Consider the following 57671-nt stretch of genomic DNA (forward strand, 5'->3'; position numbering starts at 1 on the left):
CTGGCTGCCCTGGCCCGTGAACAGGAACGCCACCTTGCCACCGGCCACCGAACCCTCGACGAGTCCTGCCGCGCCACGACCCTCGGCCAGCGCCGCGAGCCGCTCGCCGGGGAGGTCGCCGTCCGGGCCGAGCAGCACGGCCCGGTGCTCCAGGGCGGAACGGGAAGTGGCCAGGGAGTACGCGAGGTCGAGCGGGCGAACCTCGTCGTCCACGCCGTTCGCGAAGGCGCGCAGCCTCTCGGCCTGGGCCCGTAGCGCGTCCTCCGTACGGCCGGAAACCAGCCAGGCGAGGACGGGCAGGGGCCGTTCCGGAGCCGACTTCTCCACACGGTCGGTGTCCGGGTGCTGCTCGATGATCGCGTGCGAGTTGGTGCCGCTGAAGCCGAACGACGACACTCCCGCGCGGCGCGGACGGCCGGTCTCCGGCCACGGCCGGGACTCGGTCAGCAACTCGATGTCGCCCGCCGACCAGTCCACATGCGGGGTCGGCTCGGCGACGTGCAGCGTCTGCGGCAGCACGCCGTGCCGCATCGCCATCACCATCTTCATGACGCCCGCGGCGCCCGCCGCGGCCTGCGTGTGCCCGATGTTGGACTTCATCGAACCCAGCCACAGCGGTCGGCCTTCGGGCCGCTGCTGACCGTACGTCGCCAGGAGCGCCTGCGCCTCGATCGGGTCGCCCAGCGACGTCCCCGTGCCGTGCGCCTCGACGGCGTCGACGTCGGCGGCCGAAAGATCGGCGTTGACGAGGGCCTGCCGGATGACGCGCTGCTGGGACGGGCCGTTCGGCGCCGTCAGACCGTTCGACGCACCGTCCTGGTTGACGGCGGTGGAACGCAGGACGGCAAGGACCGGATGACCGTTCTTGCGGGCCTCGGAGACCCGCTCCACCAGGAAGAGACCCACGCCCTCGGCCCAGTTGGTCCCGTCCGCGTCACCGGAGAACGCCTTGATCCGGCCATCGGCGGCCAGCCCGCGCTGGAGGCTGAATTCCATGAAGACGCCCGGGGTCGACATGACCGTGACGCCGCCCGCCAGGGCGAGCGAGCACTCGCCGTTGCGCAGCGCCTGCGCGGCCAGGTGCAGCGCCACGAGCGACGACGAGCACGCGGTGTCGACGGTGAGCGCGGGGCCTTCGAGACCGAAGGCGTAGGACAGCCGACCGGACGCCACGCTGGAGGCGTTGCCGGTGCCGAGGTGTCCTCCGAGGCCCTGTGCCTCGTCCAGCACCAGGTTCAGATAGTCCTGTTCGTTGGAGCCGATGTAGACACCGGTCCTGCTGCCGCGCAGCGACTGCGGGTCGATCCCGGCCCGCTCGAACGCCTCCCACGAGGTCTCCAGCAGCAGCCGCTGCTGCGGGTCCATGGCGAGGGCCTCACGGGGCGAGATCCCGAAGAACGCCGCGTCGAAGTCGGCCACATCGGGCAGGAAGCCGCCCTCATGGGCGAAGGTGGCGCCTTCGGCGTCCGGGCCGTCGCCGTAGGGGGCGGTCAGGTCCCAGCCCCGGTCGGCGGGGAAGCCGGTGATGGCGTCCTCGCCGGAGACCAGGAGCTGCCACAGCTCCTCCGGCGACCGTACGCCACCGGGGAAGCGGCAGCTCATCGCGACGATCGCGATCGGGTCGTCGTCGTGGTCGGCCGAAGTGGTCATCCGGTGCGGGACGATCGCGTCGGCCACGTCACCGACCAGCTCGCCGCGCAGATGGCCCGCGAGGACGGCCGCGTTCGGGTAGTCGAAGACCAGCGTCGGCGGCAGCCGCAGCCCGGTCGCCTCGCGGAGGCGGTTGGACAGCTCGACGGCGGTGAGGGAGTCGAATCCCAGGTCCTTGAACACCCGGCCCTCTTCGAGGGCCTGCGGGTCCGCGTAGCCGAGCACCGCCGCGACCTGGTTACGGACCAGCTCCAGCAGCAGCCCGGTCTGCTCGGCCGCGCTCAGCGCGGCCAGCCGCCCGGCCAGGCCGGAAGCTCCCTCGCCCGCGGCGTTGTCCACCACGCGCCGTACCGGAACGCGGACCAGGCCGCGCAGCAGCGGCGCGAGCGTGCCCGCCGCGGCCTGGGCGCGCAGCGCCACGGCGTCGACCCGCATGGGGACCGCCGCCACCTCGCCCGAGCCGAGCGCCGCGTCCAGGAGGGCCAGGCCCTCCGCCGGGGACAGCGGCGGCAGCCCCGCGCGCCGCATCCGGCTGATGTCTATCTCGCTCAGGCCGCTGCCCATGCCGGAGCCCGCCCACAGGCCCCACGCGAGCGAGAGGGCCGGGGCCCCCTCGGCGCGACGGCGCGCCGCGAGCGCGTCCAGGAACGTGTTGGCGGCGGCGTAGTTGCCCTGGCCGGGGCCGCCGAACACGCCCGAGACGGCGGAGAACAGCACGAACGCCGCCAGGTCCGCGTCCCGCGTCAGCTCATGGAGGTTCCACGCGGCATCCACCTTCGGACGCATGACGCGGTCGACGCGCTCGGGCGTCAGCGAACCGATGACGCCGTCGTCCAGCACACCGGCCGTGTGCACCACGGCCGTCAGCGGATGTTCGGCGGGGACGGCGGCCAGCACCTCGGCGAGCGCTTCGCGATCGGCCGCGTCACACGCGGCGACCGTCACCTCGGCGCCCAACTCGCGCAGTTCGGCGACGAGTTCGGCCGCACCCGTGGCCCGCTCACCGCTGCGGCTGGTGAGCAGCAGGTGCCGCACCCCGCGCTCGGTCACCGCGTGCCGGGCGACCAGTCCGCCCAGGGCACCGGTGCCGCCGGTGATCAGCACCGTGCCGTCCGGGTTCCACGCGGCGGGCACGGTCAGCACGACCTTGCCGACGTGCCGCGCCTGGCTCATGTAGCGGAACGCTTCCGGGGCCTGCCGTACGTCCCAGGCGCTGATCGGCAGTGGCCGCAGCACGCCCTGGCGGAACAGGTCCAGCAGCTCGCACAGCATCTCCTGGACACGGTCGAGACCCGCGTCGAACAGGTCGAACGCCTGGTAGGCGACCCCGGGGTACTGGGCGGCCACCTCCTCCGGCTCCCGGATGTCGGTCTTGCCCATCTCGATGAACCGGCCGCCGCGCGGCAGCAGCCGAAGCGAGGCGTCCACGAACTCGCGCGCCAGCGAGTCCAGCACCACATCGACGCCGCGACCGCCGCTGACCTCACGGAACGTCGACTCGAAGGCCAGGTCGCGCGAGGAGGCGATCCGGTCGTCGGCAAGACCCAGCGAACGCAGCGTGTCCCACTTGCCCGGGCTGGCGGTGGCGAACACGTCCGCACCCCAATGCCGGGCCAGCTGCACCACCGCCATACCCACGCCGCCGGCGGCCGCGTGCACCAGCAGCGACTCGCCGCTCTCCAGGTCGGCCAGATCACGCAGCGCGTAGTAGGCCGTCATGAAGACGATCGGCACCGCGGCCGCCTCGGCGAACGTCCAGCCCGGCGGCATCGGGGCCACCATGCGCCGGTCCGCCACCACCAACGGCCCGAAGGCCCCCGGCAGCATGCCCAGGACGCGGTCGCCGGGAGCCAGATCGGTGACATCGGGTCCGGTTTCCACGACGACACCTGCACCCTCGATGCCCATCACCGGGGCATCGCCGGGGTACATCCCCAGGGCGTTCAGCACATCCCGGAAGTTCAGCCCGGCGGCCCGGACCTCGACCCGCACCTGCCCGGCCTCCAGCGGCGCCGCCGCCTCGGGGCACGGCAGCAGCGCCAGGTTCTCCAGCGTGCCCTTGTCCTCGCTGTCCAGCCGCCACGCCCGCTCCCCGGCCGGAGGCACCATCGCGCCCCCCGAGGCGACCCGCGCCAGCTGCGGCGCGTGGACCGTGCCACGGCGCAGCGCGAACTGCGGCTCGCCCGAGGCCAGCGCGGCACCCAGCGCCTCGTACGAGGCGTCGGTGCCGTCCACGTCCACCAGCACCAGCCGGTCCGGCTGCTCCGACTGCGCCGAGCGCACCAGACCCCACACCGCGGACCGCGCCGGGTCGCCCACCCCGGCATCGCCCCCGGCGGTCACCGCGCCCCGGGTGACCAGGACCAGACGGGACGTGGCCAGCCGCTCCTCGGCGAGCCACGCCTGTACCAGGGCCAGCGCGTCCCGTGCGGCGGTGTGGGCGGCACCGGCCACGTCGTCCTCGGCGGTGTCCGCCGGGCCGAAGTACGCGAGAAGGTACTCGGGCGCCTCCGCCTCCCCGGATTCCACCGCATCGCTCAGCGCGGTCAGGTCGGCGTGGGCCGTGGCACCGGCCGTGAGCGCGACCGGCGCACCGGCACCGAGTACCGCCCACGGCGCCCGGGCCCCGGACTTCTCGGCGGACACCGGCACTGTGGCCCAGTCCAGCCGGAACAGCGACTCGTGGTACGCGGCCTGCCAGGTCAGCGCCCGTTCGGCCGGAACGGGGCGCAGGACCAGCGAGTCCACTCCGGCGACCGGCGCACCGGCCGAGTCCGCGATCTCCAGCCGGACGCCCTCCGCGCCGCGGAGCACCAGGCGCACCCGCAGCGCCGAGGCGCCGCTCGCGTACACCGACACCCCGTTCCAGACGAACGGCAGTCCCCCGTTGTCGCTCTCGGCCGGATCGAGCAGGCCGAGCGCGTGCAGCGCGGAGTCGAACAGGGCGGGGTGCAGTCCGTAGTCCCGCGCGTCGGACGCGGCGGAGTCGTCGAGCCGGGCCTCGGCGAAGAGTTCGTTCCCGTTTCGCCAGGCGGCCGTGAGCCCCTGGAACACCGGGCCGTACCGCAGTCCGGCGTCGGCGAGGGTCGCGTACAGCTCCTCGGTACGGACCGCCTCGGCGCCCGGCGGCGGCCACGCGGTCAGCGCGAACCCCGGCCGGGGCGCGCCCGCGACCAGCACACCGTCGGCGTGCCGCGTCCACGGCTCCTCGGCCGAGGCGTCCTCGGCACGGGACAGCACGGTCAGCGGCCGTCGTCCGGTGTCGTCCGGCGCGCCGACCGTGACCTGGAGGCGGACGCCGCCACGCGCGGGCAGCACCAGCGGGGCGTGCAGGGTCAGTTCGTCGAGCAGATCACAACCGACCTGGTCACCGGCGCGGACGGCGAGCTCCACGAACGCCGTGCCCGGCAGCACCGCGGTGCCCCGCACCGCGTGGTCGGCCAGCCACGGATGGGTGTCCAGGCCCAGCCGACCGGTGAACACCAGCCCGTCGGACTCCGCCAGGGGCACGGCCGCGCCCAAGAGCGGGTGTCCGGCCAGCTCCAGCCCCACGAGCGCCACATCGCCGACGGATGCCGCACTCGGCTCCAGCCAGAACCGCTCGTGCTGGAAGGCGTACGTCGGCAGGTCCACCCGGTCCGCGCCCGTCCCGGCGAAGAACCCGGCCCAGTCCACCGCGACCCCACGGACGTGCGCCCGGGCCACGGCGGTGGTCAGCGCCTCGGCCTCGGAACGGCCCTTGCGCAGTGCGGTGATGAACGCCGCGTTCTCGCCGGACACGCACTCCTGCGCCATCGTGGTGAGCACACCGTCCGGGCCCAGCTCGATGAAGGTGGTGACGCCCTTGGCCTCCAGGGTGCGCAGACCGTCGAGGAAGCGCACGGCCTCCCGGACATGCCGCACCCAGAAGTCCGGGCTGGTCACCTCGTCGGTGGACACCACGGCGCCGGTCAGGTTCGACACGAGGGGGATCTTCGGAGCCTCGTACGACAGCCCCTGCGCCACCTGACGGAACGCCTCCAGCATCCCGTCCATGCGCGGCGAGTGGAAGGCGTGGCTCACGGTGAGCCGCTTGGTCTTACGGCCCCGCTCCTCGAAACCGGAAGCGATCTCCAGAACCGCGCCCTCGTCACCCGCGATGACCACGGACGACGGGCCATTCACAGCGGCGATGCTCACCCGGTCGGTGAGCAGCGGCGCCACCTCGTCCTCCGACGCCTGCACCGCGATCATCGCGCCACCGGCCGGAAGCTCCTGCATCAGACGGCCGCGCGCGGCCACCAGTTTCGCCGCGTCCGCGAGCGAGAGCACACCCGCCACATGCGCGGCGGCCAGCTCACCGATCGAATGGCCGGAGAGATAGTCGGGCCGCACACCCCACGCCTCGACCAGCCGGAACAGCGCCACCTCGATGGCGAACAGCGCGGGCTGCGTGAACCCGGTCCGGTCCAGCGCTTCTGCCTCGTCCCCGAACAGCACCGTCTTCAGCGGCCGTTCGAGATGCGGGTCCAGCTCCGCGCACACCGCGTCCAGCGCCTCGGCGAACACCGGGTAGGCGTCGTACAGCTCACGCCCCATCCCCAGCCGCTGGCTGCCCTGGCCGGTGAAGAGGAACGCCACCTCGCCGCCGTCGACTGTGCCCTCGATCAGCCCCGGTGCCAGCTCTCCGCGCGCCAGCGCCGCCAGGCCCGCGACCAGTCCGGCGCGGTCCTGGCCGACGACCACCGCGCGGCGCTCCAGCGCCGCCCTGCCGGTGGCCAGCGAGTAGGCCACATCGGCGGTGCCGAGGGCGGGTTCACGGTCGAGGTGGGAGATCAGGCGCCGGGCGTTGTCGTGCAGCGCCGCCCCGGTCCTGGCGGACAGAGCCCACGGCAGTACGGCGGCGGTGACCGCGGCCGTGGTGCCGTCCTCGTCCGTGGTATGCGGCTCCTCCGGCTCAGGGGCCTGCTCGATGATGGTGTGGGCGTTGGTGCCGCTCACACCGAAGGCCGAGACACCGGCCCGGCGCGGCCTGCCGCTCTCGTCCCACGGCCGGGCCTCGGTCAGCAGGGACACCTCGCCCGCCGACCAGTCGACGGTCGGGGACGGCTGGTCGACGTGGAGGGTCTGCGGCAGCACACCGTGGTGTATCGCCATGACCATCTTGATGACGCCCGCGACACCCGCCGCCGCCTGGGCGTGGCCCAGGTTGGACTTGAGCGAGCCCAGCCACAGCGGCCGGCCCTCCGGGCGCTCCTGACCGTACGTGGCGAGCAGCGCCTGCGCCTCGATCGGGTCGCCCAGCGTCGTCCCCGTGCCGTGCGCCTCGACGACGTCGATTTCGGCGGCGGACAGCCGGGCGTTCTCCAGGGCCTGGCGGATGACACGCCGCTGCGACGGCCCGTTCGGCGCCGTCAGACCATTGCTCGCACCGTCCTGGTTGACGGCCGAACCGCGCACCACGGCCAGCACCGGGTGGCCGTTGCGCCGCGCGTCCGACAGCCGCTCCACCAGCAGCACACCGACACCCTCGGACCAGCCCGTACCGTCCGCCGACGCCGCGAAGGACTTGCACCGGCCGTCGGGGGCGAGGCCGCGCTGACGGCTGAACTCCACGAACACATCGGGGGTGGGCATCACCGCGACGCCGCCGACCAGGGCGAGCGAGCATTCGCGCTGACGCAGCGCCTGGGCCGCCCAGTGCAGGGCGACCAGCGACGACGAGCACGCCGTGTCGATGGTGGCGGCCGGGCCCTCGAGGCCGAAGGTGTAGGCGATACGGCCCGACAGCACGCTGGTGGCACCGCCGGTCAGCAGCAGCCCCTCCAGTTCCTCGGGCGCGTTCTGGGTGTCGAGGCCGTAACCCATGGCCGAGGCGCCCACATACACGCCCGTGCGGCTGCCCTTGACCGACGTCGGGTCGATGCCCGCGCGCTCGAACACCTCCCAGGACGTTTCCAGCAGCAGCCGCTGCTGCGGGTCCATGGCGAGGGCCTCGCGCGGCGAGATGCCGAAGAAGCCGGGGTCGAACGTGGTGGCGCCGTCGAGGAATCCGCCGCCGCTGTTGTAGAAGGTGCCCTTGCGGTCGGGGTCCGGGTCGGCCAGTCCCTCGATGTCCCAGCCACGGTCGTCGGGGAAGCCGGTGATGGCGTCGCCGCCCTCCGCGACCAGCTGCCACAGATCCTCGGGGGATCCGATGCCGCCGGGGAAACGGCAGCTCATCGCAGTGATCGCGATCGGTTCCTGCGCGTCCGCCTCCACCTCGGTCAGGCGGCGACGGGTCCGGCGCAGCTCAGTGGTCATCCACTTCAGATTGTCGAGAAGCTTCTCTTCGTTCACGCTAGCCACGGAAACGTCACCCCCTGAGGTCGGTTGAAGAGCGGTGGGCGGTCATCACGTCAGGACCTTCCGAATTCAGAGTTGATGATGTCGAAGATGTCTTCGGCGGAGGCGGAGTCCAGGTCACGTTCGTCCTCGTCGGTGCCGTCACCGGCCGCCTCGTTCTCGGTGTCGTGCCATTTCCGTAGCAGCGCTTCGAGCCGTGCCGTGACCCGCTCGCGTTCCGCCGTGTCGTCGGAAACGTTGGAGAGGGTGAACTCCAGCTTGTCGATCTCCGCGAGGGCCGGGAGTTCCGGCGTGGTGTCCTCGCCCAGGAGGTCGGCGCGCAGCTGGTCCGCGAGCGCGCGGGGCGACGGGTGGTCGAAGACCAGGGTGGCGGTGAGCTTCAGCCCGGTCGCCGCGTTCAGCCGGTTGCGGAGCTCGACGGCGGTGAGCGAGTCGAAGCCCAGCTCCTTGAACGCCCGGCCCGCCTCGACGGCCGTGGTGTCGTCGTGTCCGAGGACCGCGGCGACCTCCGTACGGACCAGGTCGAGCAGGACCCGGTCGGCCTCGGGCCCGGTGAGTCCCGCGAGCCGCTGCCGCAGGGACTCCGCCGGTGCCTCGGCCGTCCCGTCGCCCGCGCCTGCTTCCTCGGCCCGGTCCGCCGCGAGGGCGCGGACGACCTCGGGCAGCTCGGCGATCAGCGGACGGGGGCGGGCCACCGTGAAGGTGGTGGCGAAGCGGTCCCAGTCGACGTCGGCGACGGTGACTGTGGTGTCGTTCCGGTCCAGCGCCTGCTGCAGGGCGGCGATGGCGGAACGCGGTGCCATCACCGGCAGACCGAGGCGGCGCAGCTGCTCGGCCGCCTCGTCGTCGGCGACGAGTCCGCCGTCCGCCCACGGGCCCCAGGCCACCGAGGTGGCGGCGGCGCCCCGGGCGCGTCGCTGCTCGGCCAGCGCGTCGAGGAAGGCGTTGCCCGCCGCGTACGCGCCCTGGCCGCCGCTGCCCCACACCCCGGCGATCGAGGAGAAGAGCACAAAGGCATCCAGCTCGGTTTCGCCGAGCAGCGCGTCCAGATGGGCCGCGCCCGCGACCTTCGCGGCGACCACATCGGCGACGTCCGCCGGGGTGGTCTCCGCGAGCGGTGCGAACTGCCCCGCGCCCGCCGTGTGCACGACCGCGGTGAGCGGGTGCCGCGGGTGTTCGTCGCGGATCCGGGCCAGCAGCCCGGCGACCGCGTCCCGGTCGGTGACATCGCACGCGGCGACGGTCACCTCGGCGCCCTTCGCGGTCAGTTCGGCCGCGAGCTGCTCGGCGCCGGGGGCCTGCTGCCCACGGCGTCCGGCCAGGACGAGGTGGTCGGCGCCGTGGTCCGCCAGCCAGCGCGCCACATGGGCGCCCAGCGCACCGGTACCGCCGGTGACCAGGACCGTGCCGCGGGGCCGCCACGGCGCTCCGGTGGCCGCGGTGCGCTCGGCGTGGACGAGGCGGCGGGCCAGGACTCCGGCCGTACGGATCGCCAACTGGTCCTCGTGCCCGTCGCCGTGTCCGCCGAGCACTCCCGCCAGCCGGTCGGCGGCCCGTTCGTCGAGCGTCGCGGGCAGGTCGATCAGACCGCCCCAGCGCTCCGGGTGCTCCAGCGCGACCACCCGGCCCAGGCCCCAGATCTGCGCCTGTGCGGCGCTGCCCAGCGGCTCGGAGGCGGCGGTGGCGACGGCTCCGGTGGTGGCGCACCACAGCGGGGCGTCCAGGCCCGCGTCCCCGAGTGCCTGCACCAGCACTCCGGTCCGCAGCAGCCCGGTGGGCACGGCGGGGTGGTCGGGGTGCGGTTGCTCGTCCAGGGCCAGCAGGGACAGCACACCGTGGACGGGGTCACCGGCCGCGGCGTGGCGGATGCGGTCGGCGAGCGCGTTCCGGTCGAGGTCCCGGCCACGGACGACGCGCCGGATGTCGGCTCCTCGCTCGGCGAGTGCGTCCACCAGAACCCGAACGGTGTCGGCCCGGCCCGCCGGTTCGACGACCAGCCAGACGCCGGGGACGGCGGCGAGCCGCGGCTCCTCCAGCGGCTTCCACGTGACGCGGTAGCGCCAGCCGTCGAGTGCGGACTGCTCACGTTCGCGACGCCGCCACTCCGACAGCTCCGGGAGCAGCGCGCTCAGCGGCTGGTCCACGTCGATGCCGGCCACGTCCGCCAGCGAGGCGAGGTCGTCGCTCTCCACCGCCTCCCAGAACCGAGCGTCGGCCGTGTCGGTGGCCGGAGCCGCCTGGTCGGGCGTCTGCCGCGCGGCGCCGTCGAGCCAGTAGCGCCGCCGCTGGAACGGGTACGTGGGCAGCTCGACGCGGTGTGCGCCGGTCCCGGCGAACAGCGCCTCCCAGTCCAGGGCCGCGCCCCGGACATGCAGGGTGGCGAGGGCGCCGGTCAGCGTCTCCGCCTCGGGCCGCCCGCCGCGCAGCACGGACACGAAGGCCACGTCGTCCGGGCCGTCCTCGGTGACGCAGTCCTGCGCCATCGCGGACAGCACACCGTCTGGGCCGAGTTCGACGTACGTCGTGACGCCCTGGGCCTCCAGGGCGCGGACACCGTCGAGGAAGCGGACGGCGTGGCGCACGTGGCGCACCCAGTAGTCGGAGCCCATGCCCAGCTCGTCGGTCACCGGCTGTCCGGTGACGGTCGAGACGATCGGGATGCGCGGGGCGTGGTACGTCAGGCCCTCGGCGACCTTGCGGAACCCGGCGAGCATCCCGTCCATGTGCGGGGAGTGGAACGCGTGGCTGACCGTGAGCCGCTTGGTCTTGCGGCCCCGCGCCTCGAAGTCCGCCGCGATCCCGGCAGCGGCGTCCTCGTCGCCCGCGATCACGACCGACGTCGGGCCGTTGAGGGCGGCGATGCTCACGCCGTCGGTGAGCAGCGGCGCCACCTCGTCCTCCGACGCCTGCAGCGCGATCATCGCGCCACCGGACGGCAGCTCCTGCATCAGCCGACCGCGCGCGGCCACCAGCGTGGCGGCGTCCGCCAGCGACAGCACCCCGGCCACATGGGCCGCGGCCAGCTCGCCGATGGAGTGCCCGGCCAGGACGTCGGGCCGCAGCCCGGCGGCCTCGGCCAGCCGGAACAGCGCGACCTCGACGGCGAACAGCGCGGGCTGGGTGAAGCCGGTCCGGTCCAGCGGCTCCTTCTCGGCGCCGAACAGCACGTCGTACAGCGGCCGTTCGAGATGCCGGTCCAGCTCGGCGCAGACCGCGTCCAGCGCCTCGGCGAACACGGGGCTCGCCTCGTACAGCTCGCGCCCCATACCGAGCCGCTGGCTGCCCTGCCCGGTGAAGAGCACGGCCGTACGGCCGTCCGTGGGCACGCCCCGGATCAGCTGCGCGGCGGACTCGCCGTCCGCGAGCGCGGTGAGGCCCGCGAGCAGCCGCTCCCGGTCCGGGCCGAGGACCACCGCGCGGTGCTCCAGGGCGGACCTGGTGGTGGCCAGGGAGTACGCCACGTCCACGGTGTCGAGCCCGGTGTCGGCCTCGATGTGGGCGCGCAGCCGCCCGGCCTGGGCCCGCAACGCGTCCTCACCCTTGGCCGACAGCGGCCAGGCCACCACATCGGGCCGGACGAGCGGGCGCTTCGGCTCGCCGTCCTCGGCCCGCTCGGTCGGCGCGGTCGGCTCCGGGGCCTGCTCCAGGACCGTATGGGCGTTGGTGCCGCTGAAGCCGAACGAGGAGACGCCCGACCGGCGCGGACGGCCGGTCTCCGGCCAGGGCCGGGCCTCGGTCAGCAGCTCGATGTCACCCGCCGACCAGTCGACGTGCGGCGACGGCTCGTCCACGTGCAACGTCTGCGGCAGCACACCGTGCCGCATGGCGAGAACCATCTTGATGATGCCCGCGACACCGGCGGCGGCCTGCGTGTGGCCGATGTTGGACTTGATGGCGCCCAGCAACAGCGGCCGCTCCGGGTCCCGCTCCTGACCGTAGGTGGCCAGCAGCGCCTGTGCCTCGATCGGGTCACCGAGCCGGGTGCCGGTGCCGTGGGCCTCGACCGCGTCCACGTCAGCGGCCGACAGACCCGCACTGGCCAGCGCCTGCCGGATGACGCGCTGCTGCGAGGGCCCGTTCGGCGCCGTCAGACCGTTCGACGCGCCGTCCTGGTTGATGGCGGAGCCGCGGACGAGCGCGAGGACCGGATGGCCGTTGCGGCGCGCGTCCGACAGCCGCTCGACGAGCAGCATGCCGACGCCCTCGCCCCAGCCGGTGCCGTCCGCGCCCGCCGCGAACGCCTTGCACCGGCCGTCGGTGGCCAGGCCGCGCTGACGGCTGAACTCGATGAACGCGCCGGGGCTCGACATGACCGTCACACCACCCGCGAGCGCGATCGAGCACTCGCCCTGGCGCAGCGCCTGGATCGCCCAGTGCAGCGCCACCATCGAGGCGGAGCAGGCCGTGTCGACGGTGACCGCCGGGCCCTCCAGTCCGAAGGTGTACGCGAGGCGGCCGGAGACCACGCTCGCGGCGTTACCGGTGGCGAGGTAGCCCTCGACATCCTCGGGGACCGTGTCCAGCGAGGCCAGGTAGTCCTGCCCGTTGGAGCCGACGAAGACACCGGCCGAGGTGCCGCGCAGCGTCGCCGGGTCGATGCCCGCGCGCTCGAACGCCTCCCACGACGTCTCCAGCAACAGTCGCTGCTGCGGATCCATGGCGAGCGCCTCGCGGGGCGAGACCCCGAAGAACGAGGCGTCGAAGTGGCCCGCGTCGTAGAGGAATCCCCCCTCGCGTGCGTAGAAGGTGCCCCGCTTGTCGGGGTCCGGGTCGTAGAGCGCGTCCAGGTCCCAGCCACGGTCGGACGGGAACTCCGCGATCGCGTCCCCACCCGCCGACAGCAGCTGCCACAGCTCCTCGGGCGAGCGCACCCCGCCCGGGAAGCGGCAGCTCATCGCCACGATCGCGATCGGATCGTCGTCGGTCGCCACCGTCGCGGCCGTCGGCCCCGAGGTGTCGGCGGCGGTGTCCTCGCCGACCAGTTCGCCCCGGAGATAGCCCGCCAGGGCGGAGGCCGTCGGATAGTCGAAGACCAGCGTCGCGGGCAGCTGGACACCCGTCGCCGCGATCAGACGGTTACGGAGTTCAACGGCGGTGAGCGAGTCGAAGCCCAGCTCGCTGAACGCCCGATCGACCCCGATCGACTCCGAGCCGTCATGACCCAGCACCGCGGCCACCTGGCCACGGACCACATCCAGCAGCAACCGGTCCCGCTCGGCCTCACCCAGCCCGGCAAGCCGCGCGGCAAGCCCGCCCTCGGCGGAAGCTCCGCGGGTGTCCTGCCCCGACTGCGCCACGTCCGCGGACTCCGCGAAGTCCGCGATCAGGCGGCTCGGCCGGACAGCGGTGAACTCCGGCGCGAACCGGGCCCAGTCGATGTCCGCGACGGCCACCGCCGCGTCGTCCACGTCCAGCGCCCGCTGAAGGGCGGCGATTGCCACCCCCGCGTCCATCGGCGGCAGACCACCACGGCGCAGCCGCTGCTCCAGGCCGCCGTCCGCGGCCATGCCGCCCTCGGCCCACGGACCCCAGGCGATCGACGTGCCGGGCAGACCCTCGGCGCGCCGACGCTCGGCCAGCGCGTCCAAGGAGGCATTGGCGGCGGCGTAGTTGCCCTGACCCGCGGCACCGAACGTGCCGCTGATCGAGGAGAACAGCACAAACGCCGACAGGTCCAGCTCACGCGTCAGCTCATCCAGATGCGCCGCAGCGGTCACCTTGGCGCGCAGGACATTGGTGAAACGCTCCGGAGTGAGCGAGTCCAGCACGCCGTCGTCCAGCACACCGGCCGTGTGGAACACACCGGTCAGCGGCAGCTCCTCCGGCAGGGAAGCCAGCAGCTCCGCGAGCGCGTCCCGGTCGGCCGCATCGCACGCGGCCACGGTCACGCGGGCACCGGAAGCGGCCAGTTCATCGCGCAGCTCGACGGCGCCCGGAGCATCGAGGCCACGACGGCTGGTGAGCACCACGTGCTCGGCGCCGTTCGCCACCAGCCAGCGGGCCACCCTCGCGCCCAGCGCACCCGTGCCGCCCGTCACCAACGTCGTACCGGCGCCCGGTGTCCAGGACCTGTCGGAGGACGACGCGGATGCCTGGACCAGTCGGCGTCCGAACACGCCCGACGCCCGCACCGCGACCTGGTCCTCGCCACCGGCTCCGGCCAGCACCTCCGCCAGCCGCGCCAGCGCACGGTCATCGGCCGTTGCCGGGAGGTCGACCAGACCACCCCAACGCCCGGGAAGTTCCAGCGCCGCCGCCAGGCCCAGACCCCACAGCTGCGCCTGTGCCGGGCTGACCGCACCGTCCGAACGGCCCACGGCCACCGCGCCCCGCGTGGCCACCCACAGCGGCGCGCCGATGCCCGCGTCGCCGAGCGCCTGCGTCAGCGCCGCCGTGGTCAGCAGACCATCGGCCTCGTCCGCCAGGGCCAGCAGGGACACCACACCGCCGGTCACGGCCTCGTCGCCGTTGGCCGAGGTCAGCCGCGCCGCCACCGCCGTCCGGTCGTCCTCAGCAGCCAGCTCGACCCGCGCCACGTCGACACCACGGTCGTTCAGCATCCGTACGACACCGTCGACCCACGCGGCCTCGGTTGCCTCAGCCGGTACGACCACCAGCCAACGGCCACTCAGGGAAGCGGTAGCGCGGTCGGTGACCGGCTTCCACGACACCCGATAACGCCAGCCGTCCACCGTCGAACGCTGCGACTGCCGCCGACGCCACGACGAGATCGACGGCAGCAGCGACTCCAGCGCGCCGTTGTCCTCGTCACCAAGACCCAGCGTCGCCGCGAGGGATTCCAGATCCCCGCGCTCGATGGCCTCCCAGAAGCGGGCGTCCACCGCGCCCTGGGCCGTGGCGTCAGAGGTGGCCGTGGCCGTCGACACATCCAGCCAGTACCGCCGACGCTGGAAGGCATACGTCGGCAGCTCCACGCGCCGCGCGCCAGCCCCGGCGTAGAACGCCTCCCAGTCCAGGGCCACACCCCGGACCTGCAACGTGGCGAGGGCAGCCGTCACCGACTCCGCCTCCACCCGCCCCTTGCGCAGCGCGGCAGTGAACGCGGCATCCTCGCCGGTCACACACTCCTGCGCCATCGCGGTGAGCACACCATCGGGACCCAGCTCGACGAACGTCGTCACGCCCTGGGCTTCCAACGTCCGCATGCCATCGAGGAAGCGCACCGCCTCCCGGACATGCCGCACCCAGAAGTCGGCACTCGCGATCTCCTCAGCGGAGACGACATCACCGGTCAGGTTGGAGACGATCGGGATACGCGGCGCCTCGTACGAAAGCCCCTGCGCCACCTCGCGGAACGCCTCCAGCATCCCGTCCATACGCGGCGAGTGGAAAGCATGGCTGACCGTGAGCCGCTTCGTCTTACGACCCCGCTCCTCGAAACCGGAAGCGATCTCCAGAACCGCATCCTCGTCACCCGCGATGACCACGGACGACGGCCCGTTGAGGGCGGCGATGCTCACCCGCTCGGTCAGCAGCGGCACCACCTCGTCCTCCGACGCCTGCACCGCGACCATCGCGCCACCGGACGGCAGCTCCTGCATCAACCGACCACGAGCAGCGACCAACTTCGCGGCGTCCGCCAGCGACAGCACACCCGCCACATGCGCGGCAGCCAGCTCACCAATGGAGTGCCCGGAGAGGAAGTCGGGCCGCACACCCCACGCCTCGACCAGCCGGAACAGCGCCACCTCAACCGCGAACAACGCAGGCTGGGTGAAGCCGGTCTGATCCAGGACAGCAGCGTCATCCCCGAACAGCACCGTCTTCAGCGGCCGTTCAAGATGCGCGTCCAGTTCATCGCATACGGCGTCCAGCGCCTCGGCGAACACCGGGTACGCCTCGTACAGCTCACGGCCCATCCCCAGCCGCTGGCTGCCCTGCCCCGTGAACAGGAACGCGAGCTTGCCAGCCACCGGAGAACCCTGCACCACACCCGTGGCCGGTTCGCCGGAAGCCAACGCCTCCAGAGCACGCAGGAAACCCTCACGACCATCGGCCACCAGCACCGCACGGTCCTCGAACGCCGTACGCCCGGCAGCCAGGGTGTAGCCGATCCCGGCCAGGTCCACATCCCCATCGGCGGAACGCACCCGGTCGAGCAGACGAAGGGCCTGCTCACCCAGCGCCTCCCGGCCCATGGCCGACAACGGCCACGGCAGCACCGGCGGCACGGCGGACGGCCGGCCCGCCCCGTCCTCGGAGTCCTCCAGGACCGGCGGCTGCTCGATGATGGTGTGCGCGTTGGTGCCACTGATGCCGAACGACGACACACCCGCACGACGCGGACGGCCCGTCTCGGGCCACTCCACCCGCTCGGTCAGCAGCGAGACCGCACCGTCCGCCCAGTCCACGTTCGGCGACGGCTCGTCCACATGCAGCGTCTGCGGCAGCACGCCGTGCCGCATGGCCATCACCATCTTGATGATGCCCGCGACACCGGCCGCCGCCTGCGTGTGCCCGATGTTGGACTTGATCGAGCCCAGCCACAGCGGCTGGCCCGACCGGTCGCGTCCGTACGTGGCCAGCAGCGCCTGCGCCTCGATCGGGTCGCCCAGCGTCGTACCCGTACCGTGCGCCTCGACCACATCCACATCGCCGGTCGTCAGACCGGCGCTGGTCAGCGACTGCCGGATGACACGCTGCTGGGACGGGCCGTTGGGCGCCGTCAGACCGTTGGACGCACCGTCCTGGTTGATGGCCGAGCCACGCACGATGGCCAGCACCGGGTGGCCGTTACGCCGTGCGTCCGACAGCCGCTCCACGAGCAGCATGCCCGCGCCTTCACTCCAGCCCGTACCGTCCGCCGACGCGGCGAACGACTTGCAGCGACCATCGGCGGCAAGACCGCGCTGACGGCTGAAGTCCACGAACGTCTCAGGGGTGGCCATGACCACCGCACCACCGGCCAGCGCCATCGTGCACTCACCCGAGCGCAGCGCCTGGATCGCCCAGTGCAGCGCCACCAGCGACGACGAGCAGGCCGTGTCGATCGTGACCGCCGGGCCCTCAAGACCCAGGGTGTACGCCACTCGCCCGGAAGCGACACTGCCCGCGTTGCCCGTGCCGATGTAGCCCTCGACACCGTCGGGGATGTCGCCCGGCCCGGAGAGGTAGTCGTGGTAGATGACGCCCGCGAACACGCCGGTCCGGCTGCCGCGCACGGTCGCCGGGTCGATGCCCGCCCGCTCGAACGCCTCCCACGACGTCTCCAGCAACAGTCGCTGCTGCGGATCCATGGCGATGGCCTCGCGCGGCGAGATCCCGAAGAAGTCCGGATCGAAGTCGGCGGCGTCATGCAGGAAGCCACCCTCACGCGTGTACGACGTACCGGCGTGGTCGGGGTCCGGGTGATACAGACCATCGAGGTCCCAGCCACGGTCCACCGGGAAGCCCGAGATGCCATCGCCACCCGTGGCGACCAGCTCCCACAGGTCCTCGGGAGTACGCACCCCACCGGGGAAGCGGCAGCTCATGCCGACGATGACGATCGGATCGTCCCCCACCGCCGGGCTTGCCTCCACCCGAGCGGGAACGAGCGGCGCCGGGGCCTCCTCGTCTCCCACCAGCTCCTCACGCAGATAACCGGCGAGGGTGGTCGGGGTCGGGTAGTCGAAGATGAGCGTTGCCGGAAGCCTCAGCCCGGTGACCGTCTTCAGGTCGTTGCGCAGCTCGACCGCCGTCAGCGAGTCGAAGCCCAGCTCCTTGAACGCCCGCCCGGCCTCGATCACATCGGCCCCGCTGTGCCCCAGCACCGCGGCGACCCGCCCGCACACCAAGTCCAGCAGCTCACGCTCCTGTTCGGCCCGCGTGAGCCCGGCGAGACGCTGGGCGAACGAGGAACCGTCCGTGGCCGTGACGGCCCCCGCTCCGGCCCGCCGGACCGGAGCCCGCACCAGGCCGCGGAACAAGGACGGTACGACACCGGTAGCCGTCGCTTCGGTACGCAGCCCCGCGTAGTCGAGCCGCATCGGGAACAGCACCGCCGAGCCGTCGGCCCGGGCCGCGTCGAACAGCTCAAGCCCCTCGTCGGCAGCGATCGGGGCGATCCCGCCACGCGCGATACGCCGCAGGTCGACCTCGTCCAGGACGCTGCCCATGCCCGCACCGGCCCACAGGCCCCAGGCCAGGGCGGTGGCGGGGAGCCCCTGCGCCACCCGCTGCTGAGCAAGCGCCTCCAGGAAGGAGTTGGCCGCGGCGTAACTCGCCTGCCCCGGAGCGCCGAACACCGCCGCCGCCCCGGAGAACAACACAAACGCCGACAGATCAAGATCCCGCGTCAACTCATGCAGATTCAGCGCCGCATCCACCTTCGGACGCAACACCCCCACCACCCGCTCAGGCGTCAACGAGCCAAGAATGCCGTCATCCAGCACGCCCGCCGTATGCACCACAGCGCTCAACGGATGCTCAGCCGGAACAGCGGCAAGCGTCCCGGCCAGCGCCTCCCGGTCGGCCACATCACACGCCGCCCAGGTCACCTCGGCACCAGCCGCCGCCAGCTCGGCGCCCAACTCCTCCGCACCGTCCGCGCCAGCGCCACGGCGACTGACCAGCAGCAGCCGCCGCACACCATGAGCCGAGACCAGATGACGAGCGAAGAGGCCACCCAGGTTTCCGGAGGCGCCGGTGATCAGCACCGTGCCGTCCTCATCGAAGGACGGAGCGGCTTCGGCGGCGTCGGTGACCGGCACCCGGGCCAGCCGTGGCGCGAGCACCGCACCCGAACGAAGCGTCAGCTCATCCTCGGTCACGCCCAGCGCCGCAGGCACCGAACGGTACGAGCTCTGGTCCCCGTCCACGTCCAGCAGCACCAGACGGCCAGGGTTCTCCGACTGTGCGGAACGGAACAGACCACGCACCGCGGCCTGCGACAGATCCACCACACCCGCACCCGGCTCGGTCTCCACCGCACCCCGGGTCAGCAACACCAACCGCGACCCGGCAAACCGCTCATCGGCCAACCACGCCTGAAGCGTGGCAAGCATGGTCTGCGTGGCCTCGTGCACGGCCGGCGCGTCGCCGCCGTCACCGAGACCGACCAGCAGCACCGTGTCCGGCACGGACGCCCCGGCGTCCACCGCCGTACCCAGCGCCGCCACATCACCGTACGCGGCGAGCCGGATCTGGGTCCCGAACGTGCCGTCGAGTGCGGCCAGTTGCCCGGCATCCGCCCCGAGCACCGCCCATTCGCCCGTCGCCGCACGCATGGCGGGCGCCGGAACCGGCGACCACTCCAGCCGGAACAGCGACTCGTGCAGCCCACTCCGCGCGGCGTGCACCTGGTCGGCCGAGGCCGGGCGCAGCGCCACGGACTCGACCGTGGCCACCGCGCGGCCCATACCGTCAGCGACCAGCAGCGAGACCACGTTCGGCGACTGCTCGGACAACCGCACCCGCAGCGCACCGGCCCCCGCCGCGTGCAACTGCACACCGCTCCACGCGAACGGAAGCAGCGCGCCCTCCGTCGACGCCGCATCGCGGTCGACGCCCTCACTGCCGAGGGCATGCAGCGCGGCGTCCAGCAGCGCCGGGTGCAACCCGAACCGCTCGGCTTCGCCGCCCGACGTCACGTCCGCGTCCTCGGGGAAGCCGACCTCGGCGTACAGATCCTCGCCAAGCCGCCAGGCGCCCTTGAGCCCCCGGAACACCGGCCCATAGCCGAGGCCCGCCCCGGCCAGCTCCTCGTACAGCCCGTCGACCGCGATCGGCGTGGCGCCCTGCGGCGGCCACACACCCAGCTCATCCAGCTCAGCGCTTCGGGCCCCGACGGCGAGCACACCGGCGGCATGCCGCGTCCACGGCTCCGTCCCGAGTGCGTCCTGCCGCCGCGAATGCAGGCTGAAGGAACGGCGACCCGACGCGTCCGGCCCCTCCACCACGAGCTGCACCCGCACCCCGGTGTGCTCCGGGAGCACAAGCGGGGCCTCCAGGGTCAGTTCGTCCAGCCGCGCATAACCCACCTGGGCACCGGCAGCACACGCCAGCTCCACGAAGGCCGTGCCGGGCAGCAGCACGGTGTCCATGACCTCGTGATCCGCCAACCACGGATGCGTACGAGGGGAAAGCACCCCCGTGAACAGATAGCCATCGTCATCCGCGAGCGCGACGGCGGCGCCGAGCAGCGGATGCTCGATGTCACCCATCCCGACCGACTCCAGGTCGCCCACCGCGAGGGGGGCGGCGGTCGGCCAGTACCGCTGGCGCTGGAAGGCATACGTCGGCAGATCCACCCGCCGCGCACCGGCCCCGCCGAAGACAGCCGTCCAGTCCGGCGTCACCCCGCGCACATGCGCCCGGGCGACGGCCGACAGCAGAGCCTCGGCCTCGGGACGGTCCTTGCGGCAGACGGCGGCGAACGCGGCGTCGGTGTCGTCGCCGGTCAGGCACTCCTGCGCCATCGCGGAGAGCACACCGTCGGGGCCCAGCTCGACGAAGGTGGTCACGCCCTGAGCCTCAAGGGTCCGCACACCGTCGAGGAAGCGCACGGCCTCCCAGACATGCCGCACCCAGAAGTCCGGGCTGGTGATCTCCTCGGCGGACACCACGGCACCGGTCAGGTTCGACACGATCGGGATGCGCGGCGCCTCGTACGAAAGCCCCTGCGCGACCTCGCGGAACGCGTCCAGCATGCCGTCCATGCGCGGCGAGTGGAACGCGTGGCTGACCGTGAGCCGCTTGGTCTTACGACCCTGCGCCTCGAAAGACGCGGCGATCTCCAGAACCGCATCCTCGTCACCCGCGACGACCACCGACGACGGCCCGTTGAGGGCGGCAATGCTCACCCGCTCACCGAGCAGCGGCAGCACCTCGTCCTCCGACGCCTGCACCGCCACCATCGCGCCACCGGCCGGAAGCTCCTGCATCAGACGCCCACGAGCCGCCACCAGCGTGCACGTGTCATCAAGGGAGAGCACACCCGCCACATGCGCGGCAGCCAGCTCACCAATCGAATGACCGGACAGGAAGTCCGGCCGCAGACCCCACGCCTCGACCAGCCGGAACAACGCCACCTCAACCGCGAACAACGCAGGCTGGGTGAACCCGGTCCGGTCCAGCGCCGAGGCATCGTCCCCGAACAGGACGTCCCGCAGCGGCCGCTCAAGATGCAGGTCCAGATGCGCACACACCGCGTCCAGGGCATCGGCGAACACAGGGAAGGCGTCGTACAGCTCGCGGCCCATGCCCAGCCGCTGGCTGCCCTGACCGGTGAACAGGAACGCCAGCTTGCCTTCCGCGACGGTCCCCTCGACCACACCCGGGGCGGACTCGCCCTCTGCCAGCGCGTCGAGCGTCCGCAGCAGCTCGTTCCGGTCACCAACGGTGACCACCGCACGCCGCTCCAGAGCAGCGCGACCGACGGCCAAGGCATGAGCTACATCGAGCAGCCCCGACTCCGGCCGCGTCTCGATGTGAGTGCGCAGGCGCGCGGCCTGCTCCCGCAGCGCCCCAGCGTTCTTGGCCGACAGGACGAACGGCAGGAGTCCGCCGAGGTCACGCGGCTCGGCCACCTCGGTCGGTTCGTCCACCACCGGGGCCTGCTCGATGATGGTGTGCGCGTTGGTGCCGCTGATGCCGAACGAGGAGATACCGGCGCGGCGCAGGCGGCCCGTCTCCGGCCACTCCGTCTGCTCCGTCAGCAGCGAGACCGCGCCCATCGACCAGTCGACGTGCGGCGACGGCTCATCCACGTGCAGCGTGCGCGGCAGCACACCGTGCCGCATGGCCATCACCATCTTGATGATGCCCGCGACACCAGCCGCCGCCTGCGTGTGCCCGATGTTCGACTTGATGGAACCCAGCCACAACGGCTGCTCCCCATCCCGCTCCTGCCCGTACGTGGCCAGCAACGCCTGCGCCTCGATCGGGTCGCCCAGCGTCGTACCGGTGCCATGGGCCTCGACCGCGTCCACCTCGGACACGGACAGACCAGCACCGGCCAGCGCCTGCCGGATGACACGCTGCTGCGACGGGCCATTCGGCGCCGTCAGACCATTCGACGCACCGTCCTGGTTGATCGCCGAGCCACGCACCGTCGCCAGCACCGGGTGGCCGTTGCGGCGAGCATCCGACAGCCGCTCCACCAGCAGCATGCCCGCGCCCTCGCCCCAGCCCGTGCCATTCGCACCGGCCGCGAACGCCTTGATCCGACCATCCGCCGCAAGCCCACGCTGACGGCTGAAGTCGATGAAGTTGTCGGGCGTGGACATGACCGTCACACCACCCGCGAGTGCCATCGAGCACTCGCCACTCCGCAGCGCCTGAACGGCCATGTGCAGGGCGACCAGCGACGACGAGCAGGCCGTGTCCACCGTCACCGCCGGGCCCTCAAGCCCGAAGGTGTACGAGATCCGACCGGACACCACACTCGCCGCGTTGCCCGTACCCCAGTGGCCCTCAAGCCCCTCAGACGCACGCTCAAGCAGCGACAGGTAGTCCTGGCCGTTGGTACCGGCGAAGACACCGACCTGCTGACCACGCACAGTGGCCGGGTCGATGCCCGCCCGCTCGAACGCCTCCCACGACGTCTCCAGCAGCAACCGCTGCTGCGGATCCATCGCAAGCGCCTCACGCGGCGAAATCCCGAAGAACGAGGCGTCGAAATCCCCGGCGTCGTAAAGGAAACCACCCTCACGCGTGTACGACGTCCCCTGACGCTCCGGGTTGGGGTCGTACAGCCCCGCCAGGTCCCAGCCACGGTCGGACGGGAACTCGGCTACCGCGTCCCCACCCGCCGACAGCAACTCCCACAGCTCTTCCGGCGAGCGCACCCCACCCGGGAAGCGGCAGCTCATCGCCACGATCGCGATCGGATCGTCGGCCACCGCAACCGTCGGCGCCACCACACCACCGGTCACCGCGACATCCACGCCCAGCAGTTCGGTACGCAGATGATCGGCCAGAACGGCCGCGTTGGGGTAGTCGTAAATCAGCGTGGCGGACAGCTTCAGCCCAGTCGCCGCGCTCAGGCGGTTACGGAGTTCAACGGCGGTGAGCGAGTCGAAGCCCAGCTCCTTGAAGGCACGCCCGCCCTCGACCGCCTCGGCCCCGCCGTGCCCCAGCACCGACGCGACCTGCCCACGCACCAACTCCAGCAGCGTCTGCGCGCGCTCGGTCTCCGTCAGACCGGCCAGCCGCTCGGCCAGCGTCCCGGTCCCGGCGGTGGCGGCCGGACGCGGCGCACCCGCGCCGTCCGACACCGGACGGGCCGCAGGCAGCTCGCCGAAGAGCACACTCGCTCGCACGGCGGTGAACTCGCCGAGGAACCGGTCCCAGTCGATGTCCGCCACCGTCACGGCGATGTCATCGAGTTCCAGCGCGCGCTGCAGTGCGGCGACGGCCGACTCGGGCGCCATCGGCGGCACCCCATCACGACGCATCCGCCGCTCAAGCGCCTCATCCGCAGCCATGCCACCCTCGGCCCACGGGCCCCAGGCGATCGACGTGGCAGGCAGCCCCTCGGCACGCCGACGCTCGGCCAACGCATCCAGATACGCATTGGCCGCCGCATAGTTGCCCTGACCGGCCGCACCCACCGAACCACTGATGGACGAGAAGAGCACAAACGCCGAAAGGTCCAGCTCACGCGTCAGCTCGTCCAGATGGAACGCGGCGTCGGCCTTCGCCCGGAGCACCGAGGCGAACCGCTCGGGGGTGAGCGAGTCCAGTACGCCGTCGTCCAGCGCACCGGCCGCATGCACAACAGCGGTCAGCGCAAGCTCCGCCGGAAGCCCGGCCAGCAGCTCCGCGAGCGCGTCCCGGTCGGACACATCACACGCGGCCACGGTCACCCGCGCACCGGACGCGGACAGCTCGTCCCGCAGCTCCACCGCACCCGGGGCCTCCAGCCCACGACGGCTGGTGAGCACCACGTGCTCGGCGCCCTTGTCGATCAGCCAACGGGCCACGTGCGCGCCCAGCGCACCCGTGCCACCCGTCACCAGCACCGACCCGGCACCCGGAGTCCAGGAGCCGTCCGACGCGGAGGCGGACGCCGGCACCAACCGACGTCCGAACACGCCCGAAGCACGTACCGCGGCCTGGTCTTCACCACCGGCTCCGGCCAGCACCTCGGCCAGCCGCGCAATCGCACGGTCATCCACCGACTCCGGCAGATCGACCAGACCACCCCAGCGCTCCGGCAGCTCCAGAGCCGCCACCCGGCCCAGACCCCACAGCTGCGCCTGATCCGGGCTGACCGCGCCATCCGAACGGCCCACAGCCACCGCGCCACGCGTGGCCACCCACAACGGCGCACCGACACCCGCATCGCCCAGCGCCTGCGTCAGCGCCGCCGTACGCAGCAGCGCGTCACCCTCAGCGAGGGCGAGCAAGGACACCACACCGGTCACGGCCTCGTCACCCACGGCCGAGGTCAACCGCTCCGCCACCGCGGCACGGTCCTCATCGGCAGCCAGCTCGACCCGCACCACGTCGACACCACGGTCGTCCAGCATCCGTACGACACCGTCGACCCACGCATCCTCGACCGACCCCGCCGGTACGACCACCAGCCAACGACCGCTCAGGGAAGCAGCAGCACGGTCAGTGACCGGCTTCCACGACACCCGATAACGCCAGCCATCCACCGTCGAACGCTCCGACTGCCGCCGACGCCACGACGAGATCGACGGCAACAGGGCTTCCAGAGCGCCATTGTCCTCGTCACCAAGACCCAGCGTCGCAGCAAGCGACTCCAGATCCCCACGCTCCACCGCATCCCAGAAGCGGGCATCCACGGCGTCCAACGCCGTGGCACCGGAGGCGACCGTGGCCGTCGACACATCCAGCCAGTACCGCCGACGCTGGAAGGCATACGTCGGCAGCTCCACGCGCCGCGCACCAGCCCCGGCGTAGAACGCCTCCCAGTCCAGGGCCACGCCCCGGACCTGCAACGTGGCGAGGGCAGCCGTCACCGACTCCGCCTCCACCCGCCCCTTGCGCAGCGCGGCCACGAACGCGGCATCCTCGCCGGTCACGCACTCCTGCGCCATCGCGGTGAGCACACCATCGGGACCCAGCTCGACGAAAGTCGTCACGCCCTGAGCCTCAAGGGTGCGGACACCATCGAGGAAGCGGACCGCCTCCCGGACATGCCGCACCCAGAAGTCGGCAGTCGTGATGTCCTCGGCGGAGACGACATTCCCGGTCAGGTTGGAGACGATCGGGATACGCGGCGCCTCGTACGACAGCCCCTCGGCCACCTCGCGGAACGCGTCCAGCATCCCGTCCATACGCGGCGAGTGGAAAGCATGGCTGACCGTGAGCCGCTTCGTCTTACGACCCTGCGCCTCGAAACCGGAAGCGATCTCCAGAACCGCATCCTCGTCACCCGCGATGACCACGGACGACGGCCCGTTGAGGGCAGCAATGCTCACCCGCTCGGTCAGCAGCGGCACCACCTCGTCCTCCGACACCTGCACCGCAACCATCGCGCCGCCCGCCGGAAGCTCCTGCATCAGGCGACCACGCGCCGCCACCAACTTCGCGGCGTCGTCAAGGGAGAGCACACCCGCCACATGCGCGGCAGCCAGCTCACCAATCGAATGACCGGAGAGGAAGTCCGGCGTCAGACCCCACGCCTCAACAAGACGGAACAGCGCCACCTCAACCGCGAACAACGCAGGCTGGGTGAAGCCGGTCTGATCCAGAGCCTCGGCATCGTCCCCGAACAGGACGTCCCGCAACGGCCGCTCAAGGTACAGATCCAGATGCGCGCACACCGCGTCGAGAGCATCGGCGAACACCGGATAGGCGTCGTACAGCTCACGCCCCATCCCGAGCCGCTGGCTCCCCTGCCCCGTGAACAGGAACGCCACCTTGCCGCGCTCGGCCACCGAGCCCTCGATGAGGCCCGGGGCGGACTCGCCCCGCTCCAGCGCGTCCAGGCCCGCGAGGAACGTCTCACGGTCAGTGGTGACGAGCGCCGCACGCTGTTCCAGCGTGGCGCGGCTGGTGGCAAGCGAGAAGGCAAGGTCGGTCGCGGTCAGTTCGGGACGGGCCCGGAGATGGGCGGCCAGCTGAACGGCCTGGGCGCGCAGAGCCTGCCCGTCCTTCGCCGACAGCAGCCACGGCAACGCGGCCAGCTCACGCGACTCGGGTTCCTCGGCCAGTGCGGCCGAAAGGGCCGGGACCGGGGCCTGCTCGATGATGGTGTGCGCGTTGGTGCCGCTGATGCCGAACGAGGAGATACCGGCGCGGCGCAGGCGGCCCGTCTCCGGCCACTCCGTCTGCTCCGTCAGCAGCGACACCGCGCCCGCCGACCAGTCGACGTGCGGCGACGGCTCGTCCACGTGCAGCGTTTGCGGCAGCACGCCATGCCGCATCGCCAGCACCATCTTGATGATGCCCGCGACACCAGCCGCCGCCTGCGTGTGCCCGATGTTCGACTTGATGGAACCCAGCCACAACGGCTGCTCCCCATCCCGCTCCTGCCCGTACGTGGCCAGCAGCGCCTGCGCCTCGATCGGGTCGCCCAGCGTCGTACCCGTACCGTGCGCCTCGACCACATCCACATCACCGGCCGACAACCCCGCACCGGCCAGCGCCTGGCGGATCACCCGCTGCTGCGACGGGCCGTTCGGCGCCGTCAGACCATTCGACGCACCATCCTGGTTGATCGCCGAACCACGCACGACCGCCAACACCGGGTGGCCGTTCTTCTCCGCGTCCGACAGCCGCTCGACCAGCAGCATGCCCGCGCCTTCGCCCCAGCCCGTGCCATCCGCACCGGCCGCGAACGCCTTGATACGACCATCCGCAGCCAGCCCACGCTGACGGCTGAAGTCGATGAAGTTGTCGGGCGTGGACATCACCGTCACACCACCCGCGAGTGCCATCGAGCACTCGCCACTCCGCAGCGCCTGAACGGCCATGTGCAGGGCGACCAGCGACGACGAACACGCCGTGTCGACGGTGACGGCCGGACCCTCAAGACCGAAGGTGTAGGCCACCCGCCCGGACACCACGCTCGCCGCATTGCCCGTGCCCAAATGGCCTTCCAGACCCTCGGGCGCCTGCATCAGCAGCGACAGGTAGTCCTGGCCGTTGGTCCCGGCGAACACACCGACCTGCTGACCACGCACAGTGGCCGGGTCAATGCCCGCCCGCTCGAACGCCTCCCAGGAGGTCTCCAGCAGCAACCGCTGCTGCGGATCCATCGCCAGCGCCTCACGCGGCGAAATCCCGAAGAACGAGGCGTCGAAATCCCCGGCGTCGTAAAGGAAACCACCCTCACGCGTGTACGACGTCCCCAGACGGTCCGGGTCCGGGTCGTACAGCCCCGCCAGATCCCAGCCACGGTCGGACGGGAACTCCGCAATCGCGTCCCCACCCGCCGTCAACAGCTCCCACAGGTCTTCGGGCGAGCGCACGCCGCCCGGGAAACGGCAGCTCATCGCCACGATCGCGATCGGATCGTCGGCTACCGCAACCGTCGGCGCAACCACACCACCAGTAGCCGCGACATCCACGCCCAGCAGCTCCGTACGCAGATGGTCTGCGAGGACGGCCGCGTTGGGGTAGTCGTAAATCAGCGTGGCGGACAGCTTCAGCCCGGTCGCCGCGTTCAGGCGGTTACGCAGCTCCACCGCCGTGAGCGAGTCGAAGCCCAGCTCCTTGAAGGCACGCCCGCCCTCGACCGCCTCGGCCCCGCCGTGCCCCAGCACCGACGCGACCTGCCCACGCACCAACTCCAGCAGCTCACGGTCCTGTTCAGCCCTCGGGAGGCCGCTCAGCCGCTCACCGAGAGGCGAGGCAGCGTTGGCGTCGGTGACGACCTGTCCGGTCTCGGCGCCGGTCGCGCCACGCGTCCCGACCTCCGGCAGATCGGCGATCAGCTGGCTCGGCCGTACGGCGGTGAACGTGCGGGCGTAGCTCTCCCAGTCAATGTCCGCGACCGTTACGGCGACGTCATCGAGTTCCAGCGCGCGCTGCAGTGCGGCGACGGCCGACTCGGGCGCCATCGGCGGCACCCCATCACGACGCATCCGCCGCTCAAGCGCCTCGTCCGCAGCCATGCCACCCTCGGCCCACGGACCCCAGGCGATCGACGTGGCAGGCAGCCCCTCGGCACGCCGACGCTCGGCCAACGCATCCAGATACGCATTGGCCGCCGCATAGTTACCCTGCCCGGCCGCACCCACCGAACCACTGATGGACGAGAAGAGCACAAACGCCGAAAGGTCCAGCTCACGCGTCAACTCATGGAGGTTCTGCGCGGAGGCAGCCTTGGCGCGCAGCACCCGCTCCAGGCGCTCGGCGTCCAGCGTGTCCACAACGCCGTCGTCCAGCACACCGGCCGCATGCACAACAGCGGTCAGCGCAAGCTCCGCCGGAAGCCCGGCCAGCAGCTCCGCGAGCGCGTCCCGGTCCGCCACATCACACGCGGCCACCGTCACGCGAGCGCCCGACGCCACCAACTCGTCCCGCAGCTCCACCGCACCCGGAGCCTCCAGCCCACGACGGCTGGTCAGCACCACATGCCCGGCGCCATTCGCCACCAGCCAGCGCGCCACATGTGCGCCAAGCGCACCCGTGCCACCAGTCACCAGCACCGATCCGGCACCCGGTGTCCAGGAGCTGTCCGAAGCGGGCGCGGATGCCCGTACCAGCCGACGTCCGAACACGCCCGAAGCGCGCACCGCGGCCTGGTCCTCACCAGCGGCCCCGGCCAGCACACCCGCCAGCCGCGCCAACGCCCGCTCATCCACCGACTCCGGCAGATCAACGAGACCGCCCCAGCGCTCCGGCAGCTCCAGCGCCGCCACCCGGCCCAGACCCCACACCTGCGCCTGCACCGGGCTGACCGCGCCATCCGAACGCCCAACGGCTACGGCACCCCGCGTGGCCACCCACAACGGCGCACCGACACCCGCATCGCCCAGGGCCTGCGTCACAACAGTCGTACCCAGCAGCCCATCACCGCCCCCGAGGGCCAGCAGCGACACCACGCCACCGGTCACGGCCTCGCCGCCGACGGCCGAGGTCAGCCGCTCCGCCACCGCAGCACGGTCCTCATCGGCAGCCAGCTCGACCCGCACCACGTCGACACCGCGGTCGTCCAGCATCCGTACGACACCGGCCGCCCACGCATCCTCGACCGACCCCGCCGGTACGACGACCAGCCAACGACCGCTCAGGGAAGCAGCAGCACGGTCGCTGACCGGCTTCCACGAAACCCGGTAACGCCAGCCATCCACCGCCGAACGCACAACCTCCTGCCGCCGCCACGACGACAACGCAGGCAGCACCTCGCCCAGCGAAAGCCCCGGATCCACCTCCAACTCCGCAGCCAGCGCGGCTACATCCCCACGCTCCACCACATCCCAGAACCGCCCGTCAACGGCAGAACCCGGTCCGGCCTCCGCCACCACGGCCGCCCGTGCCGGGGCGTCGACCCAGTACCGCTGGCGCTGGAAGGCATACGTCGGCAGCTCGTCCGACTCCACCCGCCGCGCACCCGCACCAGTGAAGACAGCCGTCCAGTCCGGCGTCACCCCACGCACATGCGCCCGGGCGACGGCCGACAGCAGAGCCTCGGCCTCGGGGCGATCCTTGCGGCAGACGGCGGCGAACGCGGCGTCGGTGTCGTCGCCGGTCACGCACTCCTGCGCCATCGCGGTGAGCACACCGTCGGGGCCCAGCTCGACGAACGTCGTCACACCCTGCGCTTCCAGAGCACGCACGCCATCGAGGAAACGCACCGCCTCGCGGACATGCCGCACCCAGAAGTCGGCGGTCGTGATCTCCTCGGCGAAGACGACGTCCCCGGTGAGGTTGGAGACGATCGGTATGCGCGGGGCCTCGTACGACAGCCCCTCGGCCACCGCACGGAACGCCTCCAGCATCCCGTCCATACGCGGCGAATGGAACGCATGGCTGACCGTCAGCCGCTTCGTCTTACGGCCCTGAGCCTCGAACGACGCCGCGATCTCAACCACAGCGTCCTCGTCGCCCGCGATGACCACCGCTGTGGGCCCGTTGAGGGCGGCAATGCTCACCCGCTCACCGAGCAGCGGCAGAACCTCGTCCTCCGACGCCTGCACCGCGACCATCGCGCCACCAGCCGGAAGCTCCTGCATCAACCGCCCACGCGCCGCAACCAGCGTGCACGCGTCCTCAAGGGACAACACGCCCGCCACATGCGCGGCAGCCAACTCACCAATGGAGTGCCCGGAGAGGAAGTCCGGCGTCAGACCCCACGCCTCGACCAGCCGGAACATAGCCACCTCAACCGCGAACAACGCAGGCTGCGTGAACCCGGTCTGATCCAGCGCAGAGGCATCGTCCCCGAACAGCACATCCCGCAACGGTCGCTCAAGCTGCAGGTCCAGATGCGCACACACCTCATCCAACGCATCCGCGAACACCGGGAAAGCGTCATACAGCTCGCGGCCCATCCCCAGCCGCTGGCTGCCCTGACCCGTGAACAGGAACGCCAGCTTGCCCTCGGCGACCGTCCCCTCGACCACACCCGAGACAGACTCGCCCTCTGCCAGCGCATCAAGCGTCCGCAGCAGCTCATCCCGGCCACCAACGCTGACCACCGCACGCCGCTCCAGAGCAGCGCGCCCGACCGCCAAGGCGTGAGCCACATCGAGCAGCCCCGACTCCGGCCGCGACTCCACAAACGCCCGCAACCGCGCGGCCTGCTCCCGCAGCGCCTCGGTGTTCTTCGCCGACAGCACGAACGGCAGCACACCGCCGAGACCACGCGGCTCGGCCACCTCAACCGGTTCATCGACCGGCGGCGCCTGCTCGATGATGGTGTGCGCATTGGTGCCGCTGATACCGAACGCGGACACGCCCGCGCGGCGCGGACCGCCGGTCTCCGGCCAGCCCATCCGCTCGGTCAGCAGCGACACCGCACCCGACGCCCAGTCCACGTGCGGCGACGGCTCGTCCACATGCAACGTCTGCGGCAACACGCCATGCCGCATCGCCAGCACCATCTTGATGATGCCCGCGACACCGGCGGCGGCCTGCGTGTGACCGATGTTCGACTTGATGGACCCCAGCCACAACGGCTGGCCCGACCGGTCACGCCCGTACGTGGCCAGCAGCGCCTGCGCCTCGATCGGGTCGCCCAGCGTCGTACCCGTACCGTGCGCCTCGACCACATCCACATCAGCGGCCGACAACCCCGCACCGGCCAGCGCCTGCCGGATCACCCGCTGCTGCGACGGACCATTCGGCGCCGTCAGACCATTCGACGCACCATCCTGGTTGATCGCCGAGCCACGTACCGTCGCCAGCACCGGGTGGCCGTTGCGGCGAGCATCCGACAGCCGCTCCACGAGCAGCATGCCCGCGCCCTCGCCCCAGCCCGTGCCATCCGCACCGGCCGCGAACGCCTTGATACGACCATCCGCAGCCAGCCCACGCTGACGGCTGAAGTCGATGAAGTTGTCGGGCGTGGACATCACGGTCACACCACCGGCCAGCGCCATCGAGCACTCGCCCGAGCGCAGCGCCTGCACCGCCATATGCAGGGCCACCAGCGACGACGAACACGCCGTGTCCACCGTCACCGCCGGGCCCTCAAGCCCGAAGGTGTACGCCACCCGACCGGACACCACACTCGCCGCGTTACCGGTGCCCCAATGGCCCTCAAGCCCGTCAGACGCCCGCTCGAGCGACAGGTAGTCCTGTCCGTTGGTTCCGGCGAACACACCGACCTGCTGACCACGCACAGTGGCCGGGTCGATGCCCGCCCGCTCGAACGCCTCCCACGACGTCTCCAGCAGCAACCGCTGCTGCGGATCCATGGCCAGCGCCTCACGCGGCGACACGCCAAAGAATGCCGCATCGAAGTCGGCAACGTCGTAGAGGAAACCACCCTCGCGCGTGTACGAGGTGCCCTGACGCTCCGGGTCCGGGTCGTACAGCCCCGCCAGGTCCCAGCCACGGTCATCCGGGAAGTCCGCGATCGCGTCCCCACCCGCCGACAGCAACTCCCACAGCTCCTCGGGCGAACGCACCCCGCCCGGGAAACGGCAGCTCATCGCCACAATCGCGATCGGATCGTCGGCCACCGCAACCGTCGGCGCAACCACACCACCGGTAGCCGCGACATCCACGCCCAGCAGCTCAGTACGCAGGTAACCCGCGAGAGCCGACGCCGTCGGATAGTCGAAGACCAGCGTCGCGGGCAGCTGAACACCCGTCGCCGCGATCAGCCGGTTACGCAGCTCCACTGCCGTGAGCGAGTCAAAGCCCAGCTCACTGAACGCCCGATCGACGCCGATCGACTCCGAGCCGTCATGACCCAGCACCGCGGCCACCTGGCCACGGACCACATCCAGCAGCAACCGGTCCCGCTCGGCCTCACCCAGCCCGGCAAGCCGCGCGGCAAGCCCACCCTCGGCGGAAGCGCCACCAGCGTCCTGCCCCGGCTGCGCCACGTCCGCGAACTCCGCGATCAGGCGGCTCGGACGTACGGCAGTGAGGTCCGGCGCGAACCGGGCCCAGTCGATGTCCGCGACGGCAACCGCCGCGTCGTCCACGTCCAGCACCCGCTGAAGGGCGGCGATCGCCACCTCCGCGTCCATCGGCGGCAGACCGCCACGGCGCAACCGCTGCTCCAGGGCATCGTCCGCGGCCATGCCGCCCTCGGCCCACGGACCCCAGGCGATCGACGTAGCAGGCAAGCCCTCGGCACGCCGACGCTCGGCCAGCGCGTCCAAGGAGGCGTTGGCAGCGGCGTAATTGCCCTGACCCGCGGCACCGAACGTGCCACTGATCGAGGAGAACAGCACAAACGCCGACAGATCCAGCTCACGCGTCAGCTCATCGAGATGCGCCGCCGCGCCCACCTTGGCGCGCAGCACGGTCGTAAAGCGCTCGGGCGTCAGCGCGTCGAGCACGCCGTCGTCCAGCACACCGGCCGTGTGGAACACGCCGGTCAGCGGCAACTCCTCCGGGACGGAAGCCAGCAGCTCCGCGAGCGCATCCCGGTCCGCCACATCGCAGGCGGCCACCGTCACTCGGGCACCGGACGCGGCCAGCTCGTCCCGCAGCTCCACCGCACCCGGAGCCTCCAGCCCACGACGGCTGGTGAGCACGACATGCCCAGCGCCATTCGCCACCAGCCAGCGGGCCACGCGCGCACCCAACGCACCCGTGCCACCGGTCACCAGAGTCGTACCGGCGCCCGGTGTCCAGGACCCGTCGGACGACGCGGTCGATGTGGCTCGTACGAGGCGGCGCCCGAACACGCCCGACGCCCGCACCGCGACCTGGTCCTCGCCACCGACCCCGGCCAGCACCTCCGCCAGCCGCGCCACCGCACGGTCATCAGCCGTCGCCGGGAGGTCGACCAGACCACCCCAGCGCTCGGGCAGCTCCAGCGCCGCCGCCAGGCCCAGACCCCACAGCTGCGCCTGCACCGGGCTGACCGCGCCATCCGAACGGCCCACAGCCACCGCGCCACGCGTGGCCACCCACAGCGGCGCGCCGATGCCCGCATCGCCCAGCGCCTGGGCCAGCGCCGCCGTGGTCAGCAGCGCGTCACCCTCAGCGAGGGCCAGCAAGGACACCACACCGGTCACGGCCTCGTCACCCACGGCCGAGGTCAACCGCTCCGCCACCGCGGCACGGTCCTCATCGGCAGCCAGCTCGACCTGCCGCACCTCGACACCACGGTCGTCCAGCATCCCGACGACACCGGCCGCCCACGCGGACCCAGCCGATCCCGCCGGTACAACGACCAGCCAACGACCACTCAGAGAAGCGGCAGCACGGTCGGTGACCGGCTTCCACGACACCCGATAACGCCAGCCATCCACCGTCGAACGCTCCGACTGCCGCCGACGCCACAACGACATCGACGGCAACAGGGCTTCCAGAGCGCCATTGTCCTCGTCACCAAGACCCAGCGTCGCAGCAAGCGACTCCAGATCCCCACGCTCCACCGCATCCCAGAAACGAGCATCCACGGCATCCAGCGCCGCGGCACCGGAGGCGACCGTGGCCGTCGACACATCCAGCCAGTACCGCCGACGCTGGAAGGCATACGTCGGCAGCTCCACCCGACGCGCACCAGCCCCCGCGTAGAACGCCTCCCAGTCCAAGGCCACACCCCGGACCTGCAACGTGGCAAGAGCACCGGCCAGCGTCCCGGCCTCCGAACGACCCTCACGCAGAACGGCGACAAAAGCCGTCGCGGCCGCGCCCTCGGTGAGACAGTCCTGCCCCATCGCGGACAGCACACCGTCGGGCCCGAGCTCGACGAAGGTGGTCACGCCCTGCGCTTCCAACGTCCGCACACCGTCGAGGAAACGCACAGCCTCACGGACATGCCGCACCCAGAAGTCGGCAGTCGCGATCTCCTCAGCAGAGACCAGCTCACCCGTCAGGTTCGACACGATCGGGATGCGCGGGGCCTCGTACGACAGCCCCTCCGCCACCTCACGGAACGCCTCCAGCATCCCGTCCATGCGCGGCGAGTGGAACGCATGGCTCACCGTGAGCCGCTTGGTCTTACGGCCCTGAGCCTCGAACGACGCCGCGACCTCAACCACAGCATCGTCGTCACCCGCGATGACCACGGACGACGGCCCGTTGAGGGCGGCAATGCTCACACCCTCACCGAGCAGCGGCAGAACCTCGTCCTCCGACGCCTGCACCGCGATCATCGCGCCACCGGCCGGAAGCTCCTGCATCAACCGACCACGCGCCGCCACCAACCGGCAGGCATCCGCCAGCGAGAGCACACCCGCCACATGCGCGGCAGCCAGCTCACCAATGGAGTGCCCGGAGAGGAAGTCCGGCCGCACACCCCACGCCTCGACCAGCCGGAACAGCGCCACCTCGATGGCGAACAACGCAGGCTGCGTGAACCCGGTCCGGTCCAGCGCCGAGGCATCATCCCCGAACAGCACCGTCTTCAGCGGCCGTTCAAGATGCGCGTCCAGCTCATCGCATACGGCGTCCAGCGCCTCCGCGAACACCGGGTACGCCTCGTACAGCTCACGGCCCATCCCCAGCCGCTGGCTGCCCTGCCCCGTGAACAGGAACGCCACCTTGCCCGGCACCACCGAGCCCTGCACCACACCCGTGGCCGGTTCGCCGGAAGCCAACGCCTCCAGAGCACGCAGGAAACCCTCACGACCATCGGCCACCAGCACCGCACGGTCCTCGAACGCCGTACGCCCGGTGGCCAGCGTGTAGCCGATGTCGGCGAGGTCGTCCGTCTCGTCGGCGACGCTCAGCCGGTCGCGCAGGCGGCGGGCCTGGTCGCGCAGGGCCTCTTGGCCCATGGCCGACAGCGGCCACGTCAGCATGCCACCGGGGGCGTCCGACTCGGACACCACGGCCGGGGTCTCGATCGCCGGCGCCTGCTCGATGATGGTGTGCGCGTTGGTGCCACTGATGCCGAACGACGACACACCCGCACGACGCGGACGGCCATCGGTCTCCGGCCACTCCCGCGCCTCCGTGAGCAGCGAGACCGCGCCCTCCGCCCAGTCGACCTGCGAGGACGGCGCATCGACGTGCAGCGTCTGCGGCAGCACACCGTGCCGCATCGCCATCACCATCTTGATGACACCCGCGACACCGGCCGCCGCCTGCGTGTGCCCGATGTTCGACTTGATGGACCCCAGCCACAACGGCTGACCCGACCGGTCACGCCCGTACGTGGCCAGCAGCGCCTGCGCCTCGATCGGGTCACCCAGCGTCGTACCCGTACCGTGCGCCTCGACCACATCCACATCACCAGCGGAAAGCCCCGCACTGGTCAGCGACTGCCGGATGACCCGCTGCTGCGACGGCCCGTTCGGCGCCGTCAGACCATTCGACGCACCATCCTGGTTGATCGCCGAACCACGCACGGTGGCAAGAACCGGATGACCATGGCGACGGGCGTCCGACAGCCGCTCCACGAGCAGCATGCCCGCGCCTTCGCCCCAGCCCGTACCGTCCGCGGCCGCCGCGAAGGACTTGCACCGGCCGTCCGTGGCCAAGCCGCGCTGACGGCTGAAGTCCACGAACGTCTCAGGGGTGGCCATGACCGCCACACCACCGGCCAGCGCCATCGTGCACTCGCCCGAACGCAGCGCCTGAATCGCCAGGTGCAGCGCCACCAGCGACGACGAACACGCCGTGTCCACCGTCACCGCCGGGCCCTCAAGGCCCAGGGTGTACGCCACCCGACCGGAGGCAATGCTGCCCGCGTTCCCGGTGCCGATGTAGCCCTCGACGCCATCGGGGATGTCGGCTGTACCAGTGAGGTAGTCGTGGTACATGACGCCCGCGAACACGCCGGTCCGGCTGCCGCGCACGGTCGACGGGTCGATGCCCGCCCGCTCGAACGCCTCCCACGACGTCTCCAGCAGCAACCGCTGCTGCGGATCCATGGCGAGGGCCTCACGCGGCGAGATCCCGAAGAAGTCCGGGTCGAAGTCGGCAGCGTTGTGCAGGAAGCCGCCCTCGCGGGTGTACGACGTACCCGCGTGGTCGGGGTCCGGGTTGTACAGGCCGTCCAGGTCCCAGCCGCGGTCGACGGGGAAGCCGGAGATGCCGTCGCCACCCGCGGCGACGAGGTCCCACAGCTCCTCGGGCGTGCTCACACCACCCGGGAAGCGGCAGCTCATGCCGACGATGACGATCGGGTCGTCCTCCACCGCCGACACCGCGCCCGCGCCCCTGGTGAGGGCGGGTGCCACGGCCTCCTCGGCGCCCACCAGTTCCTCGCGCAGATAACCGGCGAGGGCGGTCGGGGTCGGGTAATCGAAGACAAGCGTGGCCGGGAGGCGCAGTCCGGTCACGGACTTGAGGTCGTTGCGCAGCTCGACCGCCGTCAGCGAGTCGAAGCCCAGCTCCTTGAACGCCCGCCCGGCCTCGATCACATCGGCCCCGCTGTGCCCCAGCACCGCGGCGACGCGCCCGCACACCAAGTCCAGCAGCTCACGGTCCTGTTCGGGCCGCGTGAGCCCGGCCAGGCGCCGTGCGAGGGTGGAGCCGTCGGCGGTGACGGCCGCAGTGGCCGCCCGCCGGACCGGGGCCCGCACCAGGCCGCGGAACAGGGCCGGTACGGTGCCGGTCGCGTTGGCCTCGGTACGCAGCCCCGCGTAGTCGACCCGCATCGGGAACAGCACCGCCGAGCCGTCGGCCCAGGCCGCGTCGAAGAGGGCAAGCCCCTCATCAGCGGCGATCGGGGCGCCTCCGCCACGCGCGATACGCCGCAGACCCACCTCATCCAGCCCGCTGCCCATGCCCGCACCGGCCCACAGACCCCAGGCCAGGGCGGTGGCGGGGAGCCCCTGCGCCACCCGCTGCTGAGCAAGCGCCTCCAGGAAGGAGTTGGCCGCGGCGTAACTCGCCTGCCCCGGAGCGCCGAACACCGCCGCCGCCCCGGAGAACAACACAAACGCCGACAGATCAAGGTCACGCGTCAACTCATGCAGATTCAGCGCCGCATCCACCTTCGGACGCAACACCCCCGCCACCCGCTCAGCAGTCAACGAGCCAAGAATGCCGTCATCCAGCACACCCGCCGTATGCACCACAGCGCTCAACGGATGCTCAGCCGGAATGGCCGCCAGCGTCCCGGCCAGCGCCTCCCGGTCGGCCACATCACACGCCGCCCAGGTCACCTCGGCACCAGCCGCCGCCAGCTCGGTACCCAACTCCTCCGCACCGTCCGCGCCAGCGCCACGGCGACTGACCAGCAACAGCCGCCGCACACCATGAGCCGAGACCAGATGACGAGCGAACAGAGCGCCCAGAGAGCCCGAGGCGCCGGTGATCAGCACCGTGCCGTCCTCATCGAAGGACGGAGCCGAATCGGTGTCGGCGTCGGCGTTGGCATCGGCGTCGGCGCTGACCGGCACCCGGGCCAGCCGAGGCGCGAGCACCGCACCCCCGCGCAACGTCAGCTCCGCCTCGTCCATGCCCAGCGCGGCAGGCACCGAACGGTACGAACCCTCCTCGCCGTCCGCATCCAGCAGCACCAGACGGCCAGGGTTCTCCGACTGCGCGGAACGGAACAGACCACGCACCGCGGCCTGCGGGAGATCCACCACACCCGCACCCGGCTCGGTCTCCACCGCACCCCGGGTCAGCAACACCAACCGCGACCCGACGAACCGCTCATCAGCCAGCCACGCCTGCAGCAACGTGAGCATGGCCTGCGTCGCCTCGTGCACGGCCAACGCGTCATCACGACCGCCGCCAAGACCGGCCAGCACCACGGCGTCCGGCACGGACACCCCGGCGCCGACGGCCGCGCTCAGCGCCGACAGATCGTCATACGCCGCCACCCGGATCCCGGGCCCGAACCCGCTCTCCAGCGAAGCGAGTTCCCCCGCATCCGCACCGAGCACCGCCCAGTCACACGTCGCCGCACCCGTCGCGGGTGCCGGAACCGGCGACCACTCCAGCCGGAACAGCGACTCGTGCAGCCCACCCCGGGCCGCCCGCACCTGGTCGGCCGACGCCGCCCGCAGCGCCACGGACTCGACCGTGGCCACCGCACGCCCCGTACCGTCAGCCACCAGCAGCGACACCGCATTCGTCGACTGCTCGGACAGCCGCACCCGCAGCGCACCGGCCCCCGCCGCGTGCAACTGCACACCACTCCACGCGAACGGAAGCAGCGGACCCTCCACCGACTCCGCCGCACGGGCAGGGCTGTCGAGGCCGATGGCATGCAGCGCGGCATCCAACAGGCCCGGGTGCAGGCCGAACGCCTCGGCCTCGGCGCCCGACGTCAGCGGCGCGTCCTCGGGAAAACCGACCTCGGCATACAGGTCCCCACCGAGCCGCCAGGCGCCCTTGAGCCCCCGGAACACCGGCCCATAGCCGAGCCCCACCCCGGCCAGCTCCTCGTACAGCCCCTCGACCGCGATCGGCGTGGCACCCTGCGGCGGCCACACACCCAGCTCATCCAGCTCAGCACCCCGGACCCCGACCGCGAGCACACCCGCGGCATGCCGCGTCCACGGCTCCGTCCCCAGCGCGTCCTGCCGCCGCGAATGCAGACTGAAGGAACGACGACCGGACTCGTCCGGCCCCTCCACCACGAGCTGCACCCGCACCCCGGTGTGCTCCGGCAGCACAAGCGGGGCCTCAAGAGTCAGTTCGTCCAACCGCTCACAACCCACCTGCGCGCCCGCGGCGCTCGCCAGCTCCACGAAGGCCGTACCGGGCAGCAGCACGCTGCCCATGACCACGTGGTCGGCGAGCCACGGGTGGGTACGGGTGGAGAGCACCCCGGTGAGCAGGAGGCCATCGGCGTCCGCGAGCGCGACGGCGGCGCCGAGGAGCGGATGGTCGATGTCGCCCAGCCCGATCGACTCCGGGTCACCCGCCGCGAGGGCGGCGGCGCTGGGCCAGTACCGCTGGCGCTGGAAGGCATACGTCGGCAGCTCGGCGGGCTCGATGCGGGCACGCGTTCCGCCGAAGACGGCGTCCCAGTCCAGCGGCACGCCACGGACGTACGCACGCGCGACGGCGGCCGTCAGCGCCTCGGCCTCGGGGCGGTCCTTGCGCAGGACGGACGCGAAGGCAGCGTCGCCGCCGGTCACGCACTCCTGCGCCATCGCGGTGAGCACACCATCGGGGCCCAGCTCGACGTACGTAGTAACGCCCTGAGCCTCCAGAGCACGCACGCCATCGAGGAAACGCACCGCCTCGCGGACATGCCGCACCCAGAAGTCGGCAGTCGTGATCTCCTCGGCGGAGACGACATCACCGGTCAGGTTCGACACGATCGGGATACGCGGCGCCTCGTACGACACCCCCTCCGCCACCGCACGGAACGCATCCAGCATCCCGTCCATACGCGGCGAATGGAACGCATGGCTCACGGTGAGCCGCTTGGCCTTACGACCCTTCGCCTCGAAACCGGAAGCGATCTCCAGAACCGCATCCTCATCACCCGCGATGACCACGGACGACGGCCCGTTGAGGGCGGCAATGCTCACACCCTCACCAAGCAGCGGCAGAACCTCGTCCTCCGACGCCTGCACCGCAACCATCGCGCCACCGACCGGAAGCTCCTGCATCAGACGCCCACGAGCCGCCACCAGCGCACAAGCGTCCTCAAGCGACAGCACACCCGCCACATGCGCGGCAGCCAACTCACCAATCGAGTGCCCCGACAGGAAGTCCGGCGTCAGACCCCACGCCTCAACAAGACGGAACAGCGCCACCTCAACCGCGAACAACGCAGGCTGCGTGAACCCCGTCTGGTCCAACACCCCCGCATCATCCCCGAACAGCACATCCCGCAACGGCCGCTCAAGGTGCAGGTCCAGATGCGCACACACCTCATCCAGCGCATCGGCAAACACCGGGAAGGCGTCATACAGCTCGCGGCCCATCCCCAGCCGCTGGCTGCCCTGCCCCGTGAACAGGAACGCCAGCTTGCCCTCGGCGACCGTCCCCTCGACCACACCCGAGACAGACTCGCCCTCTGCCAGCACGTCAAGCGTCCGCAGCAGCTCATCCCGGCCACCAACGCTCAGCACCGCACGCCGCTCCAGAGCAGCGCGCCCGACAGCCAAGGCGTGAGCCACATCGAGCAGCCCAGCCTCCGGCCGCGACTCCACAAACTCCCGCAACCGCGCAGCCTGCTCCCGCAGCGCCCCGGCGTTCTTCGCCGACAGCACGAACGGCAGCACACCGCCCAGACCACCCGGCTCGGCCACCTCAACCGGCCCGTCCACCACCGGGGCCTGCTCGATGATGGTGTGCGCGTTGGTGCCACTGAGCCCGAACGACGACACACCCGCACGGCGCGGACGGCCCGTCTCCGGCCACTCCCGGGCCTCGCTCAGCAGCGACACCGCACCCGACGCCCAGTCCACGTGCGGCGACGGCTCGTCCACATGCAACGTCTGCGGCAACACGCCATACCGCATGGCGAGCACCATCTTGATGATGCCCGCGACACCGGCGGCAGCCTGCGTGTGCCCGATGTTGGACTTGATGGAACCCAGCCACAACGGCTGCTCCCCATCCCGCTCCTGCCCGTACGTGGCCAGCAGCGCCTGCGCCTCGATCGGGTCGCCCAGCGTCGTACCCGTACCGTGCGCCTCGACCACATCCACATCACCAGCGGAAAGCCCCGCACCGGCCAGCGCCTGCCGGATCACCCGCTGCTGCGACGGACCATTCGGCGCCGTCAAACCATTCGACGCACCGTCCTGGTTGATCGCCGAACCACGCACGACCGCCAACACCGGGTGACCATTGCGCCGCGCGTCCGACAGCCGCTCCACCAGCAGCATGCCGACGCCCTCACCCCAGCCCGTGCCATCCGCACCGGCCGCGAACGCCTTGATACGACCATCCGCAGCCAACCCCCGCTGACGGCTGAAGTCGACGAACGCCTCCGGCGTGGACATCACCGTCACACCACCGGCCAGCGCCATCGAGCACTCACCACTCCGCAGCGCCTGCACCGCCATGTGCAGGGCCACCAGCGACGACGAACACGCCGTGTCCACCGTCACCGCCGGGCCCTCAAGCCCGAAGGTGTACGAGATCCGCCCGGACACCACACTCGCCGCGTTGCCCGTGCCCACGTGGCCCTCAAGCCCCTCGGGCGTGGCGGATACGAGCCCGGCGTAGTCCTGCCCGTTGGTCCCCGCGAAGACGCCGGTACGGCTGCCGCGCAGCGCCACCGGGTCGATACCCGCCCGCTCGAACGCCTCCCACGACGTCTCCAGCAGCAACCGCTGCTGCGGATCCATCGCGAGGGCCTCACGCGGCGAAATCCCGAAGAACGAGGCGTCGAAGTCGGCGACGTCGTAGAGGAAACCACCCTCGCGCGTGTACGAGGTGCCCAGACGGTCCGGGTCCGGGTCGTACAGCCCCGCCAGGTCCCAGCCACGGTCGTCCGGGAACTCGGCTACCGCGTCCCCGCCCGCCGTCAGCAGCTGCCACAGCTCCTCGGGCGAACGCACTCCACCCGGGAAACGGCAGCTCATCGCCACGATGGCGATCGGGTCGTCCTCGACGGCCCCGGCGACGTGGCCGGTCTCGGCCGTGGCGCTCCGGGTGCCGACCAGCTCCGTCCGCAGATGCTCGGCCAGCGCGGCCGACGACGGGTAGTCGTAGATGAGCGTGGCGGTCAGCCGCAGACCGGTGGCGGCGCCGAGCCGGTTGCGGAGTTCGACGGCGGCGAGCGAGTCGAAACCCAGCTCCTTGAAGGCGCGCCCCGCCTCGACCGCGTCGGCCCCGTCGTGCCCCAGCACGCCCGCGACGTGCGTACGGACCAACTCCAGCAGCGCACGGTCCTGTTCGGCGCGCGGCAGTCCGCCGAGCCGCTCCCCCAGGGGCGAGGCGGCGTCGGCGTCGGTGATCACGCGTCCGCCATACGGTCCGGTCGCGGACTGCTGCCCGGCCTGCGGTGCGGCGACCTCCGGGAGGTCGGCGATGAGCGGGCTCGGCCGTACGGCGGTGAGGGTGCCGACGAAGCGGTCCCAGTCGACGTCCGCGACGGTCACGCACGTGTCATCGGCGTCGAGCGCCTGCTGAAGAGCGGCCAGCGCCAGCTCCGGCGCCATCGGCGGCAGGCCCTCGCGACGCATACGCCGCTCCAGCGCGTCGTCCGCCGCCATGCCACCGTCGGCCCACGGACCCCACGCGAGAGCCGTCCCCACCAGCCCTTCGGCGCGCCGCCGCTCGGCCAGCGCGTCCAGGTAGGCATTGGCCGCCGCGTAGTTGCCCTGACCGGCCGCACCCACCGAACCACTGATGGACGAGAAGAGCACGAACGCCGACAGATCCAGGTCACGCGTCAGCTCATCCAAGTGGCGCGCGGCGTCGACCTTCGCACGGAGTACCGAGGCGAACCGCTCGGGGGTGAGCGAGTCCAGTACGCCGTCGTCCAGGACACCGGCCGTGTGGATGACGCCGGTCAGCGGAAGCTCGTCCGGCAGCGACGCCAGAAGCTCCGCCAGCGCGTTCCGGTCCGCCACATCGCACGCGGCCACGGTCACCCGCGCGCCCGACTCCACCAGCTCATCGCGCAGCTCCACCGCGCCCGGAGCGTCCAGCCCACGGCGGCTGCTCAGCACCACATGCTCGGCACCGTTCGCCACCAGCCACCGCGCCACGCGGGCGCCCAATGCACCCGTACCGCCCGTGACCAGCACCGACCCAGCACCCGGAGTCCAGGAGCCATCCGACGCCGAGCCGGACGCCCGCACCAGCCGACGTCCGAACACGCCCGAAGCGCGCACCGCGACCTGATCCTCGCCACCAAGCCCGGCCAGCACCCCCGCCAGCCGCGCCAACGCCCGCTCATCCACCGACTCCGGCAGATCGACCAGACCACCCCAGCGCTCCGGCAGCTCCAACGCCGCCACCCGGCCCAGACCCCACACCGAAGCCTGGCCCGGCACCACCGCGCCATCCGAACGGCCCACCGACACCGCGCCACGCGTCGCCACCCACAACGGCGCACCGACACCCGCATCGCCCAGCGCCTGCGTCACAGCAGCCGTACGCAGCAGCCCCTCGCCGCCCCCGAGGGCCAGCAGCGACACCACACCCGTCACCGCCGCATCGCCGACCGCCGCGCGCAGCCGCTCGGCCACCGCCGCCCGGTCGTCATCCCCGGCACCCAGCTCTACGAGCCGCACCTCCACGCCACGCTCGGCCAGCATCCGCACCACACCCGCGGACCACTCGCCCTCGGCCTCACCGGCCGGAACCACCACCACCCAGCAACCGTCCGGCACCCCGGCGGACCGGTCCCTCACCGGCCGCCACGACACCCCGTAACGCCAAGCATCGACCGCCGCACGCACCGCCTCCTGCCGCCGCCACGACGACAGCGCGGGCAGCACCTCACCGAGCGAGAGCCCCGGATCCACCGCCAGCTCGGCGGCCAGCGCGGCCACGTCCCCGCGCTCCACCACATCCCAGAAGCGCCCGTCGACCACACCGCCCGAAGTGGCGACGGCCGCCGTGGGGACGGGGGCGTTGAGCCAGTAGCTCTGGCGCTGGAAGGCGTACGTGGGCAGGTCGACGCGGCGGGCGCCGGTACCGGCGTACGGGGCGGCCCAGTCGACCTTCTTGCCCCGTACGTACGCCAGCGCCACCGCCGCGGTCAGGGTCTCGGCCTCGGGGCGCGCACCGCGCAGCGCGGCGGCGTACACGGTGCCGTCGGCCTCGGGCAGACAGTCCTGTGCCATGGCGGTGAGCACCGCGTCGGGGCCCAGCTCCAGGAAGGTGGTGGCACCCTTGTCGGCCAGGGTGCGGACGCCGTCGAGGAAGCGCACCGCGTCGCGGACGTGGCGTACCCAGTACTCGGGCGAGCACAGCTCGTCGGCGGTGGCGGGGCGCCCGGTGACGGTGGAGACCACGGGGATGCGCGGCGGGGCGTACTCCAGCACCTGGGCGACGCGCCGGAACTCGGCGAGCATGTCGTCCATGAGCGGGGAGTGGAAGGCGTGGCTGACCGTGAGCCGCTTGGTCTTACGGCCCTGCTCCTCGAACGCCGCCGCGACCTCGGCGACAGCGTCCTCGTCGCCCGAGACGACCACCGAAGTCGGCCCGTTCACAGCGGCGATCGAGACCCGCTCACCGAGCAGCGGCGCCACCTCGTCCTCCGACGCCTGCACCGCGACCATCGCGCCACCGGCCGGAAGCTCCTGCATCAGACGGCCGCGCGCCGCCACCAGCGCGGCGGCGTCCTCCAGGGAGAACACCCCGGCCACATGGGCCGCGGCGATCTCGCCGATGGAGTGTCCGGCGAGCAGGTCGGGACGCAGCCCCCAGGACTCGACGAGGCGGTAGAGCGCGACCTCGACGGCGAACAGGGCGGGCTGGGTGTAGTCGGTGCGGTCGAGGAGCGCCGCCTCGGGCGATCCCTGCTCGGCGAAGAGCACATCGAGAAGCGGGTGTTCCAGCTGCTCTTCGAGGTACCAGCAGGCGTCGTCCAGGGCTTCGGCGAAGACGGGGTACGTGTCGTACAGCTCGCGGCCCATGCCGAGGCGCTGACTGCCCTGGCCGGTGAACAGCAGGGCGAGCTTTCCGGCGGCGGGGGCGCCCCGGACGACGGACGGTGTGTCGCCGCCCGCGGCCAGGGTGCGCAGCGCGTCGAGGACTCCCCCGCGACCGTCGCGGCCGTCGCTGCCATCGCTGCCGTCGGCGAGGAGCACGGCGCGCTGCTCGAAGGTGGCGCGGGTGGTGGCCAGGGAGTGGCCGATGTCGGTGAGGGCGAGGCCCGGGTCGGACTCCAGCAGCGCGTGCAGCCGCTCGGCCTGGTCGCGGAGGGCGTCGGTGGTCTTGGCCGACAGGACCCAGGGCAGTACGGCGGGGGCGGGGTCCCCGGTGACGTCTTCGGCGCCCTCTTCGGCGGCGGGCGGCTGCTCGATGATGGCGTGGGCGTTGGTGCCGCTCATGCCGAAGGAGGAGACACCGGCTCGGCGCGGACGGCCGTTCTCCGGCCAGGGCCGCGCCTCGGTCAGCAGCTCGATGTCGCCGGTGGTCCAGTCGACGTGCGGGGACGGCTGGTCGATGTGGAGGCTGCGCGGCAGCACTCCATGGCGCATCGCCATGACCATCTTGATGATGCCGCCGACACCGGCCGCGGACTGGGTGTGGCCGACGTTCGACTTGAGCGAGCCGAGCCACAGCGGCTGCCCCTCCGGCCGCTCCTGCCCGTACGTGGCGAGCAGCGCCTGCGCCTCGATCGGGTCGCCCAGCGTCGTCCCCGTACCGTGCGCCTCGACCACATCCACATCACCAGCGGAAAGCCCCGCACCGGCCAGCGCCTGGCGGATGACCCGCTGCTGGGCGGGGCCGCTGGGGGCGGTGAGGCCGTTGCTGGCGCCGTCCTGGTTGATGGCGGTGCCGCGTACGACGGCCAGCACCCGGTGGCCGTTGCGCTGCGCGTCGGACAGCCGCTCCACCAGCAGCATGCCCACGCCTTCGCCCCAGGCGGTGCCGTCGGCGGCGGCGGCGAACGGCTTGCAGCGGCCGTCGGCGGCCAGGCCGCGCTGGCGGCTGAAGGCGATGAACGAACCGGGGTTGGCCATGACCGCCGCACCACCGGCGAGCGCCATGGTGCACTCGCCCGTGCGCAGCGCCTGGACGGCCAGGTGGAGCGCCACCAACGACGACGAGCACGCGGTGTCGACGGTGACGGTGGGGCCTTCGAAGCCGAAGGTGTAGGCGATGCGGCCGGACGCGACGCTGGCCGCGTTGCCGGTGACCAGATAGCCCTCGAAGCCCTGCTCGGCCTCGTGCAGCCGGGGGCCGTAGTCCTGGGTCTCGGCGCCGACGAACACACCGGCCCGGCCGCCCCGGAGGGTCGCGGGGTCGATCCCGGCCCGTTCGAAGACCTCCCATGAGGTCTCCAGCAGCAGCCGCTGCTGCGGATCCATCGCGAGGGCCTCGCGCGGGGAAATTCCGAAGAACGCCGGATCGAACTCATCGGCGTCGTGCAGGAATCCGCCTTCGCGGGTATAGCTGCTGCCCGCCTTGTCCGGGTCGGGGTCGTAAAGCCCGGCGAGATCCCAGCCCCGGCCCACCGGGAATTCGGAGATGACGTCTTTTCCGCCCGCGACGATTTCCCAGAGTTCTTCGGGGGAACCGGCCGAACCGGGGAATCGGCAGCTCATTCCGACAATGGCGATGGGCTCGTCGGGGGCGATCGGGGCCGCGGTGGAGTCGTCCGAGGGGGCGTCTGAGGTGTCGTCGGCGCCGAGCAGTTCGGTGCGCAGACGGCGGGCGAGGTCGGCCGGGGTGGGGTGGTCGAAGGCGAGGGTGACCGGCAGCCGCAGCCCGGTGGCGGCGGTCAGCCGAGCGTGCAGGTCGACCGTGGCGAGGGAGTCGAAGCCGAGGTCGAGGAAGGGACGCTCGGGGTCGAGGACGTCCGGCGCCTTGTCCTTGAGGGCCTGTGCGACGACCTCGCCGACCCATGCGGTGAGGGCCTCGGCGCGCTCGGACTCGGGGAGGGCGGTGAGCTGGTCCCGCCAGGGGGAGGGTCCGTCGGGGGCGGCGACCTGTATTTCCGTGTGCTCGGGCGTCAAATCCACGGACTCACTCACCATCACGCGCCCCATTACCTCGCAAGACATACACCTAGACCGTAGGTCAGCCTTACACAGGGCAGGGGGACGGGATACCCCTTCAAACCCCCTATGGGCCCCTATTGTTCCTTTGGGGTCCCGTATTCGCGGGCCGTCCCGTATTGGCCACGCTTAGCTCACCAGAATGCATGAGAATTCCGGTGACGACAAGGAGTTCGAAGAAACGGGGGGGCATTCGGAAGGGAAGCGGGCCGCGGCGGCGGGAAGCTGTTCAGAGGTGGAGGGGCGGCCTTTCGGTCCGCCCCTCCACCTCTCGGGGGATCGCCAGTTGGTCAATGGAGGGTCAGCCGCGGTCCGGGGCCCGCTCGATGAATGGGGCGAGCAGCCCGGAGACCGTGGTCTCGGCGAGGGCGATCCCCTGGCCTTCGGTCAGGTCGTACACGTGGTAGACGCCCTCGCCCGCCGCGGTGGTGGCACCGACGGTGAGCAGCCCCGCCCGGCGCTGGAAGGGCGTGCGGGAAATCTTCCAGCCGATGATCGCCTCGCGCTGGAGGGCGACGGTGCGGTGGGCGAACGTCCCGGCGGAGGCGACCAGATAGCGGCCGCGGAGCCCATGGCCGAGGGTGCGGTAGGCGTTGAAGGCGAAGGCCACCAGGATCGGCACCAGCACCACACCGGTGATCACTCCGGCGATGACGAGCCCGGTACCGAGCCACAGCCCCAGCCCCACCGGGACCGCCGCGATCAGAACCGACCAGATGAGGGCGCGGTTGATACGGCGTCGCAGGGCGGCCCTGGGGTGCCGGACGAGGCCGTCGCGCTCCATCAGACCGGGCTCGTTCAGACCGGGCTCGTTCAGGCCGGGCTCGTTCAGGCCGGGCTCGTTCAGACCGGGCTCGTTCACCGGCAGCGCCTCGGCGGCGACCCGCAGGGCCTCGGCGCGCGGGGTGGGGGAGGTCAGGGCGCGGCGGCGGCGATTCTCGTCCTCGCCGCCCAGGCCGCTGGCGACGGCGTTGAGCTTGGCGCCCTTGGCCCAGCGCAGCGGAATGGGCTCGACGAGTTCGAGGCCGCGCAGATTTCGTTCCGCGATGGTCACGGAGCGGGTGGCCAGCAGCCCGCGGCGGACCCGGAGCGCTCCGCCCTCTTCGCGGCGCAGCTCGTAACCGGCCCAGTTCTCGATGAACGTGGCGGTGGAGCCGACCATGCCGAGGGCGACGATGACGAGGACGGACACCAGGATTCCGTACCAGAGCGGAACGGAGCCGAAGCGGTGCTCGATGTCCTTGACGATGCCGAGTTCGAGCGGGTTGACCTGCATCTCGTTCAGGGTGCGGTACACACTGCCCGCGGCGATGAAGACACCGCCGACGCCCCAGATGGTGAGCGGGCCGTAGCGCAGCCAGGACCAGTCCAGTCGGCAGAGCACACCGTCGTTGTCGGCCACCGCGCGGGACCGGCCCGCGTCGCGCAGGGCGATGATCCGGCCGCGCAGTTCGAGGGCCTCGGCCTTGGTGATGCCGTCGAGGGAGAGCCTGCGCGCGACGGCGTCGCTCTGCTCCCCGCTGTCGATCCGCAGCGTGGTGAGTCCGAAGACCCGGTGGACCGGGTTGGCGGTGAGGTCGACGCCGCGGATGCGGCCGATCGGGACCGAGCGCTCGCTGCGGAAGAGCCAGCCCTTGCGCAGCTCGAAGCGGTCCTCGGTGAGCCGGAAGCGGGTGGTGAACAGCCGCATCAGGCCGATGCCGCTGATGACCAGGAAGGTCACGAACAGCGACGCGAGGGTGATGATGATCTGGAGGTTGGTCTTGCCTCCGGTGAGCGCGAGGCTGGCGAGGAACATGGCCAGCGGTGCGCCGAGGATGGACAGGTTGACCAGGAGCAGCCGGCGGTTCAGCCTCCCCCAGTCCTGGTCGACCGCGGGGGCCGACACCGTGGTATCGGGTGTCATGTGGCGTCCTCCGGGACCGACTCGACGCGCGCGGCCAGGTACTCGACCAGGTCCTGGGCGGTCTTGTGGTCGATGCCCTTGATCTTCACCGCGCCCGAGGAGGAGGCGGTGGCCACGGTGACACCGGAGAGGCCGAACATCTGCTGCAGCGGGCCGCGCAGGGTGTCCACCGTCTGGACCCGGGACAGCGGGACGACCCGCCACTGCTGCCACAGCCACCCGGAGGCCGCGTACACGGCCTCGTCGGTGGTCTCCCAGCGGTGCACCCGGTAGCGCCAGGAGGGCATGACCCCCATGTACAGCAGTCCGGGGACGCACGAGATCAGCGTGGCCCACATGAAGAACTCACGCGTCGGGGGGATGGTGGCCCACAGGATCCCGAAGGTGAGCGGCAGGGGCAGGGCGAACAGTGTCGACTGCAGCGTCCACCAGCCGATCGCACGGCGGTCGACCCGGTGACGAGGCGGACGGAGCCTCAGATTGTCATGGCGTTCCACTGTTTCACCCTGCTCTTGCTTCGGATGGGTGCCGGGGGACGGCCCCGGCGGGGTTGGCGGACTATGTAATCAGGCTTCGGCCGACGCCTTGTCCTCGGCCTGCTGGGGCAGCTCGCCGCTCCCGGCGCCCTGGCCGCTTCCGGCCTCCTGGGCCCGCAGCTTGCGCATCTTGGCCAGCAGGACGGCCGTACGCGTCAGCACCATGGCCAGCGCCATGAAGATGAAGGCGTTGGAGTAGGTGTCCTGACCGCTGATCCCGTATTCGATGGAGAACTTGATCAGACCCATGGGGAACCAGTGCTCGGCGCCGTAGACGAAGATGATGCGTCCGCTGGAGAGGACGATCCACACCACGGCGTAGCCGATGCCGCCGATCGTGTACAACGCGCCCGAGCCGGCGTCCCGGTAGGCGGGCAGCAGCGCTCCGGCGATCAGACCGCAGATGACACCGATACCGACGCCCACGAGCTGCAGGGACAGGTCGTTGTCGCCCTTGGTCGGGAAGGAGTGGACGAAGATCGCGATGACCACGGCCACGGCGATGATCGAACGTGCCATCCGCATGGTGGTGATGCGACGGCGGCCGAGGTCGGTCGCCAGGACGATGGTCAGAATCGTTCCGCTGGCGATCAGCGCGGCCATGAACTGGCTCAGCTGGGGCATATTACGACGTTCTCCAAGCCAAGAGGTCGATGTGCTTCGCGGTGTGACGACTGGCCGTCCCACCGAGATCAACGCTAGAAGCGGGCCAAGCGACGCGCGACGACTGAACGGTGGGTTCCGGCTGTCAACCGACCGGTGGACACGGTGGACACCCGTGGTAGTACTGAGGCCGTGCGCAATCACTCCCCGGGGGACGACTCGCCGACCGGCGCGTATTACGGCCCCGAGTCCGGCACCCGCTGGTTCGGCCTCTGGGACGGCTTCTTCGCCGTCTCCTACCTCGTCACCGCGACCCTGCTGCTGCTCTCGGACGGCTCCCAGGTCGACCACTCCCTCCCGATCGCCGCGCTGACACTGATGGTGCCCTGGTACGCGGCGGTCGGCCGGTCTCTGATGATCGAGGCGAGCTACGGGTCACGGAACCTGGTCTTCGCGCTGGTCCTGGTGGCGCTGTTCTGCGCCACCACGGCGTTCAGCCTGATCGGCGCCTTCGCGCTGTTCGCGGTCATCCCGATGCTGATCATGAGCCTGCCGATGGGCCCGGCGGTCGCGCTGGCCACGGTGGCCAATCTGTGCCCCGTGCTGGTGGTGGCGTTCGTCGGCGAGGACGTGGGCCTGAGCGTCTGGGAGATCGTCCCCATCTCCCTGCTGAGCATCGCGCTGTCGTTGCTGCTGGGCATGTGGATCAAACGGGTGGTGCGGCAGAGCAAGGAGCGGGGGCTGCTCATCGAGGAGTTGCGGCGCAGCCGGGAGCGGGAGGCCAGGCTGTCCCACGAGGCCGGTATCTCCGCCGAACGCGAGCGGCTGGCCCGGGAGATCCACGACACCCTCGCGCAGGGCCTGACCAGCATCATCAGCCTGGTCCAGGCGGCGGAGTCGGAGGTGCGTGGCGCACCGGACCAGGCGGAGAACCATCTGTCGCTGGCCGGGCGGGTGGCCAAGGAGTCGCTGGCGGAGGCCCGTGACTTCGTGGCGGCCCTCACCCCGCCCGCGCTGCGCGGCGGCTCGCTGGTGCAGGCGGTGCGGCGGCAGGCGGACGGGCTGATCGCCGAGACCGGCCTGGAGGTGCGGTGCTCGGTCAGGGGCGAGGAGCACCCCCTGCCGATGGCGGTCAGCGTCGTGCTGCTGCGCTCGGCGCAGGAGGCCATCGCGAACGTACGCAAACACGCCAAGCAGGCCCGTACGGTGGATGTGATCGTGGCCTTCGACGACGACGGCGTCCGGCTGCTGGTCCGTGACGACGGCGAGGGCTTCACCCCGGACGGCACGCAGGAAGGGTACGGGCTGCGCGGAATGCAGGCCCGGATGGAGGAGATCGACGGAGTGGCGTCCATCGTCAGCAGCCCCGGGCGGGGCACCACCGTCGAGGTGAACGTGCCGGTGACAGCGCTGGCCGGGGAGGCATCGCATGCCTGAGAAAGAGCCGAGCGGACCGATCAGGGTTCTGCTGGCCGACGACCATCCCGTGGTGCGGGAGGGCCTGAGCGCCATGCTGGATTCCGCCGACGGCATCACCGTCGTCGGGCAGGCGGGTTCCGGTGAGGAGGCCGTGGTCCAGGCGGTCGCGCTGCGACCGGACATCATCCTGCTGGACCTGCGCATGGGCGGGATGGACGGGGTCGAGGCCACCACGCAGATCCTGCGGCAGGAGCCCGGCTGCAAGGTCGTCATCGTGACCACGTACGAGGACGACTCCGACATCCTGCGCGCGGTGGAGGCGGGCGCCGCGGGCTATCTGCTGAAGGGCAGTTCGCGCCAGGAGCTGATCGGCGCCGTCCAGACCGCGGTGCGCGGCGAGACGGTGCTCACCCCGTCCCTCGCGGGCAAGCTGCTGCGCACCCGGGTGGCCGAGCCGTCGCCGCTCTCCGGCCGGGAGCGCGAGGTGCTGCGGCTGGTCGGCCAGGGGCTGACCAACGCCGAGATCGGCGGCAAGCTGTTCGTGGCCGAGGCCACGGTCAAGACGCATCTGCTGCGCTCGTTCAAGAAGCTGGGCGTCTCCGACCGCACGGCCGCGGTGATGACGGCGATGGAGCGGGGCCTGCTGTCCTGACCAACAGCCCTCACAGCGTGCCGGACAGGCTGCTGTCGGAGAGCTTGGCGGGCAGGTCGCGGCGGCGCTTGACGTTCAGCTTGCGGTAGATGCGGGTGAGGTGCTGCTCCACCGTGCTGACGGTGACGAACAGCTTGGAGGCGATCTCCCGGTTGGTGTTGCCGTGCGCGGCCAGCAGCGCGACCCGCACCTCGGCCTCCGTCAGCGCCTCGACATCGCGCTGCGGTTCGGCGTCGCCGCCCGGCTGGGCGGGTGCCGGGGCGAGTTCGCCGGTCTCCGCCTGCCGGGGCATCAGCTCCCGGCACAGCGGCTCGGCGCCGCAGCTCTTGGCCACGTGCCAGGCTTTGCGGACGAAGACCCGGCCCCGGTTGAAGTCGCCCGACGCGCGGTAGGCGCGGCCGAGTTCGCCCAGCGCGACGGCGAGCTGGATGCGGTCGTCGCCGCCCTCCAGCACCTCGACGGCCTCCTTGAGCCGGGGCAGCCGCCGCCTGAGCTGGTCGGTGCGGGCCAGGACCACCAGCAGGGCGCCGCGCAGCCGTGCGTCACCGGCGCCCCGGCGCAGCTGTTCCTCGGCGAGGGAGCGGGCCTGGGCGGGGTTGTCGAGGGCGAGCCACGCCTCGGCGGCGTCCAGCCGCCACGGCGTCAGCAGGGGCGTGTCCATGCGCCACGACTCGGCCATCTCCCCGCAGGCCATGAAGTCGCCGAGAGCGGCGTGGTAGCGGCCGGTGGCCAGGTGGCAGCGGCCGCGGGCGCGCAGGTAGTACAGCCCGGGGACGGTGCGGAAGAGCCCGTCGGGGAGCGGCTGTTCGAGCAGCGCCATGGCCTCGTCGTGGTGGCCCATCCCGGTCTCGGCCTGGATCAGGGCGGACAGCAGCAGGCCCAGCCCCACGCCCCAGCCCGGTGCGGGAATCTGCCCCAGGGCGCTGCGCGCCTGGTGCGCGGCCACCTGCAGATCGCCCTGGCGCAGCGCGATGTCGGCCCGTACGGCGGACAGCATCGCCTGCCACGCGGGGACGCTGCGGGAGGAGCATTCGCCGAGCAGCCGCTCGCACCAGGACAGGGCGAGGTCCAGGCGGTCCACGACGACGAGCGCGTACAGGGCGATGATCAGCGGCTGGAGGGTGTTGTCGCCGAGGTGGTAGCGCTGCAGGACGCGTTCGGCCTCGATGACCGCCTGGTCGGCCCGGCCCTCGGTGAAGGCGGCGGTCAGGGTGGCGGCGGCGTGCGCGTGGGCGAGTTCGGCCACGTCGTGGGGGGAGCCGGTGGCCTTCGCGGTCCCGGCGCCGAGGGTGGGGAGGCGGTCGCGCAGCGGCGGGCTGAGCATCGTCAGCCACTGGACGGAGGCCGAGAGGGCGGCGCCCATCGCGGGGTCGCCGCCGTCGGTGGCGCCGGGGCCCGCCGTGCGGCTCAGCGCGGTGATGGCGTCGGCGGCCGCGTCCAGCCGCCCCGACCAGGCGAGGTACGAGGTGATGGGGGCGATGTCGCGCGGGGCGAGCCAGCCCTGCTCGGCCTCCTCGGTGAGCGACGGCAGATACCCCTCGGCGACGCCCGGGCCGACCCGCCAGGCGACGCTGACGAGTCGCGCTTTGAGGGCGGTGCGCGTGGGGCCGGGCTCGCACGCGTGGTGGGCGTGTTCGAGGCAGCGGAGCGCGACGTCGAGTTCCTTCTGCACCAGCGCGTATTCGGCGGCCTCGCGCAGTACGGGGACGGTCCAGGGCTCGCCGTCCTGACCGGCGCGGACCAGATGGCGGGCGACGTCGAGCGCGGAGGCGCCGTCGGCGTGCAGCAGCCGGGCGGCGCGGGCGTGCAGGTCGTGGCGGACGGCGGCGGGGGCCGCGTCGAGCACGGCGGTGCGGGCCACCTCGTCGCGGAACCGGCCGTTTTCCAGGATGGCGCACTCGTGGAGGTCCTGGACGCCTTGTTCGACGGTGCCGACGCTCAGGTCGAGCAGGCTGCTCAAGGACCGGGGGGACCGGGCGTCGCCGAGGACGGCGACGCCGCGGGCGATCGTCGCCACATCGGGCTCGCCGCGGTACAGACAGCCGATGACGGCCTGGGCGAACGCCTCCCCCGGCGAGGGGCGTTGCAGCGCCTCACCGTGGTCGCCACCGGCCCGCCAGTCGTCCAGCAGGGCGCGCAGCAGCAGCGGGTTGCCCCCGGAGAGGCGGTGGCATTCGGGGGCGAGCCGGGCGGCGACGGCGGAGGACAGGGTGTTCGACAGCGCGTCGGCGACGCCCGCCTCGGTGAGCATGGGCAGCCGCATGCGCACACAGTTGGGCTGGCGGAGCAGCTCGGCGTGGAAGGTGAGCTGCCGCTGACGCAGCCGGGGGGATTCGGTGAGGACGATGAGAACCCTCGCCTGGCGGACCCGGCGGGCGAGGTGGAGCAGGAATTGCAGCGAATGATCATCACCGCAGTGCACATCGTCGACGGCGATCACGAGGGTGCGTTCGTCGACCAGCCGCAGCAGCACCGAGGAAATCTGGGACATCACGTGCATGCGTGCCGCGGCGGTAATGTCCGGACCGATGTCGGCAAGCAGGCCGACCGCCTCGGAGCGGACATCCGGGGGCATGGCGGCATTGTCGAAGATCTTTCGGAGAATGCCGAAGGGCAGGTCGCGTTCGGCGCGCGAACCGGTCACTTCGAGGAGCAACGCGCCGCTCTCGATTGCCTGTTCGGCAAAACTGTCCAGCAGCCGGGTCTTCCCACTGGCCACCGCGCCGCTGACAAGCGCCAGTCGGCCTCGGCCCTGCGTCGCGCCGTGCAGCATTTCACGCAGGACGGAGAGGCGGCTCTCCCATTCGAAAAGATTTGCTGGCACAGGACTCATCCCCCGGATGACGCATCACCTCATGCCCCCGGCGGCGGTGCCGAGGGCATGAGACATGAGGTGTGGCGTTTCGTTGCTTTTCGAATCGTGCTGACGAATCGTCGTCCGAGCGAGGGCCGGGTCAGGGCCTTACGCCGAAAGCGCCTCGGACATCAGACTCGTCATCTCCGCTTGATGGTTGGCCAAGAAGAAGTGGCCGCCTGAGAACACCCTGACGTCGAACGCGCCGGTGGTGTGCGACCGCCACGCCTCCGCCTCGTCCAGGCTGGTCCTGGGGTCGCTGTCGCCGGTCAGCACGGTGATCGGTGCGCGGACGGCGGCGCCGGGCTCGGAGCGGTAGGTCTCGATCGCCTTGTAGTCGCTGCGAATCGCGGGCATCACCATGCGCAGAATCTCCTCGTCTCCGAGGACCCGCGCATCGGTTCCGCTCAGCACCTTCATTTCGCGCACGATGCCGTCGTCGTCACGGCGGTGCACATTCTCGTCCCGGTAACGGGAAGGCGCCCGGCGGCCCGAGGCGAAGAGGGCGACCGGGGAGAACTCCGGATCGGCCGCCTCCAGCCGACGCGTGACCTCGAACGCGAGGACGGCGCCCATGCTGTGGCCGAAGAAGGCGATCGGCAGATCGAGCCAGGGCTTCAACTCCGCGGCGATGGCGTCCGCGTACTCGCCGATGTCTTCGATCCGCGGATCCAGCCGCCGGTCCTGACGCCCCGGATACTGCAGCGAGAGGACGTCGACGCCCGGCGAAAGCGCTTTCGACACCGGGAAGAAGAACGACGCCGAACCTCCGGCGTGCGGCAGACAGACCAACCGCACACGGCTGTCGGGTGCCGGATGGAACCGTCGTATCCAGACGCTGTCTTCTTGCTGAGCACCCATGAACGTGAAAAGTCTTTCCCTCATCAGATTCGCCGTCGCGAACAGCCGTTCAACACGTCCTCACACTTCGAAGACGCACCGGAACATGCTGCCCCTAAACGTTCTAACACGACAATTGATGTAGGGGGCACCCCTAACGCGAGGGGCCACCCCCACGATCGGGGCCCTGTAGCGCGCGCTGCTGCTGCGCGCCCCCGGCAAGCGCCTGCGCCAGGTCGTCCAGCGCCTCCACCAACAGGTCGGCGCTGCGCACCGCGACCCCCTGCCGCTCCCCGGCGGCCTCCTGCCAGTGCTCCAGCGCCTCGGTGACGGCGGTCCAGTCCAGCGCCCGCCGCTCCCGTACCGCCTCTACAGCCTTCGGGACCGCCGTCCGCAGCGCCGCGGCGAACTCCTCGGCCTCCCGCGACGGGGCCGCGTCCCGGTCCGGAAGGTGCGCCTCCAGCAGCATGGTGACCCGGCCCGTGGTGGACAGCGCGGTCTGCGCCGCCTGCGCCGCGGAGCGGCCGAGTCCCCGGTGGCGCACCGGCTCCCGGCGCGCCCGGCCCTCCAGTTGCTCGTACTCGCTGCGGGCCGCCCGCGCGTCCAGCAGCGCCTCCCGCACCTGGCGGGGGCGGCGGTCGGCGGGGCGGGCGTGGGCGTCGAAGACGGCGATGGCGTACTGGCCGCCCGTGGCCAGCCAGTCGGCCAGCCGGTCGCGCAGCAACGGGGTCTCCCAGGCGGGGAAGACCACGTACGAGGCCATCGCCATCAGCCCGCCGAGCAGCGTCAGCGCCACCCGCGCCTGGACGGTCTGGCCGACCTCCGCGCCCGCGATGCCGAGCAGGAAGACGACGTACGCGCTCACGCACAGGGAGGCCACGATGAAGCCGGTGCGCAGCAGCATGAACATGCAGGCCGCGCACACCACGGCCAGCGCGGCGCTCACATACGGGTCCGGGTGGGCCAGCGTGACCACCACCCCGCCGATCAGAACCCCGGCCAGGGTGCCGAAGAAGCGGGCGACCCCGCGCGAGAAGGTCTGGCCGAAGTCCGGGCGCAGCACCATCACCGACGTCAGCGGCGCCCAGTAGCCATGGCCGAACGGCAGCACGGCGCCCAGCAGATAGCCGCAGACCGCGACCACCGTGAGGCGCACCGCGTGCCGCAGGATCCGCGAGTCCCAGCGGGCCTCGCGGCGCAGGGCGCGCAGCGCCACCGGCACCAGCCCGGGGACGGTGGGGCGGGGCAGATGACGGCGGTCCTTGGCGCCCTCGGCGGTCACCGCCTCCACCGGCTCGTCCGAGGACTCCACGACATCGTTCACCAGGGCCATCAGCTTCAGCGCGGCGCGGCGGGCCGCCCCGTTGAGCATCGGGCCGCTCGCCGGCACCTCCAGGACCGCCATCGCCTCGGGCGGCAGCCGGACCGGCTTGTTCCGGCGGATGGCGTGGGCCACCGCGTCCAGCAGGGAGGCGGTCGCGGCCAGCAGCTCGCGGACCCGGTCGCGCTCGGACCCGAGCATCGGGGCGCCGACCACCGGGTCGGCCATCGAGGCGAGCACCGGCCGGATCCGCTCGGCCAGCAGCCGGTAGCCACGCAGCTGGCGCGGGCGCCGCTTCGCCGCGCGCGGGGTCACAGCGGCGGCGCTGCGGGCGTCCATCAGCGGCTGCGGGTCGAACGGCGCCTGCGGGTCGTGGCGCAGCCGCCGGGCGTAGTCGGCGACGGCGGCGAGCGCGTCCGCGAGGGCGTCGCGCTGCACGCCCCAGGGCCGCACCGGGAAGAGCACGACCAGCGCGGCCTGGACGACCCCGCCGACGCCGATCAGCGCGGC

10 protein-coding genes (2 of these 10 running past the window's edge) are annotated in these 57671 nt (G+C 71.7%); 2 read left to right on the top strand and 8 right to left on the bottom strand.

Going from position 1 to position 57671, the window contains the following annotated elements:
- The 5 genes from ACZ59A_RS05500 to ACZ59A_RS05520 form a co-directional block, all read right to left on the bottom strand.
- Positions 1-7968, bottom strand: partial view of a type I polyketide synthase gene (locus ACZ59A_RS05500; RefSeq protein ID WP_470953816.1) — the 5' portion only. The gene continues 3219 nt to the left of window position 1, outside the view; 7968 of the gene's 11187 nt are visible here — the first part of the coding sequence; it begins with the start codon at positions 7966-7968; the stop codon falls past the left edge of the window.
- Between the two features lie 59 nt (positions 7969-8027).
- Entirely contained in the window at positions 8028-46994 is a 38967-nt protein-coding gene (locus ACZ59A_RS05505; protein ID WP_470953818.1) for a type I polyketide synthase, read from the bottom strand.
- A 337-nt stretch (positions 46995-47331) separates the two neighbouring features.
- Positions 47332-48936 (bottom strand): PH domain-containing protein, encoded by a 1605-nt coding sequence (locus ACZ59A_RS05510; protein WP_470953820.1) that lies wholly within the window; start codon positions 48934-48936, stop codon positions 47332-47334.
- Positions 48933-49433: a PH domain-containing protein gene (locus ACZ59A_RS05515; RefSeq protein ID WP_470953823.1), complete on the bottom strand. Its 501-nt coding sequence runs from the start codon at positions 49431-49433 to the stop codon at positions 48933-48935. Before ACZ59A_RS05515 ends, ACZ59A_RS05510 begins: the two co-directional genes overlap by 4 nt.
- A 69-nt stretch (positions 49434-49502) precedes the next feature.
- Positions 49503-50096 carry a hypothetical protein gene (locus tag ACZ59A_RS05520; RefSeq protein WP_470953826.1) on the bottom strand — a complete coding sequence of 198 codons (594 nt, stop codon included), beginning with the start codon at positions 50094-50096 and terminating at the stop codon, positions 49503-49505.
- A 171-nt stretch (positions 50097-50267) separates the two neighbouring features.
- Here ACZ59A_RS05520 and ACZ59A_RS05525 point away from each other — a divergent pair, with 171 nt between their 5' ends.
- Positions 50268-51512: a sensor histidine kinase gene (locus ACZ59A_RS05525; RefSeq protein ID WP_470953828.1), complete on the top strand. Its 1245-nt coding sequence runs from the start codon at positions 50268-50270 to the stop codon at positions 51510-51512.
- A complete protein-coding gene (locus tag ACZ59A_RS05530; protein WP_470953830.1) occupies positions 51505-52146 on the top strand; it encodes a response regulator transcription factor in 642 nt (213 codons plus the stop codon). Before ACZ59A_RS05525 ends, ACZ59A_RS05530 begins: the two co-directional genes overlap by 8 nt.
- A gap of 10 nt (positions 52147-52156) precedes the next feature.
- On the opposite strand, the gene ACZ59A_RS05535 is transcribed toward ACZ59A_RS05530, so the two are convergent.
- From ACZ59A_RS05535 to ACZ59A_RS05545, 3 genes are all read right to left on the bottom strand, one after another.
- Complete coding sequence (locus ACZ59A_RS05535) at positions 52157-54979, bottom strand: helix-turn-helix transcriptional regulator (protein WP_470953832.1); 2823 nt, start codon at positions 54977-54979, stop codon at positions 52157-52159.
- Between the two features lie 129 nt (positions 54980-55108).
- Positions 55109-55861 (bottom strand): thioesterase II family protein, encoded by a 753-nt coding sequence (locus ACZ59A_RS05540; protein ID WP_470953834.1) that lies wholly within the window; start codon positions 55859-55861, stop codon positions 55109-55111.
- A gap of 133 nt (positions 55862-55994) precedes the next feature.
- Positions 55995-57671, bottom strand: partial view of an FUSC family protein gene (locus ACZ59A_RS05545; RefSeq protein WP_470953836.1) — the 3' portion only. 444 nt of this gene lie beyond the right edge of the window; only the last 1677 of its 2121 coding nucleotides appear in the window; its start codon lies off the right edge, out of view; it ends in the stop codon at positions 55995-55997.

It is taken from the genome of Streptomyces sp. NPDC040405 (assembly GCF_055595765.1).

What these genes read in the sequence shown, in the direction of transcription:
- ACZ59A_RS05540 (WP_470953834.1), bottom strand. Translation starts at nt 55,861, where the DNA reads ATGGGTGCTCAGCAAGAAGACAGCGTCTGGATACGACGGTTCCATCCG.
- ACZ59A_RS05530 (WP_470953830.1), top strand. Translation starts at nt 51,505, where the DNA reads ATGCCTGAGAAAGAGCCGAGCGGACCGATCAGGGTTCTGCTGGCCGAC.
- ACZ59A_RS05510 (WP_470953820.1), bottom strand. Translation starts at nt 48,936, where the DNA reads ATGACACCCGATACCACGGTGTCGGCCCCCGCGGTCGACCAGGACTGG.
- ACZ59A_RS05535 (WP_470953832.1), bottom strand. Translation starts at nt 54,979, where the DNA reads ATGAGTCCTGTGCCAGCAAATCTTTTCGAATGGGAGAGCCGCCTCTCC.
- ACZ59A_RS05520 (WP_470953826.1), bottom strand. Translation starts at nt 50,096, where the DNA reads ATGCCCCAGCTGAGCCAGTTCATGGCCGCGCTGATCGCCAGCGGAACG.